The organism is Arthrobacter sp. sptzw32, assembly GCF_059089735.1.
Window position 1 is genome coordinate 57,672 of record NZ_JBNHEZ010000005.1, and the last position, 56,953, is coordinate 114,624.

The 56,953-nt window shown below is 65.5% G+C and carries 47 protein-coding genes, 2 tRNA genes, 2 pseudogenes and 1 riboswitch (2 of these 52 only partly in view); of the genes and pseudogenes, 28 read left to right on the forward strand and 23 right to left on the reverse strand.

Translation table 11 applies throughout. The features are described from left to right. The 4 genes in view from AC5RVN_RS11040 to AC5RVN_RS11055 are tightly spaced (at most 42 nt apart) and all read left to right on the forward strand, a layout consistent with a single transcriptional unit that may run on beyond the window. On the forward strand, positions 1–345 hold the final stretch of the coding sequence (locus tag AC5RVN_RS11040) for a phosphomannomutase/phosphoglucomutase (protein ID WP_494137954.1). Its footprint begins 1,074 nt before the window's first position; the window shows 345 of its 1,419 coding nt (coding positions 1,075–1,419); the start codon falls outside the window, past its left edge; its stop codon occupies positions 343–345. 7 nt (positions 346–352) lie between these two features. Beyond that, entirely contained in the window at positions 353–853 is a 501-nt protein-coding gene (locus AC5RVN_RS11045; protein WP_494040728.1) for a hypothetical protein, read from the forward strand. A 13-nt stretch (positions 854–866) separates the two neighbouring features. Further along, entirely contained in the window at positions 867–1,331 is a 465-nt protein-coding gene (locus AC5RVN_RS11050; protein ID WP_494105907.1) for an RrF2 family transcriptional regulator, read from the forward strand. A 42-nt stretch (positions 1,332–1,373) separates the two neighbouring features. After that, positions 1,374–2,519: a globin domain-containing protein gene (locus AC5RVN_RS11055; protein WP_494137955.1), complete on the forward strand. Its 1,146-nt coding sequence runs from the start codon at positions 1,374–1,376 to the stop codon at positions 2,517–2,519. 146 nt (positions 2,520–2,665) lie between these two features. Here the strand turns inward: AC5RVN_RS11055 and AC5RVN_RS11060 are convergent, their stop codons facing one another. Then, positions 2,666–4,492 carry a phosphoenolpyruvate carboxykinase (GTP) gene (locus AC5RVN_RS11060; protein ID WP_494137956.1) on the reverse strand — a complete coding sequence of 609 codons (1,827 nt, stop codon included), beginning with the start codon at positions 4,490–4,492 and terminating at the stop codon, positions 2,666–2,668. Between the two features lie 277 nt (positions 4,493–4,769). Between AC5RVN_RS11060 and AC5RVN_RS11065 the strand changes: the two genes are divergently transcribed. The 3 genes from AC5RVN_RS11065 (at position 4,770) to AC5RVN_RS11075 (ending at position 7,072) form a co-directional block, all read left to right on the forward strand. Then, positions 4,770–4,843 (forward strand) — tRNA-Arg (locus AC5RVN_RS11065). A 120-nt stretch (positions 4,844–4,963) separates the two neighbouring features. After that, positions 4,964–6,418, forward strand: a complete 1,455-nt coding sequence (locus AC5RVN_RS11070; protein ID WP_494137957.1) for a dihydrolipoyl dehydrogenase family protein — start codon at positions 4,964–4,966, stop codon at positions 6,416–6,418. A 129-nt stretch (positions 6,419–6,547) separates the two neighbouring features. Continuing rightward, positions 6,548–7,072: a hypothetical protein gene (locus tag AC5RVN_RS11075; RefSeq protein WP_494137958.1), complete on the forward strand. Its 525-nt coding sequence runs from the start codon at positions 6,548–6,550 to the stop codon at positions 7,070–7,072. Positions 7,073–7,078: 6 nt separating this feature from the next. Here AC5RVN_RS11075 and AC5RVN_RS11080 read toward each other — a convergent pair whose 3' ends face one another. Continuing rightward, positions 7,079–7,606, reverse strand: a complete 528-nt coding sequence (locus AC5RVN_RS11080; RefSeq protein WP_494137959.1) for a SixA phosphatase family protein — start codon at positions 7,604–7,606, stop codon at positions 7,079–7,081. Positions 7,607–7,656: 50 nt separating this feature from the next. Continuing rightward, entirely contained in the window at positions 7,657–8,523 is an 867-nt protein-coding gene (locus AC5RVN_RS11085; protein ID WP_494040723.1) for a winged helix-turn-helix domain-containing protein, read from the reverse strand. A gap of 796 nt (positions 8,524–9,319) precedes the next feature. Further along, a riboswitch (cyclic di-AMP (ydaO/yuaA leader) is annotated at positions 9,320–9,480 on the forward strand. Between the two features lie 5 nt (positions 9,481–9,485). On the opposite strand from AC5RVN_RS11085, the gene AC5RVN_RS11090 reads away from it, so the two are divergent. The 3 genes from AC5RVN_RS11090 (at position 9,486) to AC5RVN_RS11100 (ending at position 10,736) form a co-directional block, all read left to right on the forward strand. Next, positions 9,486–10,214, forward strand: coding sequence for an aggregation-promoting factor C-terminal-like domain-containing protein (locus AC5RVN_RS11090; protein ID WP_494137960.1), 729 nt, complete (start codon positions 9,486–9,488; stop codon positions 10,212–10,214). 79 nt (positions 10,215–10,293) lie between these two features. Next, positions 10,294–10,440, forward strand: coding sequence for a DUF1905 domain-containing protein (locus tag AC5RVN_RS11095; RefSeq protein ID WP_494137961.1), 147 nt, complete (start codon positions 10,294–10,296; stop codon positions 10,438–10,440). Next, positions 10,440–10,736 (forward strand): YdeI/OmpD-associated family protein, encoded by a 297-nt coding sequence (locus AC5RVN_RS11100; protein ID WP_494137962.1) that lies wholly within the window; start codon positions 10,440–10,442, stop codon positions 10,734–10,736. The genes AC5RVN_RS11095 and AC5RVN_RS11100 overlap by 1 nt, the downstream gene beginning before the upstream one ends. 60 nt (positions 10,737–10,796) lie before the next feature. Here AC5RVN_RS11100 and AC5RVN_RS11105 read toward each other — a convergent pair whose 3' ends face one another. Genes AC5RVN_RS11105 through AC5RVN_RS11115 form a run of 3 tightly spaced genes read right to left on the reverse strand, consistent with a single transcriptional unit; the run spans position 10,797 to position 12,789 of the window. Then, positions 10,797–11,171 (reverse strand): glyoxalase superfamily protein, encoded by a 375-nt coding sequence (locus tag AC5RVN_RS11105; RefSeq protein ID WP_494137963.1) that lies wholly within the window; start codon positions 11,169–11,171, stop codon positions 10,797–10,799. 45 nt (positions 11,172–11,216) lie between these two features. Further along, complete coding sequence (upp, locus tag AC5RVN_RS11110; RefSeq protein ID WP_494040719.1) at positions 11,217–11,852, reverse strand: uracil phosphoribosyltransferase; 636 nt, start codon at positions 11,850–11,852, stop codon at positions 11,217–11,219. A 40-nt stretch (positions 11,853–11,892) separates the two neighbouring features. Further along, complete coding sequence (locus tag AC5RVN_RS11115) at positions 11,893–12,789, reverse strand: phosphatase PAP2 family protein (RefSeq protein WP_494137964.1); 897 nt, start codon at positions 12,787–12,789, stop codon at positions 11,893–11,895. Between the two features lie 60 nt (positions 12,790–12,849). Here AC5RVN_RS11115 and AC5RVN_RS11120 point away from each other — a divergent pair, with 60 nt between their 5' ends. After that, positions 12,850–13,356, forward strand: a complete 507-nt coding sequence (locus AC5RVN_RS11120) for a nucleoside deaminase (protein ID WP_494137965.1) — start codon at positions 12,850–12,852, stop codon at positions 13,354–13,356. Positions 13,357–13,388: 32 nt separating this feature from the next. Here AC5RVN_RS11120 and AC5RVN_RS11125 read toward each other — a convergent pair whose 3' ends face one another. From AC5RVN_RS11125 to AC5RVN_RS11140, 4 genes are all read right to left on the reverse strand, one after another. Next, positions 13,389–14,000 (reverse strand): glycosyltransferase, encoded by a 612-nt coding sequence (locus tag AC5RVN_RS11125; RefSeq protein WP_494137966.1) that lies wholly within the window; start codon positions 13,998–14,000, stop codon positions 13,389–13,391. A gap of 308 nt (positions 14,001–14,308) precedes the next feature. Further along, positions 14,309–14,704, reverse strand: a complete 396-nt coding sequence (locus tag AC5RVN_RS11130; RefSeq protein WP_494040714.1) for a 6-pyruvoyl trahydropterin synthase family protein — start codon at positions 14,702–14,704, stop codon at positions 14,309–14,311. Positions 14,705–14,707: 3 nt separating this feature from the next. After that, complete coding sequence (locus AC5RVN_RS11135) at positions 14,708–15,739, reverse strand: zinc-dependent alcohol dehydrogenase (RefSeq protein WP_494137967.1); 1,032 nt, start codon at positions 15,737–15,739, stop codon at positions 14,708–14,710. Positions 15,740–15,752: 13 nt separating this feature from the next. After that, positions 15,753–16,115, reverse strand: a complete 363-nt coding sequence (locus AC5RVN_RS11140; RefSeq protein ID WP_494137968.1) for a hypothetical protein — start codon at positions 16,113–16,115, stop codon at positions 15,753–15,755. 190 nt (positions 16,116–16,305) lie between these two features. Between AC5RVN_RS11140 and AC5RVN_RS11145 the strand changes: the two genes are divergently transcribed. The 3 genes from AC5RVN_RS11145 to AC5RVN_RS11155 all read left to right on the forward strand — a co-directional run bounded on the left by AC5RVN_RS11145 (position 16,306) and on the right by AC5RVN_RS11155 (position 17,290). Then, positions 16,306–16,395 (forward strand) — tRNA-Ser (locus AC5RVN_RS11145). 389 nt (positions 16,396–16,784) lie between these two features. Continuing rightward, on the forward strand, positions 16,785–17,072 hold the full coding sequence (locus AC5RVN_RS11150) for a hypothetical protein (RefSeq protein WP_494137969.1): 288 nt from the start codon (positions 16,785–16,787) through the stop codon (positions 17,070–17,072). Between the two features lie 59 nt (positions 17,073–17,131). Beyond that, the gene (locus tag AC5RVN_RS11155) at positions 17,132–17,290 is read left to right on the forward strand and encodes a hypothetical protein (RefSeq protein WP_494138115.1); all 159 of its coding nucleotides are present in this window, start codon (positions 17,132–17,134) and stop codon (positions 17,288–17,290) included. Between the two features lie 223 nt (positions 17,291–17,513). Here the strand turns inward: AC5RVN_RS11155 and AC5RVN_RS11160 are convergent, their stop codons facing one another. The 4 genes from AC5RVN_RS11160 to AC5RVN_RS11175 all read right to left on the reverse strand — a co-directional run bounded on the left by AC5RVN_RS11160 (position 17,514) and on the right by AC5RVN_RS11175 (position 25,220). Beyond that, positions 17,514–18,074, reverse strand: coding sequence for a DUF805 domain-containing protein (locus tag AC5RVN_RS11160; protein ID WP_494137970.1), 561 nt, complete (start codon positions 18,072–18,074; stop codon positions 17,514–17,516). A 583-nt stretch (positions 18,075–18,657) separates the two neighbouring features. After that, positions 18,658–19,071, reverse strand: a complete 414-nt coding sequence (locus AC5RVN_RS11165; RefSeq protein WP_494137971.1) for a hypothetical protein — start codon at positions 19,069–19,071, stop codon at positions 18,658–18,660. A 17-nt stretch (positions 19,072–19,088) separates the two neighbouring features. After that, positions 19,089–24,659 (reverse strand): DUF6531 domain-containing protein, encoded by a 5,571-nt coding sequence (locus AC5RVN_RS11170; protein ID WP_494137972.1) that lies wholly within the window; start codon positions 24,657–24,659, stop codon positions 19,089–19,091. A gap of 249 nt (positions 24,660–24,908) precedes the next feature. Then, entirely contained in the window at positions 24,909–25,220 is a 312-nt protein-coding gene (locus AC5RVN_RS11175) for a pyrophosphorylase (RefSeq protein WP_494040707.1), read from the reverse strand. A gap of 203 nt (positions 25,221–25,423) precedes the next feature. Here AC5RVN_RS11175 and AC5RVN_RS11180 point away from each other — a divergent pair, with 203 nt between their 5' ends. The 4 genes from AC5RVN_RS11180 to AC5RVN_RS11195 all read left to right on the forward strand — a co-directional run bounded on the left by AC5RVN_RS11180 (position 25,424) and on the right by AC5RVN_RS11195 (position 36,064). Continuing rightward, positions 25,424–28,282, forward strand: a complete 2,859-nt coding sequence (locus AC5RVN_RS11180) for a hypothetical protein (RefSeq protein WP_494137973.1) — start codon at positions 25,424–25,426, stop codon at positions 28,280–28,282. After that, positions 28,279–29,625 carry a type 1 periplasmic-binding domain-containing protein gene (locus tag AC5RVN_RS11185; RefSeq protein WP_494105924.1) on the forward strand — a complete coding sequence of 449 codons (1,347 nt, stop codon included), beginning with the start codon at positions 28,279–28,281 and terminating at the stop codon, positions 29,623–29,625. The genes AC5RVN_RS11180 and AC5RVN_RS11185 overlap by 4 nt, the downstream gene beginning before the upstream one ends. Positions 29,626–29,686: 61 nt before the next feature. Next, on the forward strand, positions 29,687–34,000 hold the full coding sequence (locus AC5RVN_RS11190; protein ID WP_494137974.1) for a type VII secretion EssC family protein: 4,314 nt from the start codon (positions 29,687–29,689) through the stop codon (positions 33,998–34,000). Between the two features lie 84 nt (positions 34,001–34,084). Continuing rightward, positions 34,085–36,064: a serine/threonine-protein kinase gene (locus AC5RVN_RS11195; RefSeq protein ID WP_494137975.1), complete on the forward strand. Its 1,980-nt coding sequence runs from the start codon at positions 34,085–34,087 to the stop codon at positions 36,062–36,064. Between the two features lie 83 nt (positions 36,065–36,147). On the opposite strand, the pseudogene AC5RVN_RS11200 reads toward AC5RVN_RS11195, so the two are convergent. Then, a pseudogene (locus AC5RVN_RS11200) lies at positions 36,148–36,380 on the reverse strand (glucuronate isomerase); the annotation flags it as partial. Positions 36,381–36,422: 42 nt separating this feature from the next. After that, positions 36,423–36,767 carry a hypothetical protein gene (locus AC5RVN_RS11205; RefSeq protein WP_494137976.1) on the reverse strand — a complete coding sequence of 115 codons (345 nt, stop codon included), beginning with the start codon at positions 36,765–36,767 and terminating at the stop codon, positions 36,423–36,425. A 116-nt stretch (positions 36,768–36,883) separates the two neighbouring features. Here AC5RVN_RS11205 and AC5RVN_RS11210 point away from each other — a divergent pair, with 116 nt between their 5' ends. From AC5RVN_RS11210 to AC5RVN_RS11225, 4 genes are all read left to right on the forward strand, one after another. Then, on the forward strand, positions 36,884–37,957 hold the full coding sequence (locus AC5RVN_RS11210) for an NAD(P)H-dependent flavin oxidoreductase (RefSeq protein ID WP_494137977.1): 1,074 nt from the start codon (positions 36,884–36,886) through the stop codon (positions 37,955–37,957). 145 nt (positions 37,958–38,102) lie between these two features. After that, positions 38,103–38,729 (forward strand): hypothetical protein, encoded by a 627-nt coding sequence (locus AC5RVN_RS11215; RefSeq protein ID WP_494137978.1) that lies wholly within the window; start codon positions 38,103–38,105, stop codon positions 38,727–38,729. A gap of 96 nt (positions 38,730–38,825) precedes the next feature. Then, positions 38,826–39,578: a YcnI family copper-binding membrane protein gene (locus AC5RVN_RS11220; RefSeq protein ID WP_494040699.1), complete on the forward strand. Its 753-nt coding sequence runs from the start codon at positions 38,826–38,828 to the stop codon at positions 39,576–39,578. A 104-nt stretch (positions 39,579–39,682) separates the two neighbouring features. After that, the gene (locus AC5RVN_RS11225) at positions 39,683–40,327 is read left to right on the forward strand and encodes a DUF4232 domain-containing protein (RefSeq protein WP_494040698.1); all 645 of its coding nucleotides are present in this window, start codon (positions 39,683–39,685) and stop codon (positions 40,325–40,327) included. Between the two features lie 139 nt (positions 40,328–40,466). Here AC5RVN_RS11225 and AC5RVN_RS11230 read toward each other — a convergent pair whose 3' ends face one another. Next, a complete protein-coding gene (locus AC5RVN_RS11230) occupies positions 40,467–40,937 on the reverse strand; it encodes a DUF4383 domain-containing protein (protein WP_494040697.1) in 471 nt (156 codons plus the stop codon). 181 nt (positions 40,938–41,118) lie between these two features. On the opposite strand from AC5RVN_RS11230, the gene AC5RVN_RS11235 reads away from it, so the two are divergent. From AC5RVN_RS11235 to AC5RVN_RS11245, 3 genes are read left to right on the forward strand one after another with little or no spacing between them, the layout of a single operon-like run. Continuing rightward, positions 41,119–42,645 (forward strand): FAD-dependent oxidoreductase, encoded by a 1,527-nt coding sequence (locus AC5RVN_RS11235; RefSeq protein WP_494137979.1) that lies wholly within the window; start codon positions 41,119–41,121, stop codon positions 42,643–42,645. A 56-nt stretch (positions 42,646–42,701) separates the two neighbouring features. Beyond that, on the forward strand, positions 42,702–47,828 hold the full coding sequence (locus AC5RVN_RS11240; protein WP_494137980.1) for an Lhr family helicase: 5,127 nt from the start codon (positions 42,702–42,704) through the stop codon (positions 47,826–47,828). After that, positions 47,821–48,651, forward strand: a complete 831-nt coding sequence (locus AC5RVN_RS11245) for an Fpg/Nei family DNA glycosylase (RefSeq protein WP_494137981.1) — start codon at positions 47,821–47,823, stop codon at positions 48,649–48,651. Before AC5RVN_RS11240 ends, AC5RVN_RS11245 begins: the two co-directional genes overlap by 8 nt. A 65-nt stretch (positions 48,652–48,716) precedes the next feature. On the opposite strand, the gene yczE is transcribed toward AC5RVN_RS11245, so the two are convergent. After that, entirely contained in the window at positions 48,717–49,376 is a 660-nt protein-coding gene (yczE, locus tag AC5RVN_RS11250) for a membrane protein YczE (protein WP_494137982.1), read from the reverse strand. Between the two features lie 247 nt (positions 49,377–49,623). After that, positions 49,624–49,713: pseudogene (locus AC5RVN_RS11255) on the reverse strand (SRPBCC family protein); the annotation flags it as partial. Positions 49,714–49,727: 14 nt separating this feature from the next. On the opposite strand from AC5RVN_RS11255, the gene AC5RVN_RS11260 reads away from it, so the two are divergent. Both AC5RVN_RS11260 and AC5RVN_RS11265 read left to right on the forward strand, forming a co-directional pair. After that, entirely contained in the window at positions 49,728–50,681 is a 954-nt protein-coding gene (locus AC5RVN_RS11260; protein ID WP_494040793.1) for an RluA family pseudouridine synthase, read from the forward strand. 87 nt (positions 50,682–50,768) lie between these two features. Then, positions 50,769–51,389 carry a DedA family protein gene (locus AC5RVN_RS11265; protein WP_494040692.1) on the forward strand — a complete coding sequence of 207 codons (621 nt, stop codon included), beginning with the start codon at positions 50,769–50,771 and terminating at the stop codon, positions 51,387–51,389. Here the strand turns inward: AC5RVN_RS11265 and AC5RVN_RS11270 are convergent. The 3 genes from AC5RVN_RS11270 to AC5RVN_RS11280 all read right to left on the reverse strand — a co-directional run bounded on the left by AC5RVN_RS11270 (position 51,386) and on the right by AC5RVN_RS11280 (position 55,293). Then, a complete protein-coding gene (locus AC5RVN_RS11270) occupies positions 51,386–51,700 on the reverse strand; it encodes a hypothetical protein (RefSeq protein ID WP_494137983.1) in 315 nt (104 codons plus the stop codon). The genes AC5RVN_RS11265 and AC5RVN_RS11270 overlap by 4 nt on opposite strands. 123 nt (positions 51,701–51,823) lie before the next feature. Next, positions 51,824–54,634, reverse strand: a complete 2,811-nt coding sequence (gene ppc, locus AC5RVN_RS11275; RefSeq protein WP_494137984.1) for a phosphoenolpyruvate carboxylase — start codon at positions 54,632–54,634, stop codon at positions 51,824–51,826. A gap of 98 nt (positions 54,635–54,732) precedes the next feature. Beyond that, positions 54,733–55,293 carry a hypothetical protein gene (locus tag AC5RVN_RS11280; RefSeq protein WP_494137985.1) on the reverse strand — a complete coding sequence of 187 codons (561 nt, stop codon included), beginning with the start codon at positions 55,291–55,293 and terminating at the stop codon, positions 54,733–54,735. Positions 55,294–55,386: 93 nt separating this feature from the next. On the opposite strand from AC5RVN_RS11280, the gene AC5RVN_RS11285 reads away from it, so the two are divergent. Then, positions 55,387–56,214: a DUF1684 domain-containing protein gene (locus AC5RVN_RS11285; protein ID WP_494137986.1), complete on the forward strand. Its 828-nt coding sequence runs from the start codon at positions 55,387–55,389 to the stop codon at positions 56,212–56,214. Here AC5RVN_RS11285 and AC5RVN_RS11290 read toward each other — a convergent pair. Next, positions 56,211–56,953 carry the 3' portion of an acyl-CoA dehydrogenase family protein gene (locus AC5RVN_RS11290; protein WP_494137987.1) on the reverse strand. 481 nt of this gene lie beyond the right edge of the window, so the window shows 743 of its 1,224 coding nt (coding positions 482–1,224); its start codon lies beyond the right edge, outside the window — the gene reads right to left on this strand; its stop codon occupies positions 56,211–56,213. The genes AC5RVN_RS11285 and AC5RVN_RS11290 overlap by 4 nt on opposite strands.

Here is a 56,953-nt window from a genome sequence, read left to right on the forward strand (position 1 = left end):
ACGGGCATGCTCGCTGCGATGCACGTCCTGGCCGCCCTGGGTGAGCAGAACGGACCGCTTTCGGAACTGGGCCGCGAATACGAGCCCTACGTATCCTCGGGCGAGATCAACTCCGAGGTTGAGGACAAGGCCGCGGCAGTCGAGCGCGTGCGCCTCGCTTTCGCTGACGAAGACCTCACCATCGACGGGATGGACGGCAGCACCTTCACGGCCAATGACGGCAGCTACTGGTTCAACCTGCGCCCCTCCAACACCGAGCCGTTCCTGCGGCTCAACGCAGAGGCCACCGACCGCGCCACCATGGAGCGGGTCCGGGACCGCGTCCTGTCGATCGTCAGGGCATAGTCCACCCATGGCCGAGGACACGGATTTGAACTCCGGATCGGGCGCTGGCGGGCAGTCCTCCTGGCGGGACTCCGTACCGGATAGCACGGCGACCGACCTTGAAAACCTTCTGGGGACGGGTATCAGTGCCGCGCAGGAACAGCTTCAACGCAACGGCGGCTTCCTGCCGTTCGCGCTGACAGTGCAGAACGACGGTGAGGTACGCCTGGTCGCCGTTTCCCCGGCGGACGCGGAGGAAGGTTCCGACGGCGACTTTGACGCTGATGCCATGATCAGCGACCTCACGGCACTGCTGCGCCAGAACCGGGATGATTTCCGGGCAGCGGCAGTGGTGTGCGACATCCTGTTGGTGGAGGAGGACTCGGACGCCATCCATGTAGCCACCGAGCACCGCGACGGCCCGGTGTTCGCGGCCGTACTGCCGTACTCCGCCGACGCCGCCACCCGGACCTGGGAGTTCGGCGAGCTCGCAGCCGATGCCAGCGAGCCCGCCATCTGGGTGGACTAGACCGGCCGACGCCATGAAGATCAACGCTTTTGCTGACGTGAGCCTGCGGGCCCTGATGGTTCTGGCGGCCGCGCCCGGTGGCACCCTGCTTACCACGCAGAACATTGCCGACACCGTGGGCACCCCCTACAACCACGTCAGCAAAGCGATGGCAAAACTGCGGAACATGGGACTGATCGAGGTGGAGCGCGGCCGGACTGGCGGTTCCCGGCTGAGCCACGCCGGCCGGAATGCCACCGTCGGACAGATCCTGCGTCAATTGGATACCCGGTCCGACGCTGCAGAGTGCGTTGCCCCCAGCGGAAACTGCCCGCTCATCAGCGAATGCAAGCTCCGGTCCGCCCTGTCCCGGGCGCGTGAGGCGTTTTACCGCGAGCTCGACGGCGTGGTGATTGCCGATCTTCCTGCCTCCCGGCAGATGGCTCCGGTCTTCGAAATGATCGGACTGCGGCCGGGGCTCCAAGCGCCACTCCGGTAGTGCCATCCCCTGCGTTACGGACGTCTGCAAAGCATTCCGAACATGATTTGGATCCAACTTCTACGACGTGTAGAAATTGGATATGAATACAAGCATTTCACACCTAAGTTTTACCAACGGTTGTTCGCCGCGCACCCGGAACTCCTGGACGGGCTGTTCAGCCGCTCAAACCAGCGCTCAGGCAACCAGCAGCAGGCATTGGCGGGCAGCATTGCAGCCTTTGCCACCCACCTCGTCAACAACCCGGGCACCCTCCCCGAGACTGTCCTTTCACGGATCGCCCACCGGCACGCCTCCCTGGGCATCACCGAGCCCCAGTACCAGGTGGTCTACGAGCACCTGTTCGCCGCGATCGCCGAAGACCTGGCCGGGGTCATCACGCCCGACATAGCTGAAGCCTGGACCGAGGTCTACTGGCTCATGGCCGATGCCCTGATCAAACTCGAGAAGGGGCTGTACGCGGGCCAGGCCAACGACAGGATGTGGATGCCGTGGCGGGTCAGTGCGAAGACTCCCGCCGGGGCCGGCTCCATGACCTTTACTCTTGAGCCCGCCGACGACACTCCCGTGACGCCGGCGCTCCCCGGCCAGTACATCAGCGTCAAAGTGGTCCTGCCGGAAGGCCTCCGCCAGGTTCGCCAGTACTCCCTGTCCGCCGAGGCCGGGACCACCCGCAGTTTCACCACCAAACTGGACGACGGCGGCGAGGTCTCCCCAGTCCTTCACAACACTGTGCAGGTGGGCGACGTTTTGGAAATCTCAAACCCTTACGGTGAAATCACCCTCAAGGACGGCGATGGTCCCGTGGTCCTGGCATCCGCGGGCATCGGCTGCACCCCCACCGCCTCCATCCTGCGGTCCCTGGCAGAGTCAGGGTCCGTCCGACAGGTGCTGGTGCTTCACGCGGAAAGCTCCCTGGACAGCTGGGCGCTGCGCAGCCAGATGACGGACGACGTCGAGCGCCTGGACCGGGCGGAGCTGCAGCTCTGGCTGGAGCGGCCGGAGGCAGGGGCCAGGACAGGATTTATGTCGCTGCGCGAAGTGGACCTTCCGGCCGGGGCGTCCCTGTACCTCTGCGGCCCGCTGCCGTTCATGAAGAACATCCGCAGCGAGGCAATCAACGCCGGCATCCCGGCCACCCGGATCCACTACGAGGTCTTCGGCCCGGACATCTGGCTTGCAGGCTAAATCCTCACCGCGTCCCTAGCTTCGCTCCACCAGGGAACCTCCGGCGGTGGAGGCCCCTGTCAAGGAACGACGGCGGCCCCGCACCTTTCCAGCGAAAGGTGCGGGGCCGCCGTCGTACTCCAGGACGCCGTTGTCCTGATGCGGGCTCAGCCCAGGCGGGCCTTCAGGCCTTCGAGCTCGGACTTGAGCGCAACCGGCAGGGAATCGCCGAAGTTGGCGAACCATTCCTCGATGGAGGCCAGCTCCGCAGCCCACTCGGCGGGGTCCACCCTCACGGCCTCCTCTACCTGCGCGGGCGTCATGTCGAGGCCCTCGAGGTCGATGGAATCACCGGTGGGCACGAACCCGATGGGGGTTTCGACGGCGTCGGCCTTGCCTTCAAGGCGCTCAATAGCCCACTTGAGGACGCGGGCATTGTCGCCGAAGCCGGGCCACGCGAAGCCGCCCTCAGAGTTCCGGCGGAACCAGTTCACCAGGAAGATCTTGGGCAGGCGCTCCGGGTTTGCCTTGGCGGAGAGGTTGACCCAGTGGTTCAGGTAGTCGCCGGCGTCGTACCCAATGAACGGCAGCATGGCCATGGGATCGCGGCGGACCACGCCCACGGCACCGGCTGCGGCTGCGGTGGTCTCCGAGGACAGGGTGGAGCCCATGAAGATGCCGTTGGTCCAGTCGCGGGCTTCGGTGACCAGCGGAATGGTGGTCTTGCGGCGTCCGCCGAACAGGATGGCGGAAAGTTCCACGCCGTTGGGGCTGTGGTACTCCTCGGCCAGCATGTCAATCTGGTCGATCGGAGTGCAGAAACGCGAGTTCGGGTGCGCCGCAGGCTTGTCCGAATCCGGAGTCCACGAGTTGCCTTGCCAGTCGGTCAGGTGCGCAGGCACCTCGTCCGTCATGCCCTCCCACCAGACTCCGCCGTCGTCGGTGAGCGCAACGTTCGTGAAGATGCTGTTGCCCTTGGCGATGGCACGCATGGCGTTGGGGTTGGTGCCCCAGCCCGTGCCGGGTGCCACGCCGAAGAGGCCCGCCTCGGGGTTGACGGCGCGGAGTTCGCCTTCCTTGCCGAACCGCATCCAGGTGATGTCGTCACCCAGGGTCTCCACCTTCCACCCCTTGATGGTGGGATCGAGAAGGGCGAGGTTGGTCTTGCCGCAGGCGGAGGGGAAGGCCGCCGAGACGTAGTACGTCTTCTGCTCCGGGGAGGTCAGTTTGAGGATCAGCATGTGCTCGGCAAGCCAGCCCTCGTCGTGGGCCATGACCGAGGCGATGCGCAGGGCGTAGCACTTCTTGCCCAGCAGTGCGTTTCCGCCGTAACCGGAGCCGAAGGACCAGATGGAGCGCTCCTCGGGGAAGTGCACGATCCACTTGTCCGGGTTGCACGGCCACGGCACGTCAGCCTGGCCGGGCTCCAGCGGGGCGCCGAGGGAGTGGAGGGCCGGGACGTAGAAGGCGTTGGTCTCGGTGATGCGGTTCAGCACGTCGGTGCCGATGCGCGCCATGATGCGCATCGAGGCGACGACGTAGGCGCTGTCCGTGATCTCGACGCCGAACTTGGGGTCCTCAGCGTCGAGGTGGCCCATAACGAACGGGATGATGTACATGGTGCGGCCGCGCATGGAGCCGGCGAACAGGCCGCGCAGCTTCTCCTTCATCAGGTCCGGAGCCATCCAGTTGTTGGTGAAGCCGGCGTCGTGCTCCTTTTCGGAGCAGATGAAGGTCTGCTCTTCGACTCGGGCCACGTCAGCGGGGTCCGAGAAAGCGGCGAAGGAGTTGGGGAAAAGCTCCTGGTTCAACCGGGTCAGCGTTCCGGCCGCAACAAGTTCGTCGGTAAGACGGGTGTTTTCCTCTTCGGAGCCGTCCACCCAGTAGATGCGGTCCGGCTGCGTAAGCTCAGCAACCTCCTCGACCCATGCCAGCAGGCCGGCATGTGTGGTGGGTGCTTTCTCAAGCAGCGGCTTCTGCGCCAGATCGCCCATTTCGGTTCCCTTCCTCGGGTTCATCGGTGTGTGCTAAATGCTATGGTCCGGACCACTCCGGTTTTTGGGACGTATGCTGATCATCTGGCGCCCTCAAAATGTCTTTCCGCGGGAAATCAAGGAATTTTGAGCTCAAATCGTACAACAAAGTGACGAAGGTCACGTAGACCGGTCTAGTTGTGGAAATTACACGACAGTCGATTTGGCATCACGGCCAACCCTCGCGTAAAGTAATTCGAGGTTCAGGGAGAGCGGTTCTTCTCCCGGGACACAAGATGCGCCCATAGCTCAGCTGGATAGAGCGTCTGTCTACGGAACAGAAGGTCAGGGGTTCGAATCCCTTTGGGCGCACAAAAGAAGGTCCGCACCGGTTTGCCGGTGCGGACCTTTTGCTTTCTGCCGAAGGGCCTCCTGCAGTTACGTCCTTCCCAATGCAGTCGCCGGCCGGGGTCGCGGGCGTAGGCTTTCCCCATGATGCCCGAGGCGATTTTGCGTGAATTTGATGTTGTAGTTATCGGCGCAGGCGCCGTAGGGGAAAACGTGGCTGACCGGGTGGTGCAGGGCGGCCTTACCGCCGTGCTGGTGGAAGCGGAACTGGTGGGCGGCGAATGCTCCTACTGGGCGTGCATGCCGTCAAAAGCCCTGCTCCGGCCCGGCACAGCCCTCCACGGAGCGCAGGCCTCCCCCGGAGCCAAGGAAGCAGTGACGCGGACCCTTAACGCCGCAGCCGTCTTGAAGCGCCGGGACTCCCTCACATCCAATTGGCAGGATGACGGACAGGTTAAGTGGGTAGAGGACACCGGCATCGAACTTCTTCGGGGCCATGCGTGGCTGACTGCGCCCGGGTCCGTTGAAGTGGCAGGGCTTGATGGCAACTCCTACCAGCTTCAGGCCCGCCATGCCGTGGTGCTTGCCACCGGCTCAGCACCCAACACTCCCCCTGTCGAGGGGCTCGAGGACGTGCAGGTGTGGGGCACCCGGGAGGCGACCTCAGCCAAGGAAGTGCCGCCACGGCTGGCGGTGCTCGGTGGCGGCGTGGCCGGCACCGAACTGGCCCAGGCCTATGCCCGGCTGGGCTCAAAAGTAACACTGGTGGCGCGCAGCGGCCTGCTCGGAAACTTCCCGCCGGAAGCAGCACGCCTGGTCGCGGCAGGACTGCGTGCAGACGGCGTCGAGATTCGGCTCAATACAGCTGCCGAAAGCATCAGCCAGAACGACGACGGGACGCTGAGGCTGCACCTCGGTGACGGTTCCAGCGTGACTGCCGAAAAAGTCCTCGTGGCCACAGGCCGGCATCCGGCCCTGGAGGGCCTGGGGCTGGAAAGCGTGGGGTTTGAACCGGATGAGTCAGGGCACCTGGTCCTCAAGACAGACAATTCCGGGCTGGTCAACGGAGCTCCCGGAGAGGAGCCCTGGCTCTATGCAGTGGGTGACGCCGCAGGAAAAAACCTTTATACCCACCAGGGCAAGTACGAGGCACGCGCCACAGGAGATGCCATCGCTGCGCGGGCGAAGGGTGAACTGAGCGGCACAGCGAGGGACTGGAGCCGCTTCGCACAGACTGCCAACGAGCATGCAGTACCCAGTGTCGTATTCACGGACCCGGAGCTGGCAGCCGTCGGCCGGACCCTGGAAACAGCACAACAGGAAGGCTACAACGCTTCCTCGGTGGAACTTCCCATCCAGGTGGCCGGCTCCTCACTGCACTCCGAAAATTACCAGGGGTGGGCACAGCTGGTGGTGGATGAGGACCGCAGGGTTCTCCTGGGCGCAACGTTCTGCGGACCGGACGTTGCGGAGCTCCTGCATGCGGCCACCATCGCCGTGGTGGGCGAAGTGCCATTGGAGCGCCTCTGGCATGCAGTGCCCTCTTACCCCACCATCAGTGAGGTATGGCTGCGGCTGCTGGAGAAGTACGGGCTGTAGGCGGCGGCAGAGGTGCGAGCGTGCCGCTGGGCGGGCTGGCTGCACCGAGGGACCAAAGTGTTGCAGCCATCATGGTTGACTCGCGCGGCTACAAGTGGAAGTTGCCCCTCTTCGGGGATGATGGTGGTCATGCGTCACATGGGAAACAGCGGCAAGTTCGCGGTCATCGCCGGCATCGTGGCTGCCGGGCTGCTGATCCTGACGGGCATGACCCTGGCGGAGCCGGTGTTCATCGCTTTCCTCGGCGTCCTGAGCCTCGCCTGTGTCGCCTGCATTGCGGAAGTGCTCCGCCGCCGCCGCATCTTTATGCTCGTCGTCGCTGGTTTCTCCACCAGCCTCGCCATAGCGGGATCGCTTGCCTTCCTGAGCACCTGGGAAGCGGCCTTCGCCGGCCAGACCTCACTGTTCGGCACCCCGCTGCCCACCTCAGACCCGGATAACTACTTCTTCCTGGCCGCGCTCTCGCTGCTGACAGCCCTGGTGGCACTGTTCGCGGGGGCCGTATGGCCGGGGCGGCGTGGCAGAGTGCAACACCTGGGCGCAGCCCGGGCCAGCGGCGCGCGAACCGCTTCCCGCGACAGCAACGCCGGCGGGCCGGCAGCACGGCAAACACGGCCTTTCCAGCCCCAGCGCCGTCCCGCGCCCCGGAAGTAGCCTGGATCAGTGTGACCGCGGCACCTTGAACCTGGTGATCCGTGCGTCCTGCCCGTCCAGCTCCGCCCAGGACTTTTCAGTTTCGAGGACGGTAAGCGCGTTGGTGGGATACCTCGTGGCGGCGTCCATGTAGGCGTCGTGGTCAGAATCACGGGAGGCGAGGTGCATCGCAAGATCCTGCACGCCGGGCAGGTGCGCGATCAGCATCAGCGTGGTCACGGTATCCGGAACATGGTTGACCACCGTCAGCATACGGAGGGCCGAGGCGGCGTAAAGCCCGTCTTCGAGTTTGGGCGTGGGCGCCTTGTCCCCCAGTTCCGAGCACACCCAGGTGCAGGTCTGGCGGGTCCGCAGGGCGCTGGAGCACAAGATGAAGTCGGGCACGATGTTGTGCTTAAGCAACCAACGCCCGGCAAGCGGCGCCTCCCGGTGGCCCCGCTCCTCCAGGGGACGGTCGTGATCCGACACCCCGCCGGGCCAGTCCGCCTTGGCGTGCCGCATGATCACAAGGCGTCGAAGATGGTGCTGGCTCATGGCCCAAGCCTAATGCCCGCCCCGGCAGGGGCGGCCAACGCTCTGAGGGGCTAGATCGAGTATTCCGGAGCGGCCCAGACGATAACCTCGGGGTGCTCGTAGAACCGGTAGCCCTGGCCGCGCACCGTGCGAACGGTGTTGGCGAGGCGGCCAAGCTTCGAGCGGAGGCGGCGGATGTGGACGTCGATGGTGCGCTCGTTAGGGACTTCTTCGGCGTTCCGCCACAGGCCTTCAAGCAGTTCGTCACGGCCCACGGTGCGGGTTCCGTTTTCCACGAGGTAGTTGAGGAGCTCAAACTCCTTGAACGTCAGGTTCAGGGATTCACCATCGAGGTGTACTTCGCGGCGGGCCAGGTCGATGAGGACGCCTGAGGGGCGCGGTTCCTGGGGCTGCTGGGGCCGGGGGGTTTCCGTGCGCTGCCGGGTGTTAACCGTGGGGTCACCGAACGTGGAGCGGACGACGTCGAGCGCTGACCCGGGGGTGCCGGCCGGGGCTACGGCAACAGCGGCGTAGCTTTCGGCTCCGGTTACCAGGGACTGGGCGTAGGCGCGGATTTCCTGGGCAAGCTTGGCGATGGAGGTGCCCGCGGCGGCCGCAGTTTCCTCATCAATTCCCATGTACAGAACAAATCCGCGGGCAACGTTCTCATTGGCTACCGGGCGGACCGGGGCGGGGCCGGCCACTACGGGAGTGGGAGCCGTCACCGGCGCGGAGTCAGCCGGCGGAACGGCGCGGAGCTGGCCATAGGAGTTGGGATTGAAGCCCTGGGGGCCATAGCCCGCGCCGGGAAAGCTGCTTCCCGAAGTTGCGGGAGCGAGCGACGTGCGCGGTCCGAAACCGGGGCGGAGGCCGGAAGGCTGGCCACCTTTGGCGGCGTTACGGACAGAAATGTGGACGTATCCGGATGCAACTGACATGGATTGCTTACCTCAATGTGAATGGCCGTCATCGCGGCTCGAATGCTGGGTTCCCCGCATGGACTGCGGGGAGGGACGCCCGACGCTGGGCTGGGGGCGTATGCCTACTAACTTCGAGGGGTGGGAAGATCAGGCGTACATTCGACAACAGCGCATGTCGGCAGCAGCGGATGTGCTGGGCCAATGTTCTGCGGCTGCAGGTGCTGTTGAGTTCTTGTTCACAATGGAAGTGTGCAGCGTAACAATGCTAACTTGCAAGTAACAATGGACCGCTTCGTCCGGATAGTGAGACAAAAGCGCTTAACGTGTCGCAGATCACGATTCTGGCTGATGGTCAGATTGCTGATCATTATCCCGTTTGACGCTCCTCCTGAAGGTGCCAGCGCAACTTAATTCGGCGAACAGCGCGCACAAGGTCGTTTCCTTCATGCGTCTTCAAATTGCCGGAATCGCCTTCCTTTCGTCGCTCACTGTCCAGTAGCTGCCACCAGTAGCCCCGGGAAACCGGCCGAAGCACGTTGCGAATTTGGGCGGCCTGGCCCGCTTTCACCTCAAGCGGCGGCAGCGCAGCCTGCCATTCCTGACTCCTCAACCGACACCGTGGCTCGGGGTAACAGGGGCATAACGCACGAAGTCAGCTCAATAGCGAAAACGCCATTTCTCCGGTTGCTGCTTCGACAAGGCGACGCGCCGTCGTCGTGATCTCTGTTACCAAGTTGTGACTTACGGTCTGGTTCCTGTACCGTCGATAGGGTGCGGTTCGGGCGTTCGGGCCGCATATCCGGATGACGCCAAGCTCTGCCACTTCCCGGATTCCTCTTGAACATAGGCAGAGGCGGGGGACCCACCGTCCCGGGCACTGATTGCCCTTGGGGTTAAGCCAGCACGTGAACTTTCCGTAAGGCCGGATGCCCTCATCCGAACCCGACAGCTAACTCCGCAGGTGTGAGAGGCGATTCATCATGTTCAAATTCCTGGCACAGCCACGCCCGAAAATTGAGTCTGCACCGCAGGCCGGGCCTAAAAATGGCAAAATCCCTTCGTTCGGCAAGCGCGCGGCAGTGATTGCCGCGTCATGCGCACTCCTTATTGGAGTAGGAGCTGCAGGACAAGCTACCGAAACCAGCATCCGCGCAGCTGCCACCGAAACACAGGCGGCCGAGGCGCAGTCCAACCTCAGCATCGAAAAGAGCGAGATCACGGCGAATCCCGCGCCGGAGTCCGCAGCCCCGGCCCTGCCGGAAATCAACGTTGTACCGCAGGCGGCCGAGCCTGCACCGGCACCCGAACCTGCACCGGCACCGGCTCCCGAGCCGGCACCGGCACCCGCTCCCGAGCCCGCACCGGCGGCCGCCCCCGAGCCTGCCCCCGTCGTCGCGGTCAATGATCCCGCCGGCGCCCAGGCCTATGCGGCCGGCCAGCTTGGCAACTACGGCTGGGCTCCTGACCAGATGCAGTGCCTGGTTACTCTGTGGACCAAGGAATCGGACTGGACCACCACAGCCACCAACCCGAGCAGCGGCGCCTACGGCATTGTCCAGTCCCTGCCGGCCGAAAAGATGGCCAGCGCAGGCGCGGACTACCTCACCAACTACCGCACACAGATCAACTGGGGCCTGAACTACATTCAGGAGCGCTACCAGTCCCCGTGCGGGGCGTTGAACTTCCACTTGTCCAACAACTGGTACTAAACGCCCGGGATATCGAAAACCTGTCAGCCGCGCGGCCCGCACCTTCTGAAGGTGCGGGCCGCGCGGCATACTGTCATTCATGAGATTTACCACCACGATCCAGGGCAGCGGAAACAAGACCGGCATCGAGGTTCCCGGTGATGTTGTTTCGGAGCTCGGGGCCGGCAAGCGGGCGCCTGTGGTGGTCACCATCAACGGCAAGAGCTACCGCAGCAGCATTGCCTGATGGGCGGGCAAATCCTGGTCTCACTGAGTGCGGCCAACAGGGAGTTTGTTGGCGTTGCCGCAGGAGACACTGTGGAGGTGGACCTGGAACTCGACACCCAGCCCCGGGTAGTGGAGATGCCCGAGGACCTTGCGTCCGCACTGGCTGCCGAGCCCGCCGCCCAGGAGTTTTATGCCACCCTGAACTACAGTGCCCAGCGCCGGTATGTTGATCCGTTGGGTGAAGCCAAGACCCCCGAAACCCGCAAGCGACGCATCGCCAAGGCAATGGCGGACCTCAAAGCCGGCAAGAAATAACGTCCGCCGCTTTTATGTCATCTGCCATCTCCTGCCCGCGTGCCGGCGCCCCCGTGAAGGTTAGGCGTCGCGGCCGGGGATGTACTGCACCGCCCACCTGTTGCCGTCCGGGTCGGCGAAGTATACAAAGTGGCCCCAGTCCTGCACGTCCACGTCGCTGACGTCCACTCCGTTGCCCTTCAGGTGTTGGTGGGCGGCATGAATGTCGTTCACCACGAGCTGGAGGTTGGAGCCGGTGCCCGGAGGGGCGTCCGTGAGCCCGTCACCAATGCAGATTGAGCACGCAGAGCCCGGCGGTGTCAGCTGGACAAAGCGGATGGAGTCCGTAGGCCGTTCGTCGAAGTCGGCATTGAACCCCACCTTGTTAACGTAGAAATCCTTCGCGCGGTCTACGTCTGATACAGGGACATACACAAGTTCCAGTTTCCAGTCCATCCGCACAGGCTAGCGGCGGGACAAGGATTGGAAAAGGCTTGAGGACTACCCTGCAATGCCGTAGAGGCGGTCCCCCGCGTCCCCGAGCCCGGGCACGATGTACGACTTCTCGTTGAGCTTTTCGTCGATGGAGGCAAGGACGATCGTCACGTTGGCGTCCGCGAGTTCCTCCTCGAGCTTGGCCAGGCCTTCCGGAGCGGCCAGGAGGCAGATGCATGTCACATCCGACGCTCCGCGCTTGAAGAGGAACTTGATGGCTTCGCGCAAGGTTCCGCCGGTGGCGAGCATCGGATCCAGGACGAAGATCTGCCGGTCAGTGAGGTCCTCCGGGAGTCGCTCGGCGTAGGTGATGATGTCCAGGGTTTCTTCGTCACGGGCCATGCCCAGGAAACCGACCTCTGCGGTGGGAACGAGTTTGGTCATGCCCTCGAGCATCCCCAGCCCGGCGCGCAGGATGGGGACCACCAACGGGGTGGGCTTGGTGAACGCGGTGCCCACGGTGGTACTGACGGGTGTTTCGATGGTGACGGGCTCGGTGCGGACCTCGCGCGTGGCCTCGTATGCAAGGAGTGTCACAAGCTCCTCCGTCAACTGCCGGAAGACAGGGGACGGCGTGTTCTTGTCCCGCAGGACGGTGAGCTTGTGGGCGACCAGCGGGTGGTCAACAACGAGAGTGCGCATGGGTCAAAACTATCACCCGGCTGCTGGTGCCCCTCGGCTCTCAGCCTCCCGCGCCCGTCCGCGAGGAGCCGTCGCTCCCCCGCAAGGAGCCGCCGTCGCTCCTGAGCAAGGTGCCGCCATCGTTTCCTTGCGGGGCGGTGCCGTTATTCCTCCCGGAGGTGCCCGCGTTGCTGGGGAGCGGGTCCTCGCTGTGCTCCTCGCGAAGAACCGGATGCTCGAAATCTGGGGCGGGGCCGGCATGCTCGCGCTTCCGCACGAGGTGGAACAGCCGATGGGCGAGGATCACCATGCAGACCCAGGCGAGCCCCAGGAACCATCCCGCCATGACGTCGGTCATCCAGTGGTGCCCCAGGAAAACCCTGCTCAGGCCCATGGCGATGATGAAGAGAACGCCGGCAGTGATGGCGGTGATCCGGGCCCAGAGGGCCTGGAACTGAAGGCACATGATGTACACCAAAACGCCAATAACCACAGTGGTATTCAATGTGTGGCCGCTGGGAAACGACGGGGACGATTCGAAGGGCGGCACCGCCTCGGAATGATCCGGCCGGGTCCTGCCGACAAGGCGCTTACCCATGGTGGTGGCCGTGGTGGAAACAAGGGCGGCACCGCCCACCAGGACGATGGGACGCCAGGTCCGGCTCAGGAAGGTCAACCAGGCCGTGAGAATGGTCGCGACGATCGGCATGCCAATGCCGCCGCCCACATTGGTGAAGGCTGTAGCGAAGGCGTTGGCGTCGGGGTTCCGCAGGGATTGGGAATACTCCAGCGCCGGAATATCGAGGCCCGCCAACCCTTCCTCGTCCACCACATCCGAGTAGACCTCGGCTCCCAGCAGGGCCATGGCGAGCACCAGCGCGCCACCGATGATCATGGTTAACCAGAGGGCGGCGTAAGGCTTGATCCACTTGTCCACGCGTTTCCGGACTCTGCTCACGTTGCCTCCCGGCGGTGTACCTGACGGGTTCTGGGTATCCTTCGAAACTATCATTGAGCCATGGTCTCCGGGGAAAAGAATCACGACGTGTGGATGGGCCTTGCCCTGGCGGAGGCGCGCCGTGCCCTTGCCACAGAAGACGTGCCGATCGGGGCCGTAGTAATAGGGCCCGACGGCGCAGTGCTGGGTTCCGGACGGAACCAGCGGGAGGAGCTTGGAGACCCTACCGCCCACGCCGAAGTAGTTGCCATCCGGGAGGCTGCGGCGCGGCTGCGCGAGCTTTCAAAGGCTGACGGCGTGAGCGGAGACGGATGGCGGTTGTCCGATTGCACGCTGGTGGTGACGCTGGAGCCGTGCGCCATGTGCGCCGGTGCTATTGTCCTGGCGCGGATACCCAGGGTGGTTTTTGGGGCGTGGGACCAGAAAGCCGGAGCCGCGGGCTCGGTGTTCGACGTTTTGCGGGAGCGTCGGCTGAATCACTGGGTTGAGGTTTACGCAGGGGTCCGTGAGGACGAGTGCGGCGGGTTGTTGCGGAACTTCTTCGCGGGGCACCGCACCCGTTTGTAGCTGCTGCCGAGTACATGCGGCACTGCTACCTTTCACCCCGGAAGGATGTCCAGCACTTGCGCGGCTGTCTGGTCCCAGCCGGGTAAACGGCCCCTCGTCTCCACCGCTGCGGAGCGCCAGGTGCTCCTGGTTTCGCTGTCCAGCAGCCAGCGCCGCAGGACCCCGGCCAGCACGTCCGGGTTTTCCGGATCGCCGTTTTGTGGGAACTGCACGGCCGTACCGGGGAAGCGGATGCTTTCGCCGTCGACCGGGGCGGCAAAGGTGAGGGCTTCCACAGCACCTGTTCCCGCGCGTACCACTACGGGAATCCCGTGCGCCAGCGATTCCGTGACCACCATACCGAAGGCCTCAGCCTCGGAAACCAGGACGCTCAGGTCTGCCCTCTTCCATTCCTCTTCCAACGCCTGGCCCCGCAGCTCACCTGCTACGCGCACCCGCCGCAGGAGCGCGGCCACGGTGACAATGTGCGGCGGGACGGATCCCTCCGAGCGGGGCGCGGAACCGGTCCCGGGAAGTGCGATGCGCAGTCCCTGTGAGCCATGGCGTGCTGCAAGGACGTCGGCTGCCCAGCTGCTGGTACACACAATGCCCGAAGCCGCCCGCAGCGACCGTGCCTCCAGCTCGTGGTGCGCAGGTGCCGGCATGTGCACCAGCACCCAGGTCTCGCGCCGGGCGTTGGCGGCAAACTCCAGCTCGTCCGGGGGCCCATTGCGATCAGTCCGTCCAGAATCGTCACGACTGATGGTTGGTCCTCCGGCGCCCAGGCGCTGAGTAGAGTGCCCAGCCGCCGTCGTTCTTCCGGGGTGGACTCCGGCCAGGAACCCTCCACAGGCAGCACCTCCACCTCCGCGCCCAGCCTTCGCAGCCCCTCAACGAGCCGGGCGTTATAGACATTGCCGCCGGAGTTGTGGCGGATGTTGGCTGGTACGAGGAGCCGGATGGGGCGCACGGGCTAAGCGTTCAGTTCCATCGAACACGTTGCCCAGGCGTCCGGGTTCTCCCGGAGCGTGACGTCGACGCCGGCGAGTTGGCGGCCGTCGTCGTCCTCCTTCAGCTTGCCCGCAACTGACTGGGCGATGTACTCAGCCAGCGCTTCGGTGGTGCTGAGCCTGCCTTCAAAGTCCGGGTGCTCGTCCAGGTTGCGGTAGTTCAGGCCGGACAGCACCTCCTCGATGATGGTTCCCGCGGCGCCGATGTCCAGCACGATGGCGTCATTGTTGAGCGTCCGACGGCGGAAGGTCACCTCAGCGACAAACGTTGCCCCGTGCATGGCCTGGGCGGGGCCGAAGGCCTCCCGGGGAAGACTGTGGGCGATCATGAAGTGGCGGCGTACGGTCAGGCTGAACATGGGCTACCTCTGGTCTTCGCGGGTTGGGTGCTGGAGATTTCGCTCTTGGGGGTATTCGATGACGTGGCACAGCGCATCCAAGGTCCCTTGGGCGAGGCCCTGCACTACGTCCGGCAAATCGGAAAACGTTGAAGAGCCGGTGATGAAGGCATCGAACACTGGATCTGCGAGGAGTGAGACGGCCAGGTCAAGGCGGTCCGCGTTGGTCCTGCGGTGGCGCCGGGCCCGTGCCACAACTCCCACCTGGCTCGCCCGGATGGACAGCCGGCGTGCGTGGAAGTCCTCGCCCAGAGGCAGCGTGACTTCCCGGTTGGCGTACCACGACATCTCAATGACGTCGCCCTCATCACCCGCCAGCTGGAGGCTGCGTTCGAGGCCCTCCTGTGAGGCGGAGCAGTGGAACACTATGTCGCAGTCCGTGAGTGCGTCATCCGGGTGGATGAATTCGACTCCCAGAGTGTCTGCCAACTGTCGCCGGTTGGGGTCCAGGTCAACGAGCTGCAGCCGCTGCAGCGGGAAGGTCCTCAACAGGGTGGCGACCATCCCGCCTACCAGGCCCGCACCCACCACGGCTACCCGGTCCCCCAGCCGCGGACCTGCCTCCCAGAGGGCATTAATAGCCGTTTCCACCGTTCCGGTGAGGACAGCCCGCTGGGAAGGAACGCTGTCCGGAATTTTGGTCAGGGCATCCAGCTCCACTACGTACAGGTCCTGGTGCGGTTTCAGGCAGAACACGCGCTGGCCCAACCACTCAGCCGGCCCCTCTTCTACGACGCCTACGGACAGGTAGCCGAACTTCACAGGACCTGGGAACTCGCCTTCCTGATGCGGCGCCCGCATTTCCTCGGCCACCCGGGGCGGAACCGAGCCGTGGTGGACCACCATCTCAGTGCCCTTGCTGATACCCGAGTAGAGGGCGCGGACCAGCGCTTGGCCGGGACCCGGCTGCGGCAGCTCCTCGGAACGGAGTTCGCCGTGCTCCCTTGCTGTGGTCCAGTAGGCGGTTGCATATAAGGGCGTCCGTGTATTAGTCATCGTGCTGATGAATCTAGCGGCCCGGGTGCTCGGGCGAAAGTTTGCGGCTTAGTTGGGGGCTGTGGCGCCGTGGATTACCCTCACTCAGCCCAGACACTTGCGAAAGGTCACCGGGTATGTTGAGGTTCGCGGCCCCGGCTGTCTCCGGCCAGTGTGGTGGTTCCCGGTCCTGGTGTTCGCTTTTGTAGTGCCGCTGCTGGGTGATACCCAGCCGGGCGGTGGGCAACGCGGCATCAGCAATCCGCTCCAACGGATCATTTTCGAACCCACCAATGGAGACTGGTTTACCCGCAAGGCTCCCGCCACCCAACGCAGCTATCAAAGCCCGGACAGCAGCCTCAAGCGACTCCTCCGCCTGCCCCACTGCCGGGTTCATGTCCATACCTCCATCATCACGAGGGGGTACGACAAAACAGGGCCCAATAGCCGGTCCGCTCCAGAGAACTATCCGAGCACTCAATTGGGACCCGGGCAACGGGCAAACCTGACGGCATCTGCATGGCAAAACCCGCCCAGGTACTTCCGTTTTGGGGTTGAGCGCCTCGCTCCGGTACCCTATTGAGGTTGGTGACGTGTCCGAGCGGCCGAAGGTGCAACACTCGAAATGTTGTTTGGTGTAAAAGCCAACGTGGGTTCAAATCCCACCGTCACCGCCACGTAGCGAGGCCCCTGCTTCCCTTTGTTTACAAGGGAAGGAGGGGCCTCTGCTTTTACCTGGACCGGACTCATTGGCAAAGAATCGGCAAACCTTATCTACGGTGGGCCCTGCCTGCCGACGATTTTCGCGTCGGCCTGATGAGTTCTTTGAACCGGATCATCATGGGCTAGCTCATACCCCGTCGAATACAGGTGCACCTCTCCCGACGGCACTGTCGAGTTGACCTTCGATAGTTCGAAATACGGCAGGATGAAGGATGCTACGCTCCACATCGATGACCAGGATGTGCCTCTCCAATGCATCAACGGCGGCTTCTGGACCGACGGGAAGATGTTCTGCCTGCCGAATTCAGCCACTCCAAAGCCGACCGGTAGCTAGAGTGAAGCGGTGACTGTGCAGATCGAAAATCTACTGGCTTCGTTGAATGAGGAACTGCGGCTTGCCAAGGAGCAGCGCTCCACCGGCGCGTCTGACCTGTCACTTCAGTCCGTGGTCAGCTTGCTTCAGCGAGGTGACACGCTGGCAGCCTCGGGCCAGTGGGCAAACGCCAAAGAGCTTTTTGATGCTGCGGCACGACAGGTATCGGACTCCTGGTCCTTTAGCTCAAGACTGGGTGTCCAAGTTCTGGAATTTATACGAGCAGCCGCGGGTGGAGCTTCAAGCCAGGGCTGCTGAAGTAGCCCGTGCAGGTGGTCGCGATAGACCCCTACGCGGCGTTCAGGAAGGCGTTGCGGATGTGGCTTCCACGCACCGCAGTTGCGGTCGATCACTTCCACCTGATCACCCTGGCCAACCAAGCACGACCGAGACCCCTCCCAGCAGGTCTAGGACCGCCGCGGCCGGGCCATCGACCAGGTTTGGGCCCACCGCATGCTCCTGCTGCGCAGCGGTGATAACCTCGGCTGCCGGGCATCCCTCCGGCTGCAAGAGGTGTTCACCGCGGAGGACTCTAACGGCGCCCTTGGTGAAATCGCCACCCCACCCGACGGGGACACCGCCGGCCGACCCCAGCAATCGTCTCCGCAGTTCATGCCGGGAACCGCGGACAGCTTGTGAACTGCCAGAAGGTTGCATCGAGCGATGGTCGATGCAACCTTCAGGATGTGCTGCTGCGTGTCATCGAGGATCGAAGCGCTGTCCTTCGGCCTTGGACGGCATCAACGCCAGAATGAAAACGACCAGACCGCCAACAAAGGGAACAAGCCCAAGGAACGCAAACGGACCTGCCAGGTTTGCATCATGCAGGCGCCGCCAGAGCAGCGACAGCTGAGGCACCAGGAGCGCTAAACCCAGAACAACGACGAGAATGAGACCAACCACCATCAGACCGCCAGTAGGCGCGTTCACAACCCCAGGAGCGCCCTCATAGAACACTTCCTGCCCCGTGGCCGGATCGAAACCCATTGACTGCACAATAGGGTTCTGCTGGGCCCAGACAGTGCTGGCCACGATCCCCACCGTCATGGCGACGTACGGCACCACCATCACCAAGAGCACAAAAAGCTGACTCCACCAGAACTCACTCCGCGAGGCGCGACCCGCGAACTTCGCATACTTTGCAAAGAACCGCTTTACCGACGGACCAAACGAGGCGCCGTAAAGCGGCGCACCCAGCCCAACTGAATTTGAAATCTCCGAAAGGCCTCCACCTACACCATCAACAACCTTCATATCCATATAACTTCATTCCTTCCTACGAACCACTTCTTGAAAGTAACAAAAACAAGGATGCTCCGGATCGGATTCTTCCATTTCGCAGCAGCCGCAATGAACTGTGGCATCCAAAGGCTAAACATCAGGTGAGACTCTGAACGAATCGCCTCTCGATATGCGAATGCCTTTTGCCTTTCTTGCGTCTTGGCAAATCCGGCGTTTTTCCGCCACGCAGTAAGGAACAATATTCCCGATACGCCTATCACTCAGGAAGATGGCCGCCAGCACGGAGAATCCCCTCGGCAAAATCCACGGAACAATGACGCTCAAACTCACGGATCTAGACAGAGGATTTGAGCGGGACGCGCCCGGACTTGGTCCTGGGATTTTTTTCAGGGCGTCGGACTGTCCTCGTTATGCCAAGAATCGACACGAGGACAGGCAGTAGGGCAATCTGCATTGGAAATCCCACGGCCAGAGCATCAACCCACAGCGAGCGCGCACCGGGAAAGCTCAGCCCCAGCACGATCCCGCACCACGTGCATTTTGACTATGGTGTCCTACCGGCTTCCACTACCACTGCGGAATCCGTCAAACACGCGGAGTGTCAATCTACTAAGCGATAGTCCTGCACTGAGGGAATACCGTGCCTGATGTCTTTGGTCACCACTCGTGAGAACCAACCAATGTCGAACTCGTATTCAGTACCGGCTTTAAAGGACGCAGCAACCTGGTCTTGGTTATCGAAAGTCACTCCCGGAGACACGTAGATACTCCCGCAGTTTGACGTCTCAACCAGAACCCCCGCAGTCGATGCCGAACCCCGGGAACCGCCAGAACTCGTGTCCGGTTTCGCCGTCCTTATCTCGCAACGTATGCTCTCAACACCAATCGAGTCCCACACCGGAAGCAACAAAACGAAAGCGCCATAACCCAGAATTCCGAATCCGAGTAAGCTCCAATACCACTTCAACGTCGGTCTCTTGGCGATCTTTCCCGAGCCGTCATTCGAAATCGTCATTCCATCTCCCATTCAGATCACCACCCACTCGCCCTGAGGCCGCTGGTTGGCCCAGTTGCGCCGTTGGCGAAGCCCTGAACCGCACCGTTTACCAAATCCTCGCGCTTTGCATTGCCCGGCTGCAATTCGGTGTTAATGGCGCCAACAGCTGCCCCACCAAATCGATTTGTCAGGTCCTCACTAATGACAGACCCCCAGTTGATGGGCATTCTGTTATAGGGCAATCCGTCACGCACCCCGCTCGAAACAGGTCCCGTCCACCCCGGAAGGCGGTCGGCAACAGTATTTCCGACTGATGACCCAAGCCTACTAAACAAGGCGGAACCGCCAGCCGCAGTCACGAACCCGGTACCCGCAGTAGCAACGTACCCCCCGAATGTCTGGTCCTCATCGTTGTCCAACGCATAATCCACTACATTGCTACCCGAACCACCTGTACCGGCCGCCAATGAAGCCCGCACAACGGAACTGCGCAACACGTTATTGGTTGTGGCCGTTATCCGGGATGTAGAACCCGTGGATACCGCCACACGGGCAGCGTTGGCCCCACGCGCCAAAAGGCCTCCCGCAGCGCCGCCAACCCCGCCACCCACAGCACCGATAGCAGCGTCCTGCCAAACCTGGTTCATGTCAACAGACCCTGACGTAGCCTTTTGGACAATTGCCGAGGCTCCGCCCGATGTGAGCGCTCCAGCGGCCGTGCCAATTAAAGCCATACCGATCGGCCCGCCAACACCTGTGAACATCAGGGCAACACCGACGACAACCGCCGCACCGGCAGCAACGTACTCCCAATGACTACCAGCCGACTTGTCGTATGCCTTGAGTTCGCCGTCGGTCAGGGGGCGAAGCCCCGTAGGATCCGTCGTGTTCAGAGGGTTATTGCCCGCGTACGCGTACGGATTCCCGTCCCAACCCGCGCCAAGGACAGGAGCCAAAGGATCGGTTGAGAGGAAACTACGGCTGGCAGGGTCATACGCCCGTGCGCCGAGCCATTCCAGCCCCGCGATATCCAGGCCACCATTTCCCGTCAGCATAATCCCAGCCGGCAACGCACCCGCCAGGCCAGTCCCAGCTCCCGCAACACTGCCCGTCACAGGGTCCGCCACAGTCGGGGTGCCAACAACAGCCCACGGATCAGCCTGATCCGTGGGACGGGCAGCCCGCCAGCCTGGCGCAGTCCAGGCCTCCCCCACACCAACAACACCGCCCGGCAGGGAAAGGACCTGCCCGCCGCCGATACCAGCCAGGGTGGGGACGGGGTTGGCCGTATCCCACCACAGCTCCAAACGGTCGACGGCGGCAAGCTCACCCAGCGCGTCGACCCACAACTCATACCGGGACACCTCAGCCCCATCACGGTCCCGCACCACAGATCCGCTCAGAAGTCCGGTGGGACCCCACGCATGCTCGGTCCAGGACCCGTCCGGTCCAATCAACCGGGTGCGGCGGCCCAGACCATCATGGACATACTCCGTCCGGGACCCGTCAGGTTCCGTCACGGACAGAAGCTGCCCCGCAGCGTCGTAATTGTAAACCCGGGACCCGCCTGGGAGCGCCTCACTCAGAAGCCGCCCGCCGGCGTCGTACTCCCACCCCAAAACCTCAGCGTGGTCCCCAGGTTCGCCGGAACCGGTGGTGGAGGCGGAGACCATTTGCCCGGCCCCGTCGTACCCGTACCGGGTGACCACACCGGATCTGGTCAGGCCAGTGATCCTGCCGTCGTCATCGCGGCCGATCAGCGTCACGTCGGCCGCACCGGAACCGGCCCGGTCAACCCGGTTGTGCTCGACGAGGGCCCCGTTGCGGTAGGCCCACTCCTGGACCAAGCTGCCTGCTGTGGCGGACCTGATCCGGCCGGCGGCGTCGTGGGTGAAGACCGCTTTCCCCAGGAGGGGGTTAGTCACGGCGGCGATTCGCCCGGCAGCGTCGCGGGCGTAAGTGGTTTTAATCCCGTGCGCGTCGGTGAAGCTGGTCCTGTTTCCGTCCCGGTCGTATTCCCAGGACAGGCCCTGCGCACCACGGGTGCGGGAGGTGAGTCGCCCGCGCCGGTCAAAGCCGAGCTCATGGTCCACGGCCAGCCCGTCCGGGCCGGTGTAATCGGTAATGACAACCCGGCGCCGGAGCGGTTCGCGGCTGATGGAAGAAATTAGCTTGCCGTCGACCGTGGTGGTGGCTTCGCGGCCGGCCCGGTCGTAGGTCCAGGTGGTGGTGTGCCCGTCCGGATCGGTTTGCGAGAGCGGCCGTCCGGCCGGGTCGTACGTAGCCGTGGTGACCCGCCCCAGCGGGTCCGTCACCGAAGCGACGAGGTCCGTTGCCGTGTAGGTCCGGGTGGTGACACCGCCGTTGGGGTCGGTGATCCTGACCAGCCTGCCGCGGATGTCGTATTCGAACCGGGTCCGCCCGCCTACACCGTTGACGGATTCAACGAGTTCTCCGGCGGTGTTGTATTTGAACCGACGGGTCCCGTACCAGGTGTCCTGGGAGAAGCTCAGCCGCCCGCACCGGTCATAGCCGTACCTTGAGCGTCCCTGCCCCGGAGTTCGGCGGGCAATCAACCGGCCAACGGCGTCGTACTCGAAGGACTCAACGTCCCCGGTGGGCAGGTTCCGGGTCACAATCCGCTGGTCGGCGTCGTAGCCCAGCTCCGTGACGGCGCCGAGCGGGTCCGTGGCGCGCCAGGGCCGTCCACAGCCGTCATACTCGTACCGCGTGACGGCGCCGCCGGGTGAGGTGATCGTGGTGATCTTTCCGGCCACGTCCCGGCCCAAAACGGTCAATCCGCCTTCACCGTCAATAAGTTCAACCGGGTTCCCGGCCGCGTCATAGGTGACCAGCTCCGCGGACCCGTCCGCGGCTTCCACCTTCGTGGGGCGCCCGAACTCGTCAAAGCGAATGGTGGTGGACCCGAAAGCCTCCGTCAGGGTGGCCGTCCCCGCCTTCCGGTCGGTGGCAGCGTCCGTGCGGACTCCGGTGGGATCGATGACGGCAGTCAGGGCACCGACCTTGTCGTACTCCCGCACCCAGTCATGTCCGGCCGGGTCCGTAATGCCGATGAGCCGGGAGAGGGTGTCGTGCGTGAAACCCCAGGCTGCGCCGTCGGGCAGCACCGCGGCGGTGACGTTCCCCAGTTCGTCAAAGACCCGCTCCACGGACCGGCCCAGGGGGTCGATGGTGCGGACGAGTTCACCGTTGGGGGCGTATTCGAGTTCGGTCCGGCCACCGTCCGGGGCCACGGTCGCCGTAATCCGCCCGGCAGCATCATGCTCGAAGGCCCACACGGCTCCGTCCGGGTCTTCCCGCCGGACCAGCAGCCCGGCACCGTCATAGGTGTAGCGGGTCTCGGCGCCGGAGGGGCTGACCGCCGTCACCGGCCGACCCGCCTGGTCCCGGACGATCCGCGAAACATCGCCTACCGCGTTTCGGGTCGCAACCAGGTCCCCAAAGGCGTCGTACTCAAACCTAACCCGTACGCCCACCGGGTCCGTGACCTGGACCAGCTGGCCCTCGCGCCACTCAAGCTCGGTTCGGCCACCCAGCGGGTCAAGGACCACCGCAGGGTCGCGGGAAAGGTCATCGGCGTATTCGTAAGACACGACGGCGCCGGAGGCGGTCACCAAGGTAGTGATCCGGTCCTGGTCATCCCAGCCGTAGGTCAGGTCGGCGCCTTCCGGGGTCACCGTCCGGGTTTTCCGGCCCCTTTCGTCATACGCGTGGACAGTGACCGCACCGTCGCGTTCGGTGAACGACACCAGGTTCCCGTGGGTGTCGTACGCCATCGACTGGCGTTGGTCATGGGAATCCAGCACGCCCACCAGGCGGCCCTTCGCATCCGCGATCCACGAGTTGGAGCGCGTGCCGTCCTCATCCGACACCACGGTGACCCGGCCCGGCAGATACGCGAACCGGACCCGGCGCCCATGCTGGGTCACCTGGAGGACCACCCGGCCGAGATCGTCATAGGAGTTTTCGGCTTCATGGACACCCGCGGCGGAGTACACGGCATCGATCAGGCCAGCCTCGTTCCACCGGTACGTCCGTGTGCCTGTTTCCGTGCCCACACTGACCAAACGGCCTGTGGCGTCGTACCCGTATTCGACGCGCCGGCCATCGGAGGCGCGCACGACGGCGGCGCGTCCAGCCGCGTAGTCCACCTCCAGGAAGCGGCCCCGCACGTGGTCCAGCCTCGTCACCAGCCCGGCGCTGCCGCCGTCGGCCGCCTCGGTGCCGTCCGCCGGGACAGCAGCAGGTGCTTCCCGGTGGACCGACACGGTCCGGCCTGGACCGGAACCGGCACCCAGCCATACTCCGCCGAGGCTGAACGCCCACCAAGCGCCTTGGTTGTCCCGGACCACGAGCAGCTCGACTGTGCCCGCGGGCAGGGAGCTCAGCTCCGTGAAAACGCCTGCTGTGGCGGGTTCGCGGGTGAGCCAGTAGTTCTCCCCCACACCGCGGGCCCAGCAGGCACCGTTCCGGGGGAAGTCCACGGCCCGGCCATCGACCAGCACCCACCGGCAGCCCTCATCCGAGATCGCGAGGTGCTGATCCAGCACTGAGGCCCAGCCCGGACCGAAGACCCCGTCCTGCTCGAGGCCCGAGCCCAACGAGTTATACATCCGCGAGAGCACGAGGTTCGCGGCAGCCCCGGCGAAGCCCAGATCCGTTTCCGGCTCGATAAAGTTTCCCGTCGCGGTGTTCACGGGGTCGTTGGCGTAACCGCTGGTGGGCAGCGCACCCGCAGCCTGAGGCGGATCAATCACCAGCCCGGACCGGCTCGCGCTCACCCCGGCTGCGACCAGCGCCTCGTTCACGGCCGCGTCCGACAGAGTTGAAACGTTCCCCTCGCCCCCGGCAGCGGCAAAAGCGTCAGCAACCGTGACGGCCCATACAGCGTCGTTCTCGTTGGCCCTCAGGTACTCCCGGTACGCGCGGAGCACCCCCGATGCCTCAATAGATCCCCAATAGCAACTGGACTCAAACGAGGACAACTGCCCCTCAAGGGTCCCCGGGGCCGAGGCCAACCCGTCATCCAAACCGCGGGAGTTCGCCGCGAAGGACCGCAAATTCGCCGGCCGCGCCGAGGAGGTCCCGCCCCCATACCCTCCACCGGGCGGCGGGGTATCCCGGGAACCGGTGCTGGCGTTGGCAGCCGGGAAGGTCGGGGCACTTACCGGATCCATGTTAGGCCGGGGCGATTCGCCGGACCACCAGTCCCCGAATTGTTCAAAGAAGTTCCGGTCATTGTGCTCCCGGACCCACTCATTGTTCCGCCTGCGCCGGTTATCCTCGTCCCGCCCGGCATCGATCATCCGGCCCACGTACCCGGCGACGGCCCGCAATGCGGACGCCAAAGCGTTCGCGTCATTCCTGGCCGTCGCAGCATTGGCCTCGAAGACCTCCGAGAAGTGACCCAGGAAGTCCTCCTTCGCCGCAGAAACATACGAGATTCGCGAACCCGCATGCTCCTCTAGCCGCGACGCCGCCGACTCAAACGTGGACCGCACCTGCCCGGCCACGCCGTAATCGAACCGCCCGCCATCAGAGGCACCCGAATCCGGCAACAACGGCATCTCAACGAACTTGGTCACAACCAAAGCCCCCCATGAACAAGAACTGAAACAAGAACAACCAGCAGCCCGCAGGACAGGCGCCCGTACGGGAAAAGAACCACCAAGAACAGGACGCGCCCGGGAGGAAACCTAAAGCCGGGCAGCGAACCCCAAAACCGGTCAGGGGAACCCGGAACCGGCGAAAAGATTAAAACAAGGCAACGGCCAGGCAACCGGCCGCTCCCCCGAGCGGCGCGGTCACCCGGCCATCACACCCGGCAAAAAAGGCTAGGCGCCGCCGCCGGCGGAGAAAATGTCCTGCGAGATCTTCTGCAACTGGCCCCGCAGCTGCTCCAACTCTTCCTTTGCCTTATCCAGAGCAGCCTTTGTCTCCGGCCACGTTGAACCACGGAACTGGGCAGCCAAAGGACCATCCCAAACATTCGGATCAGACAGGACCCGGCCCTGGGCATCCAGAGCAGAGATCTGATCCGTGAAACCACCGTTGATAATTGACTGCACCTGGTTGATCGCAGCCTTTGCTTGCTCTGTAGACAAAACGCGAGACATCAAAAATTCCTCCCCAAGAGACCAACTCATTACCGCCGATCACAATACCGCGGCGGTCAGACGGTGCTGACGCTACCAATAGATCGCAATAAGTCCAACAAAAGGATAAACGAGGATGACGAACAGATGATAAGCCCGCTATTTGCATTACCTCCAGGGCCGCAGATTAGTCCAATCGTCAGTCCAACCCCGTATCATGCTCAAGGCACAGCGAACGGAAAAGGGGACCGACCATGCCCAAACGGACTTATACCCACCAGCACTCCGCGGGGCGCCTTGTCACCCCGGGCCGTGCGCTGGGCGGCTTCCTTGTAGGCCTAGGGCTGATAGCGACGACGTCGTGCACCCCAATTCCCAAGCCGGAGCCGGTATCCAACCCCGTCAAGCTCCTCCAAACCGTGCGCGTGGGCCTGTCCCCCGCCGCCGGAGTCGAGACTGTCGAAGGCACCACCATCTCCGTATCCGCGGCCGGCGAATCCTCTGCCGAGGAAACAAAGTACGACGCGGCCCAGGTTGTCGGGGAACTGCCCGTGCGGGTGAGCCTGCAGTACCGGGCCGGGGAGAAGTCGGGCGCCGACCTCGCCGAGCTTGAAGGCCACACCGGGCCGGTCGAAATCAGACTGACTCTTGAAAACCTCACAGTCGGGCCGCACGTCATCGAGTACGACGCCGCCGGCCAAACCCGCGCTGACACCGCCCTCGTCGGCGCACCCCTGACCATCGCCGCATCCACCAAACTCGCCGGCGTACGGGCAGATGATGTTACCCCCGGCGCCGCGGACGGCGCATCGGGTACCAACGGCGTCCTGAGTAACTCGGAAGACGGCGCCACTGTCGTTCAATGGGCCACAGTGCTGGCCCCGCCGCGTTCAGGCGCCAGCACCACTCTTCGCCTCGTCGCCGACGTGGAGGACTTCCAGGTACCCGACTTCGACGTAGCGGTCCAGCCCGGCCTCAACACCGACCTCAGTGCCAATGGTGTCATCGCCAGTGCATTCTCTACTGGCGCAGGCTCCGAAATGGAGCTGCAACTCCGCACCATCTCGCTGGTCTCCGACGTCAACACCGTGCTGACCAAGGCCGGATCGACCATAACGGAGGTCCGACAGAACCTGCAGGAGACCTCCCAGACCCTGGGCGTCAAGACCGCAGGGGAACTGCGCGACAACTCCCAGGCGCTCGCCGCGACGATGTCCGGCCTGAAGGAACAGCTGAGGACGCTTGGTGCCGATCTGGAGTCCGCAACGACGACAACACAGTCCACCACTGCGTCCCAGCTCAAACAGACCGTCTTCGCTGTTGACTCGATGCTCGGTGACACCTCGGCGCTGCCCCCTACGGTCCCCATCAACGGTGAGGGCTGCGCCGCCGAGGTTCCCAAGTCAGCAACGTCTGCCACCGTCTACTCCAGCGTGCTGACCATGGCTTCACAGCTCGATGCCTATGCGAAGGTCAGCGCAGGCTGCAGGGACGCGGTGGCGGGTGCCATCGCAGCAACAATGGGCCCCGAGAACCCCACCGCCGAAGAGTGCGCGGAGCAAGGTTCCATGACATGTTCCCTTTACGGCTCGGCGGTGACGATCACCGGGGCGCTGCTGGGCCTGGTGAAGAAGGGCGACGAAATTGTTGCCGGGCTTCAGCCGCACGTGGTTGACGGTGCGATCAGGGATCAGGAAGCCGCAGCGGGCACGCTGGACACGGTGCGCAACGAGGTCGCTGCGATCCTCGACGGTGCCGAAACGACGGCTGATTACACCACCGCCCTTGCGGAAGTGGACAAAGCAATCAAATCCGCCCGGGCTTCTGTCGGCGCGACCCGCGAAGCCGCCGCCGAGGTCCGCAACAGGATCGACGGCCTGCGGCAAAAGCTGACCGAGATCCGGGCGGCTGCGGAAGGCGCCAAGAAGGAGTTGGGTAACGCCCAGCTCCTGAACGGCTCAATGTTGCAGCAGAACCAGCGGCTCGCCGACGAGCTTTGCAAGTTGGCCGACGGTTCGCTTCCCCGTGAGGGCAGGTTGTCCGCCAAGGAGGTGGAGGAACTGCGGTCGTACCTGACATCCGTGCCTTGCGTGACCACGGATGAAAGCGGAAACCAGGTGCAGGCGCTGACCCCGCCGTTCGGGTTCAAGGACCCGCTGGATGCACGGCTGCAGGCCCAGTCGGCCGCGTGGGACGCGGTCCTCGCCGCCACCGACTCTACAGCCCCGGAGCAAGCGATCAGCCAAGCACTGGCCACCCTGGGGACGGCTATCGACGACATCGACACCAAGCTGGATGCCATCAACGAGGCCACCAACGCACTCGACCGCGCCGCAACCGGCAAGGCCAAAAGCACGAAGGGCGAGATTGAGGCGCTGAACAAGGCGCTCCGCGAAGCGATCGAGTCCTCCGGCCGCGTAGGCATGACGCTCGCACAGCTGAAGGAGCAGCAGGACGATCTGGGCGAGAAGATCAAACAGTCCCTGGGCGACGTCTCGACTGAGACCGCTGACGAGGTTCTAAAGTCCGTGGACCAGCAGGTGCGCCAGGTCGCCGAAATCGGCGAAGCGGGTTCCGGCGCCGTGATCACGGCCTTCAACCGATCTATCTCCGGCTTGAAATCCACTTCGGACGAAGTGGTGAGTGACGCCTCGGGGACAGTGGACAAGCAGCGTGACGAACTGCTCGGGCAGAGCGACGAACTGGCTGCCTCCCTGGCTCAGAGCACGCAGTCCTCGCTCGCGAACATCGCCTCGAGCACTTCCGGCTCCACCCGTGACGTCGAGGGCGCCAACGCCCTCCTGTCCTCAAGCCTCGGCAAGGTGATGCTCGACCTGGGGGACCGTTCGGTGAACGGATCCGGGCTGCTCGGCTCCATGGCCACAAGCGCTGCCAAGGCCGGCACTGCTGACTACCAATTGGCCCTGGCGTCCCAGAGCGCTGAAGGGTATGCCAACATCCGCTCCCGTGATGTGGCTGGACTGCTGCTGCGCCAGGCACAGTTCAAGACTTCACTTGCCGCGGCCGCAGAACTGCCGCCGTTCCACCTCGAAGTACCGGCCGGCGCAACGTCGCAGACCCTGTACACGTTGAAGATCGGCGGCGGCGCATGAACTTCCGCAGCAGATCCTTTGTCCTGATCGCCACAGGGGCCGCTATCGTCGTCGTGGCTGCGGTCGCCCTGGTGATAACGCTTGTTCGCCCCACGGAGGGCCCGCGGCCGGACCCCGTAGCCGCCACGGTTCCTGTGGCCTTGAACGCAGGGGGCATGCCGAAAGACTTCTCGATCGGCGTCGTCCTGACGTTTGGCCAGTCCGGTGAACCTGGTTCCGAGTACAACCGGGCGGCGCAGGGCGCTGTCGTTGCCGCACAGCGTTTCGCCCAGGGCGGCGTTACCGTCGCCCTCTCGGCCCAGAACGACGGTGGTTCTGAGGAGGGTGCGCGTGCCGCCGTCCAAGCGCTGGCCGAGCAGGGAGCGTCCGGTGTCATCGTGGCGAGCACGGGACCGCAGGCCCGGGCTGCAGCCAAGACCGCCGGGGAGCTCGGGCTCCCGGCGATCCTGCCCTACGCGGAACCGGCGGAGCTGACACAAACTACGTGGACCACCTCGCCCTCGCGCGCATCCATCGACGCCGCCGTTCGAATCACGCTGGAGGGCAAGAACAGAGTGCTGCTCGTCAGCGACGGCGGCCAAGCCCATGCGGCGGTGCAGGTCGCCCAGACGCTCAACCTGGAAGAATTCGAAGACGTGATGAGCCTGGCTCAGGAAGCGGCCATCAGAACCGGCGACCAGCTGCGCCCGCCTGCCGAAGATACTCCCGAGGGCGCGGAGTCCACAAGCGTCGCCGAAGCCGCCGACGCCGTAATCGTCTCGGCCGCCACCCCGCAGCGGCTCGCCCGCCTGGTCCAGGCCCTGCAGGCGCGCGGTGTGTCTGTTCCCCTGGTCCTGCCGGACGGGGCAGCCGCCCCTGCTTTTACCTCTACCTTGGCCGAAGCCGACGGCACTGCTTCCGGCCAGCTTGTCAGCTACTCCGCCGGTGGAGGCGATGCCGCTGCGCTCCAGCAGGACGCCCAGGGGCGCGGGATGTCCGCTTTCCTGTCCGCGGTCCGCCTGGCGTCCAGCAATTCAAAGGTTAGTAACCTGACGGGCGACGCTCCCTTCTCGGCTGACGCCTGGGCAGCAGACACAGGCAGCCACGACGCCGTCGTGGCCCTCGTGAGGGCGGCGGCGCTGGGCGGAACCGGTGATCCGGTCAAGGTCGGGGCGGCGCTGGGCACCATGTCGTTTGGTCCAGGCGAAGGAATCGCGGGGCCCGGCCTTGACTTCTCCCGGTCTGCAGCGCTCACAACCGAAGCAGTGCCCGTCTATGCCTCACCCCAGGACCTGGGCCTCCGCCCGGCGGACGAGAACGCTCCGCGGCTCGTTTGGGTGCCGGCACCGCTGGCCGGGCCCTGACAATACGTCCCCGGCCCCGTCCCTGAAGGGCCGGGCCATTCCACCATAAAGGAGCGCCTCGGTGCGTGTGCTGATCGACCTGGACGGGAGCCGCTTTGAATGCGAGGTGGCGCGGGCTGCGCCGGCCATCACGCTAACGGAATTAGTGGAGGCCGCCGGCGGGCCCCGTCTGGCGTCCGAAGAGGTGGTGTTCGTGAACGAGGCCGAGGTGCGGGGTTCAACCCCAGCCTCGGAGCTGGTCCTTTTGGAAGGCAGCCGCATTTCGCGGGCGCCGTGGCAAGCACCGCACCGGATACAGGATTGGAGCGTGACGCTTGCCGGCGGTCACCGCGCCGGCACGGTGGTTGAGGTCCCGCGGGGACGGGAGATGCTTATTGGCCGGTCACCCCACGCCGATCTCAGCCTGCCCACGGAAAGTGCGTCCTGGGACCATTGCCGCCTGCGCCGCGAGGAAGACGGGGTGCGGGTGCTGGATGGCGGATCTACGAACGGCACCCTCGTTAACGGCGAAATGGTCGCGGAGGACGGCATTGTGGTCACCGAAACGGCCACGATCAGCGCGGGCGGCACGGTGCTCCTCCTGCGCCCGTCACTGGATGAGACGCCTGCACCGGCCCCGGGCAGCCTGCACAACCTCACACCGGCGGCAACGGCCCCCTTCAACCGGCCGCCCCGTCCCGGCCGCGCACAGGCAGGCGACCCCCTGGTCCCGCCGAGCCCCAGGGACGTGCCCCCAGCCAATAAATTCAGCTACATCACTGTGCTGGCGCCCCTCGTCATGGCCGTGGCGATGGTGCTGATCCTTGGGGATATGCGCTTCGCGATGTTCGCCATGCTCAGCCCTGTCATGGCAGTGGGCATGTGGTTCGAACAGAAGCGCCGTCACGCCCGGGGGCTCAAGGAAGAGGATGAGCGCTTCTCCGGGGCCCTCAAGGATTTCGAACAGCAGGTCCGCGTTGCAGCCAAGGCGGAAACCGCCCGGCGCCACAGAATGATTCCCGACCCCGCAACGACTGTGCGCCGCCCGGCCATCCCTGCCACGTCCTTGTGGCAGCGCCGCGCAGACTCGGACGATTTCCTGGCCCTGCATGCCGGCACGGGAGACGTTCCCTGGACGCCGGATGTGGACCGAACGGCAGGCTCGCGGCTGGATGAAAGGGTGAAGGACTCCCTGGCGGCCGCACGCCTGCAGGCCGCGCCCGTACTCGTGGACCTCACCGATGCTGGAGTGGTGGGCATGGTTGGCCCGCGGGAAGGAACCCTGGCGCTTGCGCGGTCGCTCCTTGCCCAGGCCGCAGTACACGTTGGCCCGGCGGATCTGACCGTCGGAGTTTTCTGCGACAGCGGACGTGCCGATGAATGGGAGTGGGCGTCATGGCTGCCGCACACGCGCCAGGCCGGCAGCAGCACAGGCCAGCGCTGGATGTCTGCGCACCGCGAGACGAGCCTCGCCATGCTGCGCACGCTGAAAGACACCGTCCAGGATGTCCCCACTCCGGCGCTCCTGGTAGTCCTGGACTCCGAGGTGCTCACGGAGGGCAGGGACGCCCCGGCGCGCGCATTGCTCGGCATGGGCCGCTCCGTGCCGGGGGTTCATGTAAACCCCCAACAGCGCCCGGTCCGGGTGGCCGGCATTGTCATCGCCGCGTCGGAGGAGCAACTGCCGGCTTCCTGCACCACGATCATCAAGGTGGGAGCGGACGCAGCGGCCACTGTGGACCAGCCGCGGGACCTGAGTCGTGTGGAGGACGTCATCCTGGCGGGCCTTGACCAGGATGAGGCCCTGCGCTGTGCAATGCGCCTTGCACACTTCGACGATCCGGAGCTGAACGTGCCGGGGGCCTCGCTGCCCTCCCTGGTCCGGCTGCCCGGACTCCTGGGCTACGAACGCCCGGACTCCACCACCATCCGGCGCCTGTGGCAGGCCCCCACGGGAGTCTCCACCCCTATTGGCACCGGAGAAAACGGGCCACTGACCCTGGACTTGGTCAAAGACGGCCCTCACGGCCTGGTTGGCGGGACCACGGGTTCCGGCAAGTCCGAGTTCCTTCGCTCGCTCGTTGCAGGCCTGGCGGCGCGCAACGATCCGACCCGCCTGAACTTTATTCTCGTCGACTTCAAAGGCGGGGCGGCGTTCAAGGCGTGCGAACGCCTCCCGCATACCATCGGCACAATTTCCAACCTGGACGAGCAGCTGGCCGACCGTGCCCTCCGCGCCCTGGAGGCGGAGATGGAGCGCCGACAGCGGATCTTCGCAGCCGCCGGCGAGGGTATCGATAACCTGAACGCCTACCTGGCCACGAACCCGGCCGAGCCCATGCCCCGGCTGCTGCTGGTGATCGACGAGTTCGCCATGCTCGCCAAGGACTTCCCGGATGTACTCAAGGCGTTGGTCAGCGTCGGCGCCGTGGGCCGGACCCTGGGCGTGCACATGATCCTGGCGACGCAGCGCCCGGCGGGCGTCGTCAGCGAGGACATCCTCGCGAACACGAACCTTCGGGTGGCGCTGCGCGTGCAGAGCCGCGAGGACTCCAACAATGTCATCGGTGTGCCCGCAGCCTCGGCAATTGGCCGGGCCCAGATGGGCCGGGCCTTTGTGAAGCTGGGCCAGGACGACATCACGCCCGTGCAGACGGCCCTCGTGACGGGACAGGCGCAGCTGGGCGGCGGTGCCGCCGTGGAAGTGCGGGAAATCATCCAGTTCGGCGTTCCCGTGCCGCTTGCCGCTGCCCCGCGGCCTGACGCCGTGGATGATAATGACCTCGACCTCCTCATCGACGCGGTCGTGGCCGCCAATGCCGAGGAAGGGTACGCTGCTCCGCGGCAGGTCTGGCCGGAGGCCCTCGGCCGGCGCGTGGAGTTGGACGGTTTCCTCCCGGCGCCGGAAGGTGACTCCCCCGATGTCCAGTCCCATACTGCTGCCGATCAGGCGCCCCTCCCGGCGGTAGGCGGCATCCGGGGCTCCTCCGTCCTGGTGGCCCTGGTGGACGAGCCCGACCTGCAACGCCAGTCCGCCGCGGGATGGGACCTGTCCGCGGGGAATTTGATGCTCATGGGCGTGGCAGGCTCCGGCACGAGCACCGCGCTGGCCTCGATCGCGCTTGCCCTGGCGAAGGACGCCGATCCGGCCGAGCTGGACCTGATGATCCTCGATCTGGGTTCCCGTGAGCTTGAGCCCCTGGAACGGCTGCCCCACACCGTGGCGTACGTAGGAACCGGTGCCGGTGCCAAGGAGCAGCAGGCCCGCTTCCTGCGGCACCTGCACACCGAGCTGGAGAGCCGCCGAGCGAAGCCAGGGGGGCACCGCCACACCGTGGTGCTGTTGGACGGGCTGGCCTCGCTGCGCGATGAATTCCAGGATTTTGAGGGACAGCAGCTTCTGGCTTTGCTGTACCGAGCTTACGCTGACGGCCCCGCACTCGGGCTGTCTTTCGCCGTTTCCACCACGCGTGCCAAGGCTGTGCCCTCAGCCATGAATGAAGTGACACTGCAGCGGTGGCTTTTCCGTTTGGCCGACAACTACGACTATTCCTCGCTCGGCGTCCGGGGCAAGGCGATACCCGCTGAGCTTCCGGGCCGCTGCGTGGACCCGCGCACGTCGCTCCAGATGCACGTGGCCACGCCCGGTATCGGGTTGAAGGCCGCGGTGGACCGGGTGCGCCAGAGCTGGGCGCAAGCACCGACGAAGACAGCTGCGATCAGGCGCTTGCCTTCCGACGTCACGATGCTGGACCTGGGCGTGGAACCGCGGCTTGAGACGGAGCCCTGGCTTATCCCCGTTGGTATACAGGAGGCGGACCTCTCGCCGGCGTTCCTGGAAATTTACGAGGGCGAGCACGCGTTGGTCGCCGGGCCCGCCCGTTCGGGAAAATCAACATTGTTGCTTGCCCTGGCCGCAGCCGTGCGCGGCGCGGCCTCTGCACACGGACCAGCCAAGGTATGGGGCATCTGCGACCGCCGCTCGCCCCTGGCCCTCGCGGATCTCGACCGGGTGGCAGTGGGCGCTGACGACGTACCTGCCCTGCTGGCCTCCCTGCGGCTGGAGCGCGGTACGGTGTTCCTGCTGATCGACGACGCTGAGCGCTTCGAGGATGTCGATCAATCGATCGCGGGTGTGGTGGCATCCGGGCAGCCGGGGCTGTGCGTCATCGCGGCGGGGCGTGCCGCGGACCTGCGCGGGCTGTACAGCCACTGGACCAAGACGATCCGCAAATCCCGCCTGGGCGTGCTGCTCCAGCCGGACGTTAATTACGACGGCGAGTTGCTGGGCGCCGTCCTCCCGCGAAAGGCACCGGTGGCGATGACCACAGGGCGCGGCTACATCGGTGTGGGCGGGCAAATGGCGCTGATCCAGGCAGTCAGTGCCGAGAGCTGATCCCCCGGGCGCAGGCTCGCGACGTAAGTGGGCGGGCGTGCGGCGGCCGTGAGTAACCCAGATCAACTGCGTGGAGAGAACAGTATGCAATTCGCACAGACGGGCCAGGCGCTTGGAGCGTCCTACCGCTTCGGCGAGCGGGTGGGTTCCGGCGCCGTCGGCGAGGTATGGACCATCACCTCGGCCGAAGGCGGGACATTTGCCGCCAAGGTTTTGCGCCCGGAGCACGCCGACGATCCGTCCCTCGTGGAGCGGTTTGTCCGCGAACGATCCGTGCTGCTGGGGTTGCAGGACTCCCACATCGTCACAGTACGCGACATGGTGGTGGAAGGCGCGCGGCTGGCCATTGTCATGGACTACGTTGCCGGCGGCTCGCTGCGTGACGTGGTGCAGGAGGCAGGCCCGCTGCGTCCCGCGGATGCGCTCAGCCTCGCCGCCGAAGTGCTCGATGCCCTGGCTTTCGCTCACGCGCGGGGCGTCACGCACCGCGACATCAAGCCGGACAATGTGCTCCTCGCCCAACCCTGGCCGGACTGCGGGCCGGGTGACGTCCGGGTCTCCGACTTCGGCATTGCCGACGTGGTGGGCGAGAGGATCCGCCAGACGACCGGCCTCATCGGAACCCCGCAGTACATGCCTCCCGAGCTCATCAGCCAGGGCCGGTCCGGCCCTGCCGGCGATGTGTACTCCACGGGCGTCATGCTCTACGAACTCCTCGCCGGGCGCACTCCTTTTGCCGGACCGGGGACGGACTTCACGGTTGCCTACCGCCATGTTTCCTCCCACCCGCCACGGATTCCAGTCGAGGACGAGGTATGGGACATACTCGAGGTCCTGCTGTCCAAAGACCCCGCGCAGAGGCCCACCGCCGCTGAAGCTGCTGCCACGCTTCGACGCCTGGTGCCGCGCCTTGCCGGCAGCGCCCCGCTTCCGCAGGGGGTAGCCCCGGCGGCCTTCGACGACGTCGAACGCCCCGCCACCGTCGTCCGGGGGGCCTTCACTGATGCGGAACTGACAGCCATGGCTTCCGCGCCCTCAACCGACGACGGCGGGGAGGTTCCCACTCTCGGGGAGGCGGGCAGCGCCACCATTGTCCGCCCGCTCCCGCGCGGGAAGGTGGGCACCCAGGCGGAGGCCCTTCCGCAGGACAAGGATGAAACCCCGTTCTGGCGTACGCGTAAAGCGCTGCTTCTCGCCGGCACCGCGGCCCTTCTCCTGGCGGCCATGGTTGCGGGGTTCGTCGTCCTTGCCCCAACCGGCCAGCAGAACCCAACAGGTGGCGGCGCCCGGCTGTCCGCGCAACTGCAGGACGCGGCCGTTCCCACCGGCCTGACGATCTCACGCACTGCCTTGTACGAGCCGTCCTCCGGCCACACGCGCCTGACCGTCTCCTACGCAGCACAAAAGGCGCCCTTGTCAGGTGAATTCCTGGAGGTAATCCCGGGCATTGCGGAGGGGGACGCGTGCCCGGCGGCCATTTGGGAAGAGGCCTCGGTAAGCCGGAACCAAGCCTCGATCACCGGCCTTGACGTCGAGTGCGGTTGGAAGCTCTCAGGGTTGGAGGTGCCGGCAGGAGGTTCCGTGCAGGTGACCGCCAAGGTGCCGGTGGAACCCGCCGACCAACAGGCCCTCGACGCGTGGCTGCGTGCCGGATCCCAGGCGACAATCGCCGCGACGCAGGACCCGGCCGTTAAGGGCACCGCATTTCCCGTCCAGCGCCTAAAGGGCCTGGAAGTGCGCACACCGGCGCGCGTCGTGACACCGAGCCCGCTGAAGATCACCCTGGTGCCGGTGTGGGCCGGCGGCGCAGACGAGTTAAACCCGCTCTACGTCAGTCCCGCTTCAGGGAAGCCCTCGCAGATGCTCACCGCAGTTACCGGCGGCGAAAAGGGCGTGCGCTTCTCCGACGGTTGTGGCGGCGCCCTGGCGGTGGACAGTTCCGGGCTGACAGTAACAGCCCTCCAGATAACCCCACAGTGCACCGTGCGTGCCAGCGTCGGAAACTTCACTGAGCTGCAGTCCCCGAGCTTCGACATCACATCGCGTGAGAAGGCGGGAGACTAACCAGCTCAGTGGTCAATAGTCGTGGCGCTCTACGTGTCCCTCTCGGAACGCTGCTGTCCCGCGTCGCTGGCAAACAACCTCACCAAGGGCCAGGCGTTGCAGAACTCGCGCCACACCGCACGGCTGTCAGGCTGGGTTGTGTGCGATTCCCGAAGCTGTTCCAGCGGAACACCGTTGGCGTGGATCAGGTGTGTAACGTAGCGGTCCGGGCCGACCAGCAGCGCTGCCGGGTCTGGAAAGAGGCGTTGTGCTCGATGACTGCGGCGTCAACGTGGCCGTGCGGGAAAATGATCCAAAGCAAGGGAAGCCCCGGCACAAGCGCCGGGGCTTCCCTTGTTTAATTTCCTGTTTGGTTCCGCTAGAGCCGGTCCGTCTGGTCCTCGCCCTTGTGGCCCGCTCCGCGCAAGTTCTCCTGAACCTTGCCGAACAGGTCCTTAATGGTGGATTCGGCGTTGGAGAGCACATCCACCGGAAGGTAGACCTCCTGCGTGAGCGGCAGGTCGTATTCATCCTTGAGGTGGGTGCCGTTCCCCACACCGTCCAGGGACAGGTAAACCATGGCCTCCGTCCGGGCGATCCCGGCGATCTTGCCAAAGACAACGGTGAACTCGTTCGGCTGGAAGCTGATGGTCTGGCCGACGTGGCTGCGGCCAAGTTCACCGGCGGTAACGGCCTTTTCCTGCTGGCTGCGGGTGTATTCCATAACTGCTCCTCTAGGTCGCCGACATGTACGCCAGCAGTCTAGCGTCGCCCCTCGTGGGACGGTACATAGTGCAAGACTGGGTTCGAGCCCAGCCACACAACCCATCGGGAGCTGCCATGACCGCCCACCCCCGCCCTTCCGCCTCCGCCGGCAGCATTACGGAGCTCTTCGGGATCGGCGTTCCCGTGGTCCTTGGCCCGTTCGGCGGCGTCTCCTCCGTACAGCTCACAGCGGCAGTGAGCGACGGCGGCGGGCTGGGTTCCTACGGCCTGTACGGGTACGACGCCGGTGCCATCCATAGGACGGCAGCCGAACTTCGTGCCGCCACCGGCAAGCCATTCGCCTTGAACCTGTGGGTGCCCAACGGCAGCGAAACAGCTGCCCTGCCACAGGAAGATTTCGACCGCCAGGTCAGTGTCCTGAAGCCGTACTTCGAGGAACTGGGCTTACCCCTTCCGGACATGCCCGCCCGGTACATGCCCGATTACGGGGAACAGGTGGAAGCGGTGCTGGAGGCGCGCCCCGCCGTCGTGAGCTTTGTCTTTGGTGTGCCCGCACCGGACGTTGTTGATGAAGCGCACCGCCGCGGTATCACAGTGGTCGGAACCGCCACCACTGCAGCGGAAGCTGTGGCGCTGGAGGCAGGGGGCGTTGACGCCGTCGTAGCCAGCGGAATGGAGTCCGGGGGCCACCGGGTGTCCTTCCTGCGGTCAGCGGAAGAGTCACTTGTGGGCACGGTCGCCCTGGTCCCGCAGGTGGCCGACGCCGTCTCAATTCCCGTGATCGCGGCGGGCGGAATCGCGGACCGCCGCGGCTTCGCGGCGGCCATGGCTTTGGGCGCTGTGGCGGTGCAGGTGGGAACGGCTTTCCTGGCCACGCGTGAGTCCGCTGCCGTTCCCGCTTACCGGGAAGTGCTGCGCAGCCCCGCAGCAGCACACACGGTGCTGACCCGTGCCCTGAGCGGCCGGTTGGCGCGCGGCATCCCCAACCGCATTATTGCCGAGCTCGAGGAAGCCGGCCGCATCGCCCCGTTCCCGGTGCAAAATTGGCTGACCGGCCGGTTCAGGCCGGAGGCAGCTAAAAAGGAAAACACCGAGCTCATGTCCCTGTGGGCCGGGCAGTCAGCGCCGTTGCTGCGCTGCGGCACCGCAGCGGAGGTCCTTGCCGAGCTGCAGGCCGGTACCCGGTGATGCGAGACCACCCGGCCCCCGCATGACCCGGCCCGGCCCCCGCTGCCGGCACGGATCTACAGTGAATCATCGATAGAATCTGAACGACTGTCAGCCGACCCGTACCCGCCCCCGTGGCGGCCGGGTAACCGGGAAGGGAGAAGCCGTGCGCACCAACCGTCCGCGGCCCCCTTTCCATCTCCTCCGCTCGTCCGCCGTGGCCACCGTCATCCTGGCGCTCGCCGCCGGGGCACACCTCGCCGGCGGCGGGGAGCTTCCGGCCCCGGCCATCCTGCTGGCAGTCCTGGCACTGACGGCCCTGGCCAGCACCTCGGCCACGCGACACCGGCTTGGGTTTCCCTCGATGGCTGCCCTGCTCGGCGGCGGGCAACTTGTCCTGCATGAGCTGTTCGCAGCTTTCGGCCCGCCCGTCGCGGAGGCAGGACCTATTACTGCCGCCTCCCACGAGGGCCACTTTCCGGGTGCCGGCATCCTGGCTCCCGCCGCTGCCCATCTCCATGAAGGGGACGCAGCGAACGGCCCCCTGATGCTGGCCGCGCACGCCCTGGCCACGGTGGTCTGCGCAGTCCTGCTCGCCAGGGGCGAGGCGGCGCTGTGGGCACTTTCCGCCTGGCTGCGGCCGCTGGTGGCGCTTCCCCGTGCGGTGGCGCCCGACGCCGTCCCGCCCGCTACAGCGTCCTTCCCGGCTTTCCCGGTGCCGCTGAGTCCCTGGCGGAACCTTCGGCAAGACAGCCGGCGAGGCCCGCCTGCCGCCGTCGTACTGTCCCGCTAGAACCCGCCCCGCACCTTCTTCCGCGGCGGCGTCCCCAACTGTTTGTGCTCCCGGCCGCATCCGGCTCCGAGGGGAGCACGCCTGAAAGGCAACCCCATGAACGTTTCAGCTCTTCGCCGCACCCTCAAAACTGCCGCCGTCACCGGCACCACCGCAGCCCTCCTGCTCACCGCCGCAGGCGGAGCAACGGCCCACGTCGGCGTGACGCCGGACAAGACCGACGCCAACTCCTACGCCCTGCTCACCTTCGGCATTCCGCACGGCTGCGACACCTCAGGCACCACGAAGGTTGCCATTACGCTGCCCCAGGAACTGAACGATGCACAACCCACCGTCAACCCCAACTGGACGGTGGAGAAGGTCACCGAGCAGCTCGCTGAGCCAAGGAAGCTCCCCGACGGCACCTCCATCACCAAGCGCACCAGCCAGATTATCTACACCGCAAAAACGCCGCTGGCACACGAACTGCGGGATGCGCTGGTGCTTTCGGTGAAACTTCCCGATGCAGCCGGGACCACGCTGTACTTCCCCACCCTCCAGAGCTGCGAGACCGGTCAAACGGACTGGTCGGAGATTGCCAAGGACGGGCAGGACCCGCACTCGCTGGAGGCACCCGCGCCCTCCGTCACCGTCACTGAGGCTGCCGCCGCGAAAGGACATGACGGGGCCGCCGCAGCATCCCACACCGCTGAAAGCCCCGCCACCGAGCAGGCGTCAGTAACGGACACCGGGGCCGGCGCCCGCAGCTGGGCAGGGCTGGCAGCGGGTCTCGCCGGCTTGGCGCTCGGCGGCGCGGCCTTCCTTCGCAGCGGCACGCGCCGTAACACAGCAGGGGCATCCGTCAAGTAGGACAAGGTGCTTTGATGCCCGGATCATCACGATCCGGGCATCAAAACGCCGGCTCGCCTCGTGGCATCATTGACGCGGCCGGGAGCCGCCGCAAAGGTGGTGCCATGAGGTCACAGCGAATTTCACATGGGTTGGTCATGACGACGGCGGCCGCGGCGGCCGCACTGATGCTCGGCGGGTGCGGCCCCAGCCAGCCCCAGGCACAGCCGACGGCGCCCCCGGGCACCAACTCTGCCAGCCCCAGTTCAGCGGCGGCCTCACCGACGGCGCAAGGGACGCCGTCGGAAACGCCCTCCGCAACGGCGTCAGCGATGGCCAATTCCGGGCCACCGGCCCTGTGTAAGGCAGCGAACCTTTCGGCCGCCACGGATGCATCAGGGGGCGGAGCAGCGGGCAGTGTTTACATGAAGCTCAACCTCACCAACACCGGCTCTGCAGCCTGCGTCCTTCGGGGTTATGCCGGAGTGTCCCTGACCGCTGAAGCCGACGGTGCACCCATCGGCGCCCCGGCCACCCGCGATGAAACCACTGCACCGGCCGACGTCCTGCTCGCCCCCGGCCAAACGGGCTCGGCAGTCCTGCGCTATACCCAGGCCGGGAACTACCCCGACTGCGCCATGGCGGATGCCGCCGGCTACCGGATCTACCCGCCGGAAGACACAGCATCCCTGTTCCTGCCCCAGCCGACGAAGGCCTGCAGCAACGCTGAAATCACCCTGCTCACCATCGGGGCTTTCCAGCCAGCCTAGGAATTTCCAGCTGCCCCTCCTCTTTCCTCCGGTTACCGGTGGAAGCAACTAGGGAACGCGTGCACACACAAATGCAGGCAGTCCGGCAAGGTGCCGGGCTGCCTGCATTTGGTTTCGCCCCGTGGGGCGTTGGGTTGGGTTAGTGGGCGGTGGTGGCGCGTCCGGTGCGGGCGGTTCCGCGGGACAGAGCCACGCCGAGCCCGATCATGCCCAGCCCCAGGACAAAGTGCAGCCAGTTGTCAGCGGTGTTGACCGGGACGAAGTTGGCCGGCGTGTCGTGACCGATCAGCAGGCCGTAGAGCCAGAGGACCAGGTAGATGGCGCCGCCCACCAGCAGGTAGTTCCTGGACTGGGCAGCGCTGCGGGCCATAGCGATGCCGGCTGCGCCAAACAGCAGGTGGACGATGTTGTGCAGGATAGAGACCTGGAAAATGCCCAGCAGCAGGGCCTGGGACTCATGCCCAGCGAAGCCCATGGTCTCGTAGTTGGAGGTGATGCCCGGAATGAAGCCCAGGACGCCCACCAGGAGGAACACTGCGCCCACGGCAAGGGCAGCTTTTTGGATGTTTGTACGGGCGCCAGTGCGACCGTCAGAACTCATGCTTGTCATGGTTACTCCTGCTTTGTCGTTCTCGTTCACATCATGGCTGCCGGGTTGCGCCTGAACCATAGACTTAAACACCGACATCATAAGTATACTTAGCAACTACGCCCCGCATAGATCAGGATCTATAACAGACACATCACAAACGGCCCGTCAGGGCCTGGACCAAAAGGCAGGCTGAACTGGGATGACGTCAATTTGGTTGGACCGCGCAGAGACCTTTACGTCTGATCCGTTTGAGCCCGGAAGCAGCTATGACACCGTGGTGGCCGGGGCAGGACTGACCGGTCTGGTAACCGCGCTCCTGCTGGCCCGTTCGGGGCAAAATGTCCTGGTGCTGGAGGCGCGGTACCCCGGGGCCGTGACTACTGGTAACACCACCGCCAAAGTAACCCTGCTGCAGGGAACTTTCCTGTCGCAGCTGGCCCGCCAGTACTCGCAGAAGCAGGTGCAGGCGTACGTGGATGGCAACCGCGAAGGACAGGCATGGCTGCTGCGGTACCTTGAAGAACACAAGGTTCCCTTCCAGACCCGGGACGCCTATACCTATGCGGCGTCTGCGCAGGGAACGGAAAAGCTCCGCGAAGAGGTCAGCGCCGGCACCACCGCGGGGCTGGACATGGAATACGTGCGCGACGCCGGGCTGCCGTTTCCCGTCCACGGCGCCGTACGCCTCGCGGACCAGGCGCAAATCAACCCAGTGGAGGTGCTGAACACGCTGTTGGCGGACATCCGCGGCCGCGGCGGCTCAATCGTGGGCGGCGTACGGCTGCAGGACGTTACCGGCGCCGGCCCGGCCACCGTGCACACAGACCGCGGCACCGTCACCGCCAACGAGGTAGTGCTGGCAACCGGCATCCCGGTGCTGGACCGGGGACTGTACTTCGCCAAGCTCAAGCCCAGCCGTTCCTACGCTGCCGCACTGCAGCTGAAGGAGGACCAGTCTCCTCCCCCGGGTATGTACATCTCCGTTGAGCAGCCGACGCATTCGCTGCGCGACTACGAGGTGGACGGCCGCCGGCTGCTCCTGGTGGGCGGGCACGGGCACCACGTGGGCCGGGCACGGTCGGAAAAACACCACCTGGGCAGCCTCCTGGACTGGGCAGCGCAACACTACCCCGGTGCGGCCGCCACCCACACCTGGTCCGCGCAGGACTACATGCCCACCAACCTCATGCCCTTCTTTGGCAAGTTCCCAAGGGGCAAGGGCCACATCTACTTCGGCACGGGCTACAACAAATGGGGCATGACAAACGCCGTGGCCGCCGCCGTCGGAATTTCGGCCGACATTCTCGGCGGAAATGTACCCTGGGCGGACACCATCCACCACCGGGTCACCTCGCCCTCGGGAGCCCTGTCCGCCGTCGCGCTTAATGCAGGAGTAGCAGCCAAGCTTGCTGCCGGCTGGGGGCAGGTAGCGGCCGAGGGCCTGCGGAAGGACAGGAAAGAGCCGGCACCCGCACCCGCTCCGGTGGTTCCGTCCGAGGGAGAGGGCAATGTTTACCGGGAAGGATCAAAACCGGTCGCCGTCTCCACCGTCGAGGGAACCACCTGCAAGCTGTCAGCCGTCTGCACACATTTGGGCGGCATCCTGCACTGGAACGACAGTGAGCTGACCTGGGACTGCCCGCTGCACGGTTCCCGCTTCGACAGCAACGGGAAACGCCTCGAAGGTCCGGCCACAAGGGACCTTCCGGTCGCGGGAAAGGCTTGAGCCCAGGCAAGGGGAACACCGGCACCACTGTCGGTGGCCTGGGGCATGATGGAGGCATGACGCAGGAACAGCCCGCCGGCACTTCCAGGGACACCGGCGCCGGAGCGCCCATGGCCCGGTTCAGCCAGCCCACACGCGACTGGTTTCTGGGCGCCTTCTCGGAGCCGACGCCGGCCCAGAACGGAGCCTGGCACGCCATCTCCTCCGGGTCGCACGCGCTGGTGGTCGCCCCCACGGGCTCGGGAAAGACCCTCGCCGCGTTCCTGTGGGCGCTGGACCGCCTGCTTGTTTGCGCTGCTGAAGTGCCGCAGGCCGCAGGCACGGACCCTGCGCCTTCGGAGGCTGCAGCGGGGAAGGGCCCGGCGAAAGGCAAGCGCCCCCGCGCACCCAAACGCAAGACCCGCGTCCTGTACATCTCGCCCCTTAAAGCCCTCGGCGTGGACGTGGAACGGAACCTCCGGTCTCCGCTCATCGGCATCACCCAGACCGCCAAGCGGCTCGGGCTGCCGGCGCCGTCAACCACCGTCGGGGTCCGGTCCGGGGACACCACAACAGCGGACCGCCGCGCGCTGTTGAGCAACCCGCCGGACATCCTCATCACCACACCGGAATCGCTTTTCCTGATGCTCACATCCAGGGCCCGCGAAACCCTCACTGAAGTGGACACCATCATCATCGATGAGGTCCACGCCGTCGCCGGGACCAAGCGCGGAGCCCACCTCGCCGTCTCACTCGAGCGGCTCGATGCCCTCCTGCCCAAGCCCGCCCAGCGGATCGGGCTCTCCGCCACCGTGGAACCGAAGGAACTGGTGGCTCAGTTCCTTGCAGGCACGGCGCCGGTTGAAATTGTTGCCCCGCCGGCGAAGAAGAACTGGGACCTCACCGTCTCCGTGCCGGTGGAGGACATGTCCGATCTCCAGAGCGCTGCGGGAGCATTCGATTCCGGTCCGGCCTCCGGCCTGCAGCCCTCCGCATCTATCTGGCCGCACGTGGAGGAAAAAATTGTCGACCTGGTGCTGGCCAACCAGTCCACCATCGTTTTCGCCAACTCCCGCCGCCTGTCCGAACGCCTCACGGCGCGCCTGAACGAGATCTACGTGGAGCGGCAACTGCTGGCGGAGGGCGGGGGCTGGGATGATCCCGTTCCGGCAGGACCCGCGGCGCTTCCCGCCGCGGCCGCCGGGGCGCGGGTGTCCACAGCCACCCCCGCCCACATGATGGCCCAGGCAGGAACTTCCGCCGGTGCGGACCCGGTGCTGGCCCGCGCCCACCACGGCTCCGTTTCCAAAGACCAGCGGGCGTTGATTGAGGACGACCTCAAGTCCGGCCGGCTGCGGTGCGTCGTGGCCACGTCGTCACTGGAACTTGGCATTGACATGGGAGCCGTGGACCTGGTGGTGCAGGTTGAGTCACCGCCATCGGTGGCCAGCGGCCTGCAACGCGTAGGCCGTGCCGGACACCAGGTGGGAGAAGTTTCCCAGGGAGTCCTCTTCCCGAAGCACCGGGCAGACCTGGTGCACACGGCCATCACGGTGGAACGGATGTTGGGCGGGAAAATCGAACGCCTAAGCATCCCTGCCAACCCACTGGACATTCTGGCGCAGCAGACCGTGGCTGCGACGGCGCTGGGCAGCATCGATGTTGAGGAGTGGTTCGCCACTGTCCGCCGCTCGGCCCCGTTTGCCTCCCTCCCCCGATCGGCATTCGAGGCGACGCTGGATCTGCTGGCTGGCCGCTACCCTTCCGACGAATTCGCGGAGCTGCGACCCCGGATCGTGTGGGACCGCAATGCGGGCACCATCGAAGGCAGGCCCGGGGCCCAGCGCCTCGCAGTCACCTCGGGCGGCACAATCCCGGACCGCGGGCTCTTCGGTGTGTACATCATCGGCACCGAGGTCGAGGGGTCGGCACCGCCCTCCGGCGACGGCAAGGCCGCGCCTGCCCCCAAGGGCGGCCGCCGGGTGGGTGAGCTGGACGAGGAGATGGTGTACGAGTCACGCGTGGGGGACGTCTTTGCCCTGGGCGCCACCAGCTGGAAAATCGAGGACATCACCCACGACCGCGTGTTAGTCTCCCCCGCTTTTGGTCAGCCCGGCAAGCTTCCGTTCTGGAAGGGTGATTCCCTCGGCCGCCCCGTGGATCTGGGCCGCGCCCTTGGCGCTTTCGTGCGTGAACTGTCAGCGTCCGACGCCGGGCCGGCCACCGAGCGCTGCAAGGCCAGCGGCCTGGACGCCTTCGCCGCCAACAACCTGCTCCAGTACCTCAGTGAACAGAAACAGTCCACCGAGGTGGTACCCAGTGACACCACGCTGGTGGTGGAGCGGTTCCACGACGAACTGGGCGACTGGCGGGTAATCCTCCACAGCCCGTTCGGCATGCCGGTGCACGCACCCTGGGCGCTGGCAGTGGGCCAGCGGCTCCACCAGCGGTACGGCATGGACGGCTCCGCCATGGCCGCCGACGACGGCATCGTATTGCGCGTGCCCATGATGGAGGACGAGCCGCCCGGGGCAGAACTGTTCCTGTTCGATCCCGAGGAACTGGAACAAATCGTCACAGCTGAAGTGGGCGGCAGTGCGCTCTTCGCCTCGCGCTTCCGGGAATGCGCCGCGCGTGCCCTGCTGCTTCCGCGGCAGACACCCGGAAAGCGGCAGCCGCTGTGGCAGCAACGGCAGCGGTCCGCCCAGTTGCTGGACGTTGCACGGAAATACCCAACATTCCCCATCGTGCTGGAAACGGTCCGGGAATGCCTGCAGGACGTTTACGACCTCCCGGCGCTGAAGGACATCGCCGCATCCGTGGAGCGCCGCGAGCTGCGGATTGTGGAAACCACCACGTCCCAGCCGTCGCCGTTCGCTAAGTCGCTTCTGTTTGGCTACGTGGCCCAGTTCCTTTACGAGGGCGATTCCCCCCTGGCGGAACGACGTGCCGCTGCCCTGGCCCTCGATTCCACCCTCCTCAACGAACTGCTGGGACGGGTCGAGCTGCGTGAACTCCTCGACGCCCGGGTCATCGACGCCACTGAACGGGAGCTGCAGCGCTTGGCGCCGGACCGGCGGGCGCGCGGAGTGGAAGGCGTCGCGGACCTGCTGCGGCTCCTCGGTCCGCTGGCGCCTGAAGAAGCAGCCGCGCGGTTGGAAGCGGCTGCCCAACCTGCCGAAACCCAGGCCTCCGAAGCACGCGTGGCTGAGCCGGTGCAGATGGAGCCAGCCGAAACTGAGCCCGTTGAAGGTGAACCTGCTGAAGCCGAAGCGCCTGCCCAGGAGATGGCCCATGCCGGCACCGGGGAGGCCACGGCGCACCTGCTGGCACTGCAACGCGCCAACCGCGCCATCAAGGTCAACATCGGCGGTGTGGAACGATTCGCGGCGGTGGAGGACGCCGCGCGGCTCCGGGACGCCATCGGCGTACCCCTTCCCATGGGAGTCCCGCTCGCGTTTATCGAGCCAGTGGCGGATCCCCTGGGTGATCTCGTATCCCGCTATGCCCGCACCCACGGGCCCTTCACTGCCGCGGAAGCAGCAGCCCGGCTTGGCCTGGGCGTGGCAGTGGTAGGCACAGCACTGAAGCGCCTGGCCGCGGACGGACGGGTAATCGAAGGCGAGTTCCGGCCCCACACCTCAGACGCCCCGGCGCCTGCTGAGCCAGCTGCTGATGCGCCGGCCGCTGATGCCCCGCCAATTGGTGCCGTGCCGATTGATGCCGTGCCCATTGATGCGCCGCCTCCTGGCCCGGCCCCGGTCAGTGAGTGGTGCGATGCGGAGGTACTTCGCAAACTGCGGCGCCGGTCGCTGGCAGCGCTGCGGGCAGAAGTGGAACCTGTGGATGCATCTGCCTACGGCCGCTTCCTTCCCGCCTGGCAGCACGTTCGCACCCCCGGCAGCGGCCGCGGCCAGCCGTCGCTGCGCGGGCTGGACGGCATCGTCACAGCCATCGACCAACTCTCCGGTGTCCCGGTCCCCGCCTCCGCCTGGGAGCCCCTGATCCTGGCAAGCCGAGTCTCCAACTACCAGCCGGCCATGCTTGATGAACTCATGGCCACCGGCGAGGTTCTTTGGTCCGGAGCGGGAGCGCTTCCCGGCAACGACGGCTGGATCAGCCTGCACCTTGCCGATTCCGCCGAGCTGACGCTGAACCCGGCCATCGACTTCGAACCGGGGGACGCCCAGCTGCGGCTCCTGGAACACCTTCGGAACAACGGCGGCGGATACTTTTTCCGGCAGCTGACCGAGGTGGCCGGTGGCATGGACTCCGTCCTCAGTGACCAGGAAGTGGTGACCACCCTGTGGGACCTGGTGTGGGCCGGGTGCATCACCGGGGACACCTTCGCCCCCGTCCGGGCGCTGATCGCAGGCGGCCACACCGCCCACCGCCAGGTTGCCCGGGCGCCCAGGGCAAGGGCACCGCGGCTAAGCCGCCTGCGCCGTTCCCATGGAACCGGCCTGTTGGGCTCCGGCGGAGCGGGCGGCGGACGCTACGGCACATCAGCCGGTGCGGCCACCCCTCCCATGGCGGCAGGGCGCTGGTCCGCCCTTCCGCAGCCCGAACTGGACCCCACCATCCACGCCAGGGCCACTGCCGAACTCCTGCTGGACCGGTACGGCGTGGTCACCCGCGGCTCGGTGATGGCAGAACAGATCCTTGGCGGTTTCGGCCTGATGTACAAAGTCCTGGCACGGCTGGAGGAAGCCGGCCGATGCCGCCGCGGCTACTTCATCGAGCACCTTGGAGCAGCCCAATTCGCCGTCCCCGCCACCGTTGACCGGCTGCGTTCATATTCGGAGGACACCCAACTCGCAAAGCCCGAACCGGTGGCCCTTGCCCTGGCCGCCACCGATCCCGCCAACCCCTACGGCGCTGCCCTCCCGTGGCCGGCACTCCATGACGAAGCCGGAACAGGGCACCGCCCCGGACGGAAGGCGGGCGCACTGGTGGTGCTGGTGGACGGGGCGCTGGTGCTGTACGTGGAGCGGGGCGGAAAGACACTGCTGGCTTTCAGCGACGACGACGACATCCTCGCCGCAGCGGGCACAGCGTTGGTGGGCGTAGTGACCCGCGGCGCCGTCGACAAGCTGATCATGGAGAAGGTGAACGGGCACGGGATCCTGGACACCTCTGTTGCCGCCGCCCTGAGCTCGGCCGGCGCCTACTCCACCCCGAAGGGACTGAGGATCCGTGCCTGAAGGGGACTCGGTCTGGCGGGCAGCCCACCAATTGCACCAGGCCTTGGCCGGGCAGAAACTTTTGGCCTCCGATTTCCGTGTGCCCCGCTTCGCCACACTGAACCTGGCCGGCTGGACAATGGCCGAAGTCCTGGCCCGGGGCAAACACCTGCTCATGCGGGTGGAGGGCCCGGAGGACAAAAAACTCACCATCCATTCCCACCTGAAAATGGAGGGAACCTGGCAGGTTTACCCGCCGGGCGGCAGGTGGCGGAAGCCGGGATACACGGCCAGATGCGTGCTGCGCACACCGGTGGCGGACGCGGTCGGTTTCTCACTGGGCGTGGTTGAGGTGGTTGCCACAGCAAATGAGGACTCGATTGTCGGGTTCCTCGGCCCTGACCTCCTGGGCCCGGACTGGGACCTGGACGAAGCCGAGCGCCGGGTCCGTGCTGCCCCTGACGTCCCCATCGGGGTCGCCCTCCTGGACCAGCGCAACCTCGCCGGCATCGGCAACATCTACCGCTGCGAGGCATGCTTCCTCTCGGGGGTGCATCCTGCGTCCCCGGTATCCGCAGTCCGGGATGTGCGGACCATGATGACCGACGCCAAACAGCTGCTGGAAGTAAACCTTGGCCCCGGGCGCCGTGTGACTATCCTCAACGCCAAAGGCATGCCGGTAGGAAGAATGGCCGGCCGGCCCGGGTACTGGGTGTACCGCCGGGAACACCAGCCGTGCCTGAAATGCGGAACACCCATCCGGCGCGGACTGTTGGGGAAGTTGAACGGCGAGGAGGAAAGGGACATTTACTTCTGTCCCCAGTGCCAGCCGCTCCTGCCGTAGAATTCCTGGGCGGGCATTCCGGCCGCTGCGTCCGGGGCACCGGCCCCTGCTGCGGGAGTCCTGTGTCAGCCCTTGCCGACGGGCGGTTCCGGCGCAGCGGCGGTTGTGTCGTCGCTGCGTTTATGGGAACCGGCCTCTGGAGGGAGCGCTGCCGGCACCATGAACACCGGGAGCAGCAACTGGACAAGCGGCCCGATAGCAAGGGCATAGACAACCGTCCCCGCTCCCACGGAGCCGCCCAGGATCCAGCCGACCACCAGGACCACCACTTCAATGAGGGTGCGGGACAACCTGACGGACCAGCCCGTTCGCCGCGCCAGTCCTGTCATCAGCCCGTCGCGGGCGCCGGGGCCGAAGCGGGCACCGATATAGCAGGCTGAGGCGATCCCGTTCAGCAGCACCGCGCCGGCCAGCATGCCGATCCGGCCGCCCAGGTGGGAGACAGCAGGAAGCAGAGCAAGACCGATGTCGGCGAATACACCCACCAGCACGGCGTTGCAGAGCGTTCCGAAACCGGGGCGCTGCCGCAGGGGAAGCCACAGAAGCAGTACCAGGAAGCTGACGATGATGATTACCACGCCAATGCTGAGCCCGGTCCTGCCGGCTACGCCTTGGTGGAAAACATCCCATGGGTCCAGGCCCAGTCCAGCCCTGACAAACAGGGCGAGGGAAATGCCGTACATGGCAAGGCCAAGGAAAAGCTGGAGGAGTCTGCGGGTAAGCACGGATACAACTCTCGCAGAAAATACCGCTTTGCTGACCTCCTCGTCATAACCCTCCGGGCTCGGGAGCCGGATGTTCCTTCGGCCGTCCGAGGACGCCGTGCCAGTTGCTACTGCGTGACGGCCGTTGACGCCTTCGCGGACCTAGCCAACCGCTGCCTGGCGAATTGGTACCAGCTCGGACGCCGTCGGCAGGGGGGGTGGGCAGCCTGACCCAGCCTCCCGGATGAGGTCCATCTGCCAATCGTCCCTATTGCGCGTAAACCTTTTCCAGGAAGTTGCCCCACGCCTTGGCAGTGGTTTCGGAGTCCCCGGCGCCGCCGAAGTCGTGGACGGTAATAGAATTGTGCGGTGATGCAATCCCCCCTCCCCGTGCGCGACGGCGTCAACGCAACCCGCCTCCGCCTTCCGGAAGAGGGACCGTGGGACACGGCCATGGACTACATGATGCACCGGTGGGGCCACATTGATCCTCAGGGCATCGAGGACAGGTTCGACGCCGGCGAGATCGTTGGCGAGGGCGGGGTCCCGCTGCACCGCGGCACTCCACTGCAGGACCACACGTTCATCTGGTATTACCGGACGCTGCCGCCCGAAACCCGTATTCCCGTGGAACTGGACATCCTGCACCAGGACGAGCACCTGCTGGTGGTGGACAAACCGCACTTCCTGCCCACCACGCCGGGCGGGACATATATCCAGGAATCCGCCCTGGTGCGCCTGCGGAACCAACTCGACCTGCCGGACCTGATCCCGATGCACCGGCTGGACCGCATGACCGCCGGCGTCCTGCTGCTCTCCACCAATCCGGAAACCCGGGGCAGGTACCAGGTCCTGTTTGAGAGGCGCCAGGTCCGGAAAGACTACGAGTGTGTCTCCGCCGCGGAACCCGCCCAGGGGTATCCCGCCGTCGAATTTCCCGTGGTGGTGCGCAACCGCATGACGAAGTCCCGCAGCTACCTGCTGGCCGAAGTGGTCGATGGCGAGCCCAACGCAGAAACCCGGATCGAGCGGCTGGAGGTGTTCGACGGCGGCGCTCCCGGCACTCCCCCGCGCCGGGCGCTGTACCGGCTCGAACCCCACACGGGAAAAACCCACCAGTTGCGGGTGCACATGGCCTCACTGGGGCTGGGAATCGTTCATGACGCGTTTTACCCTGAACTGCTGGACAAGGCTCCGGACGACTACGCCCGGCCGCTGCAGCTCCTGGCCCGTGGCATCCGTTTCGTTGACCCGATTTCCGGACGGCCGGTGGAGTACAGGAGCCGGCTGCAGCTCAGCGAGGCCGCCGGTTCCCGTTGCCTCTGACTCGTGCTGGCTGCCATGGCGCGGCCGGCCGTCACGGCGTTCCAAGCCGACGGTTCCTGCAGTCCCTATCTGCGGTACCTTGTGGCAATGGACAACAGCTACGCTGACAGCTGGGGGACGGCCATCTATTTCTGGATCATCCCCATCGTGCTGGGCGATGCCATCTTTCCGCCCGTCCCGTCCGAAATGGTGGTGATCACCGGCGGGGCACTTTCCGCTGACGGCAGGGCCAACGTGCTGCTGGTGCTGGCCTTATCCGCCCTGGCCTCATGGCTCGGCGACGTTGTGGTGTTCCAGTTGTTTAGAAGGCGCCTGAGCCACATCCTTGACCGCTGGAAGTGGGGCCGCCGCGTGCACTCCGGAATCCACGACGCCATCGCAAAGGCCGGCCGTTCGTCCACATACGGAGCCATTATCGGGGCCCGTTTCATCCCGGGCGGAAGGCTCGCCACGTCCGCCACTGCCGGGATCGCCAACGTCTCAGTCCGCGGCTTCAGCCTGTGTGCGGGCCTCGGCGCAGTGCTCTGGGCCTGCTGGCTGGTGGGCCTGGGGTACTTCACCGGCTCAGCAACCGGGCTGCCCTTCTGGGCCAGCTCGCTGATCGGAGTGGCGCTGGGACTCGTGATCGGCGTCGTCGTGGGCGTTATCGTGACCCGGCGCCGCGGCAGCAGGTCCCCCGTTGAGGAGCCGGAGCCTCCCCTGGCCTAGCCGTTGCCGACAGGAGACCAGCGGCCGCGGCTGCGACGCAGCACCATCAGCGAACCGGTCAGCGCAACGCGTTCGACGGCGTCGCGCATCATGGCAGCCGATTCCAGCGCCTGCTGGTTCTCGCCGCTGTACTCCGCCGCCTCAACAAGGAACCGGAGATTCAGCTGCGGCACCCCGCCGGCTATCTGCAGCTGGTTCGACTCCACATGGTGGCGTGTTTCCAGCGCCTCCACCGCTGCATCCATAACGGCTTCGGGCGGGTTTCCAGGCTTCAGGCCGGTGATTTTCAGGCGGGTTTGGAACGAAGGCATGCTCCAACCCTACCGAGACGCTCTCTCACTTCACGCAGGAAAACCGCGGACGCGCTCTCACAATTGAACTGGTAACAAGTGAGAGAGCGTCCGGGGAAAACCGCCTTTAAGTGAGAGAGCGACTTAGCCCGTATTGCGCAGGCCTGCCGCCACGCCGTTGACGGTGATGAGCATGGCCCGCTGCAGGCGTTCGTCAATCTCGGCCCCGCTGATGCTTCCGCTCTCTGAGCGGACGCGGCGCAGGAGTTCCACCTGCAGGTAGCTGATGGGGTCCAGATACTGGTCGCGGATCTCCAGGGAACGCTTAAGCGTGGGCTGGGCGTCCAGGAGGAGGTTCTCCCCCGTCAGGTTCTGAACCTCGGCCACCGTAAGCTCATACTCCTCGCGGATGGCCCTGAAGATGTGGTGCAGCTCGGCCGGGACCAGCGTGGACACGTAATATCCGGCGATGTCCAGGTCAGTCTTGGCCAGGGTCATCTCCACGTTGGACAGCACGGACCGGAAGAAGTGCCAGTTCTCCCACATCTCCACCAGCTGTGCCGAGTTCCCTGCCTCGCGTGCAGCCTTCAGGCCGGAGCCGACACCGAACCAGCCCGGGACGATCTGCCGGGACTGGGTCCAGCCGAACACCCATGGGATGGCGCGCAGGCCGCCAAGTCCCGCGCCGGAGTCGGGACGCTTCGACGGGCGGGAGCCGATGTTCAGCGAGCCCAGCTGTTCCACCGGGGTGGAGGCCAGAAAGTAGGCGGGCAGGTCGGGGTCGTCGATCAGGTTCCGGTACCGTTCAAAAGCGGCATCGGAAATGGTTTCCATCACGTGCCCGTACCGTTCCCGCTGGTCGGCGGAGGTGCGCGGGTCGCGGTGCAGTGCGGATCCCTGCAGCACGGCCGCCAGGGACAGCTCAAGGTTTTCCCGGGCAAGTTCGGGCAGCGAGTACTTGTCCGAGATGACTTCGCCTTGCTCGGTGAACTTGATTTCACCTTCCAGGACGCCGTTGGGCTGGGCCAGGATGGCATCGTAGGTGGGCCCGCCGCCGCGGCCAACGGAGCCGCCGCGGCCGTGGAACAGGCGCACGCGCACGCCGTGTTTGGCGGCAACGTCCCGCAGCTTGCGCTGGGTCTTGTGGATTTCCCACTGGCTGGTCATCACGCCGGATTCCTTGTTGGAGTCCGAATAGCCCAGCATGATCTCCTGGACATCCCCGCGCAGCCGCACGAGTTCACGGTAGGAGGGGTCGGACAGCAGCCGGTCCACGATCTCGGCGGATGCCCTCAGCTCCTCCACGGTTTCCAGCAGCGGCGCGAACCCGATTTTGGCGTACGGCTTCTCACCGAAGAGGTTCACCAGGCCGGCTTCACGGGCCAGGACCGCGGCGGCAAGGACGTCGTCGGCTCCGCGGGTCATGGAGATGATGTAGGTCTCGATGACGTCCGGGCCGTACATGCGCAGGGCGCGGCGGATTTCGCGGAAGACGTCGTACGTTCCGTCCGCGGCGCCGTCGAGCTTGATCGGGTGGCCGGACAACGGGCGCCGGGAGGCGAGTTCGGAGCCCAGCACCTCAAACCGTTCACCGCGGCTCAGTTCCGCATAGCGCAGCCCTGGCCCCCCGATCCGGTCCATGAGCTGGCCCACGGCGTCATGGTGGTGGTCGGCGTGTTCGCGGATGTCCAGGGTAGCCAGGTGCAGGCCAAAGGAAGCGATGGCGCGGCGGACCCGGGCAAGGGCGCCGTCCGCAGCGAGCGACGCCGAGTGGTTGCGGAGCGAGAGTTCCAGCAGTTCCAGGTCCGCCAGGAGTTCGTCGGTGCCGCTGTAGTCCCTGCCGTGCTCGTGGTTCGAGTTTGCAGCCACCCTCTTGCCGGTGTTGATCAGCTTGGCCTTGATGCAGGTGAGCTTCAGCCGGTAGGGCTCCTGGGCGTTGAGCTCCAGCACCCGCCGGTCCAGCCCCGGCAGCTTCTTGAGGTCGGCGTCGATGGATTCAAGCAGCGCCTTGTCCGCGCCGGCAAGCGCGGTGGAGTTGGAGAGGATGGAAATCAGCTCGTCCATCATGCCGATGCTGATCCGGACTGCGTGCTGGTTCTGGATCTGCAGGATCTCCCTGGTTACGGCGGCGGTGACGTTGGGGTTACCATCACGGTCACCGCCAATCCAGGAACCGAAACGGATGGGGGCGTCCTGGGACGCGAGGCTGACTCCGTGTTCGCCCAGCAGTTCCGAGAGCTCGGTGAGCATTTCGGGCATGGCGTCGGTGAGGATGCCGCCCAGGTAGTAGATGGCGTTCCGTGCTTCATCCACCGGCGTAGGCCGGACCTGGCGGAGTTCATCCGTCTGCCACATCTGGTCGATGATTTCGGCGAGCTGCCGGTCCTGGCGGCGGCGGGCCGCGGTGCCCTCGCTGGTGGGCTGGGACAGCACGTCGGAGAGCTTGCGGATCTTGTCCAGCACTGAACGGCGTGAGGCCTCGGTGGGGTGGGCAGTGAAGATGGGACGGACATCGAGCCCGTTGACTACTTCCTGCAGCACGCCGGGGCCGGCCTGCTCAACGATTTCCGTTACGGTCTTTGCGAGCCAGCCGTCCTTTTCCGCCCGCGTCCGCAGCCCGCGCACGCGGTGGACCTGTTCGGCGGCATTGGCGAGATGGAAGTAGAAGGCAAAGGCCCGGACAAGGTCGGTGGCCTGCTCGATGGGCAGGGAGCCGAGGAGCTCGCGGACCTGGGCCACGACGTCTTGCGCGCTCCACGGGCCGGTGGCATCGGCGCCGCCGCGGGCAGCTTCCTTGGATTCCTTCGTCAGGAGGCGGACCTGCTCCACGAGGTCCAGGAGCTCGGGACCGTGCTGGCGGACCAGGGATTCACCCAAGAGGGTGGAGACGCGGCGGACGTCTGCCCTCAATTCGGAGGCAAGGTCGGTTTCAGAATGTGCTGCAGTGTGAGCCATGGAAGCTGTCTTTCGAGGGTTTCGGGCTTGGCTCGTACACTGCGCTGGATACTGTGAGCCACGTTACTAGCTAACGATGCTACCCGCTGTGCGGCACGTCACGGGAATCCGTCTCGGAAAATGTCATTCGTTGGGTAACCGACGTGGCGTTTGACGCCCTCCAGCTCCATGCGGAGCCTTTCCAGCTCGGTCCTGTAGCGAACCAGTGCGGCCTTCCGACGCCTGGCAGCCCGGGCATTGACCGCAAGGACCACCAGCCCTGCCGGAACGGCGGCAGCCAAGGCCCATCCTGCTGCAGCAAAAAAGTCCAGCGCCACCGGCAGGGCCGCCCGGAAGTCGATGAAGTCGTTGACACCGTCGGCCATGCCGCCCAGGGCCGCTTCCAGGGGCTTCAGGAAGTCACCCACGACGGGCGCACCGGACAACGGCGGCGGACTGAGCCTGGACTGCGCGTCGCCGCCCCAGCGGCCGTCGCTCCAGTGGTTGAGGACGTAGATGCCTGCGCCGGTGCTGGCCGCCATAAACACAAGGAGGGCCCCCAACAGCGCCTGGTCCGGGCGGTGCCGCCGCCACAGAAGCATGGCCGCTCCCAAAACAGCTGCACTGATCCAGGTCAGCGCCCTGAGCGATTCACTGCTTACCCCCGCCAAAATGTCCACGTACCCATTCAACAGGGCGGGTGGCGTCGCCGTGGAATGAACACCCGCGCTGCGCGGTTGTAGCCGGCGCAGACGAAACCTCGGAAGGGAACCATGAGCACCATTCCAGCGGCCAGGGTGGAGCGCTGGCAGCGCTTCCGCGACAACCGGAACAAGGCCATCGCCGCCCCCCACGGCTGGCTGACCCTCACCTCCTTCCAGTGGCTGGAGGAGACTCCCGCCGGCGTCGACCTCGCGCCCGGGCTCTGGTCAACGGACGGTACGACGGCGGCGCTCACCGCCGCGCCGGCTGATGGCCTGTCTCTGGTGGACTCGGGCAAGCCCGTCCATGGCACGGTTTCCGCCGCCCTCGCCGACGAGGAGTCCCTGATGTGGGTGGGGTTCGGCGGCGGGGACGGGACGCAGGTTGTGGTTGAGCTGGCCAGGCGCGGAGGCAGGTACGCCATCCGCACCCGGGACCCGGGCTCCCCCATCTTCACAGAATTCGACGGCGTCCCCACCTACCCGTACAACCCCCGCTGGGAGGTGGCCGGCAGGTTCGAGGCGTACCCGGAGCCGGTGGATGTGCCCATCGCGACGGCCAATCCCCTGGTGGACGGGATACACCGCACGGTGGGCGAGGTGGTATTCCGCCTTCCCGGCAGCGGGCACGAATTCCGGCTGCAGGCGGAAGAGGAAAAACTCGGCGCCCTGACCGTAACGTTCCACGATGAAACCAACGGCGACACCACCGATGACTGGCGGAAGCTTGCCCTGCCGCGGCCCCGGCCGGACGGGTCAGTTGTCCTGGATTTCAACCGAGCCATCAACTATCCCAGCGCCTTTACCCCCTACGGCACCTGCCCCATGCCCGTTAGGAACAATTCGCTGGACGTGCGGATCGAGGCCGGCGAGATGCAGCCGTACCCCGCAGGTGACTAAACAATCGCCGACACGCCCGTGACGGCCCGGCCAACGATCAGGCTGTTGATCTCGAATGACCCTTCGTAGGTGTAGATGGCCTCCGCGTCCGCGAAGATCTTCGCCATCCGGTAGTCAGTGACGATTCCGTTGCCGCCCAGGATGGACCGGCCCAGCGCCACTGTCTCCCGCATCCGGGCGCTGATATAGGACTTGGCCAGGGCCACCTGCGGCATGTCAGCGGCCCCTTCGTCCTGCAGCCTTGCGAGCCCCGCCATCATCCCCATGCTCGCCACGGCGTTGCCGAGCATGGTGACGAGCTGCTGCTGGACCAGCTGGAACTGCGCGAGCGGGCGCCCGAACTGCCGGCGTTCGACGGCGTACTCCCGGGCGACGTCGAAGGCCGCCAGCTGCTGGCCCACAGCCTGCCAGGCGACCATGATGCGCGAACCCCGGAGGAGTTCGTTAGTGTCCTCGAAGCTGTTGACGGCAACGAAGCGGTCCGCTTCCGCCACCCGGACGTTATCGAAGACAATGTCGGCGTTCTGGACGGTCCGCAAGGCAATCTTGTTTTCAATCCGGGACCTGCTGACGCCCGGCAAGGTGGCGTCCACAATGAACCCCCGCACAGCTCCGTCCGCCTCGTCCCGGGCCCACACCAGCATGTAGCCGCAGAACGTTCCGTTGCCGATCCACCGTTTTGCCCCGTTCAGCACCCAGGTGTCCCCGTCCTTATCCGGCTCTCCCGTGGCGGAGGAGA

Excerpts from the sequence above, each read along its gene's own strand:
- AC5RVN_RS11045 (WP_494040728.1), top strand. The coding sequence starts at position 353 with ATGGCCGAGGACACGGATTTGAACTCCGGATCGGGCGCTGGCGGGCAG.
- AC5RVN_RS11050 (WP_494105907.1), top strand. The coding sequence starts at position 867 with ATGAAGATCAACGCTTTTGCTGACGTGAGCCTGCGGGCCCTGATGGTT.
- AC5RVN_RS11055 (WP_494137955.1), top strand. The coding sequence starts at position 1,374 with ATGATTTGGATCCAACTTCTACGACGTGTAGAAATTGGATATGAATAC.
- AC5RVN_RS11060 (WP_494137956.1), bottom strand. The coding sequence starts at position 4,492 with ATGGGCGATCTGGCGCAGAAGCCGCTGCTTGAGAAAGCACCCACCACA.
- AC5RVN_RS11070 (WP_494137957.1), top strand. The coding sequence starts at position 4,964 with ATGATGCCCGAGGCGATTTTGCGTGAATTTGATGTTGTAGTTATCGGC.
- AC5RVN_RS11075 (WP_494137958.1), top strand. The coding sequence starts at position 6,548 with ATGCGTCACATGGGAAACAGCGGCAAGTTCGCGGTCATCGCCGGCATC.
- AC5RVN_RS11080 (WP_494137959.1), bottom strand. The coding sequence starts at position 7,606 with ATGAGCCAGCACCATCTTCGACGCCTTGTGATCATGCGGCACGCCAAG.
- AC5RVN_RS11085 (WP_494040723.1), bottom strand. The coding sequence starts at position 8,523 with ATGTCAGTTGCATCCGGATACGTCCACATTTCTGTCCGTAACGCCGCC.
- AC5RVN_RS11090 (WP_494137960.1), top strand. The coding sequence starts at position 9,486 with ATGTTCAAATTCCTGGCACAGCCACGCCCGAAAATTGAGTCTGCACCG.
- AC5RVN_RS11095 (WP_494137961.1), top strand. The coding sequence starts at position 10,294 with ATGAGATTTACCACCACGATCCAGGGCAGCGGAAACAAGACCGGCATC.
- AC5RVN_RS11100 (WP_494137962.1), top strand. The coding sequence starts at position 10,440 with ATGGGCGGGCAAATCCTGGTCTCACTGAGTGCGGCCAACAGGGAGTTT.
- AC5RVN_RS11105 (WP_494137963.1), bottom strand. The coding sequence starts at position 11,171 with ATGGACTGGAAACTGGAACTTGTGTATGTCCCTGTATCAGACGTAGAC.
- upp (WP_494040719.1), bottom strand. The coding sequence starts at position 11,852 with ATGCGCACTCTCGTTGTTGACCACCCGCTGGTCGCCCACAAGCTCACC.
- AC5RVN_RS11120 (WP_494137965.1), top strand. The coding sequence starts at position 12,850 with ATGGTCTCCGGGGAAAAGAATCACGACGTGTGGATGGGCCTTGCCCTG.
- AC5RVN_RS11125 (WP_494137966.1), bottom strand. The coding sequence starts at position 14,000 with ATGCCGGCACCTGCGCACCACGAGCTGGAGGCACGGTCGCTGCGGGCG.
- AC5RVN_RS11130 (WP_494040714.1), bottom strand. The coding sequence starts at position 14,704 with ATGTTCAGCCTGACCGTACGCCGCCACTTCATGATCGCCCACAGTCTT.
- AC5RVN_RS11135 (WP_494137967.1), bottom strand. The coding sequence starts at position 15,739 with ATGACTAATACACGGACGCCCTTATATGCAACCGCCTACTGGACCACA.
- AC5RVN_RS11140 (WP_494137968.1), bottom strand. The coding sequence starts at position 16,115 with ATGAACCCGGCAGTGGGGCAGGCGGAGGAGTCGCTTGAGGCTGCTGTC.
- AC5RVN_RS11155 (WP_494138115.1), top strand. The coding sequence starts at position 17,132 with ATGTGGCTTCCACGCACCGCAGTTGCGGTCGATCACTTCCACCTGATC.
- AC5RVN_RS11160 (WP_494137970.1), bottom strand. The coding sequence starts at position 18,074 with ATGGATATGAAGGTTGTTGATGGTGTAGGTGGAGGCCTTTCGGAGATT.
- AC5RVN_RS11165 (WP_494137971.1), bottom strand. The coding sequence starts at position 19,071 with ATGACGATTTCGAATGACGGCTCGGGAAAGATCGCCAAGAGACCGACG.
- AC5RVN_RS11175 (WP_494040707.1), bottom strand. The coding sequence starts at position 25,220 with ATGAGTTGGTCTCTTGGGGAGGAATTTTTGATGTCTCGCGTTTTGTCT.
- AC5RVN_RS11180 (WP_494137973.1), top strand. The coding sequence starts at position 25,424 with ATGCCCAAACGGACTTATACCCACCAGCACTCCGCGGGGCGCCTTGTC.
- AC5RVN_RS11185 (WP_494105924.1), top strand. The coding sequence starts at position 28,279 with ATGAACTTCCGCAGCAGATCCTTTGTCCTGATCGCCACAGGGGCCGCT.
- AC5RVN_RS11195 (WP_494137975.1), top strand. The coding sequence starts at position 34,085 with ATGCAATTCGCACAGACGGGCCAGGCGCTTGGAGCGTCCTACCGCTTC.
- AC5RVN_RS11205 (WP_494137976.1), bottom strand. The coding sequence starts at position 36,767 with ATGGAATACACCCGCAGCCAGCAGGAAAAGGCCGTTACCGCCGGTGAA.
- AC5RVN_RS11210 (WP_494137977.1), top strand. The coding sequence starts at position 36,884 with ATGACCGCCCACCCCCGCCCTTCCGCCTCCGCCGGCAGCATTACGGAG.
- AC5RVN_RS11220 (WP_494040699.1), top strand. The coding sequence starts at position 38,826 with ATGAACGTTTCAGCTCTTCGCCGCACCCTCAAAACTGCCGCCGTCACC.
- AC5RVN_RS11225 (WP_494040698.1), top strand. The coding sequence starts at position 39,683 with ATGAGGTCACAGCGAATTTCACATGGGTTGGTCATGACGACGGCGGCC.
- AC5RVN_RS11230 (WP_494040697.1), bottom strand. The coding sequence starts at position 40,937 with ATGACAAGCATGAGTTCTGACGGTCGCACTGGCGCCCGTACAAACATC.
- AC5RVN_RS11235 (WP_494137979.1), top strand. The coding sequence starts at position 41,119 with ATGACGTCAATTTGGTTGGACCGCGCAGAGACCTTTACGTCTGATCCG.
- AC5RVN_RS11240 (WP_494137980.1), top strand. The coding sequence starts at position 42,702 with ATGACGCAGGAACAGCCCGCCGGCACTTCCAGGGACACCGGCGCCGGA.
- AC5RVN_RS11260 (WP_494040793.1), top strand. The coding sequence starts at position 49,728 with ATGCAATCCCCCCTCCCCGTGCGCGACGGCGTCAACGCAACCCGCCTC.
- AC5RVN_RS11265 (WP_494040692.1), top strand. The coding sequence starts at position 50,769 with ATGGACAACAGCTACGCTGACAGCTGGGGGACGGCCATCTATTTCTGG.
- AC5RVN_RS11270 (WP_494137983.1), bottom strand. The coding sequence starts at position 51,700 with ATGCCTTCGTTCCAAACCCGCCTGAAAATCACCGGCCTGAAGCCTGGA.
- ppc (WP_494137984.1), bottom strand. The coding sequence starts at position 54,634 with ATGGCTCACACTGCAGCACATTCTGAAACCGACCTTGCCTCCGAATTG.
- AC5RVN_RS11285 (WP_494137986.1), top strand. The coding sequence starts at position 55,387 with ATGAGCACCATTCCAGCGGCCAGGGTGGAGCGCTGGCAGCGCTTCCGC.